At 40.1% G+C, this 43,788-nt stretch carries 44 protein-coding genes (1 of these 44 running past the window's edge); 9 read left to right on the top strand and 35 right to left on the bottom strand.

Annotation, left to right across the window (positions count from 1 at the left end; all coding sequences use genetic code 11):
• Window positions 1-212: 212 nt before the first annotated feature.
• The 7 genes from cysN to AB4263_RS04290 all read right to left on the bottom strand — a co-directional run bounded on the left by cysN (window position 213) and on the right by AB4263_RS04290 (window position 7,973).
• Entirely contained in the window at window positions 213-1,619 is a 1,407-nt protein-coding gene (cysN, locus tag AB4263_RS04320) for a sulfate adenylyltransferase subunit CysN (protein ID WP_372097636.1), read from the bottom strand.
• 142 nt (window positions 1,620-1,761) lie between these two features.
• The gene (locus tag AB4263_RS04315) at window positions 1,762-2,724 is read right to left on the bottom strand and encodes a DHH family phosphoesterase (RefSeq protein WP_372097634.1); all 963 of its coding nucleotides are present in this window, start codon (window positions 2,722-2,724) and stop codon (window positions 1,762-1,764) included.
• A complete protein-coding gene (gene cysC, locus AB4263_RS04310; protein ID WP_372097632.1) occupies window positions 2,724-3,371 on the bottom strand; it encodes an adenylyl-sulfate kinase in 648 nt (215 codons plus the stop codon). Before cysC ends, AB4263_RS04315 begins: the two co-directional genes overlap by 1 nt.
• A 6-nt stretch (window positions 3,372-3,377) precedes the next feature.
• On the bottom strand, window positions 3,378-4,292 hold the full coding sequence (gene cysD / locus AB4263_RS04305; protein WP_108117582.1) for a sulfate adenylyltransferase subunit CysD: 915 nt from the start codon (window positions 4,290-4,292) through the stop codon (window positions 3,378-3,380).
• A gap of 18 nt (window positions 4,293-4,310) precedes the next feature.
• A complete protein-coding gene (locus AB4263_RS04300; RefSeq protein ID WP_372097630.1) occupies window positions 4,311-6,050 on the bottom strand; it encodes an SLC13 family permease in 1,740 nt (579 codons plus the stop codon).
• A gap of 316 nt (window positions 6,051-6,366) precedes the next feature.
• Window positions 6,367-6,915: a sugar transferase gene (locus AB4263_RS04295; protein WP_372097720.1), complete on the bottom strand. Its 549-nt coding sequence runs from the start codon at window positions 6,913-6,915 to the stop codon at window positions 6,367-6,369.
• Between the two features lie 113 nt (window positions 6,916-7,028).
• Entirely contained in the window at window positions 7,029-7,973 is a 945-nt protein-coding gene (locus AB4263_RS04290; RefSeq protein ID WP_372097718.1) for a UDP-glucose 4-epimerase family protein, read from the bottom strand.
• Between the two features lie 168 nt (window positions 7,974-8,141).
• On the opposite strand from AB4263_RS04290, the gene AB4263_RS04285 reads away from it, so the two are divergent.
• Window positions 8,142-10,028: a polysaccharide biosynthesis protein gene (locus AB4263_RS04285; RefSeq protein WP_372097628.1), complete on the top strand. Its 1,887-nt coding sequence runs from the start codon at window positions 8,142-8,144 to the stop codon at window positions 10,026-10,028.
• Here the strand turns inward: AB4263_RS04285 and AB4263_RS04280 are convergent.
• The 10 genes from AB4263_RS04280 to AB4263_RS04235 form a co-directional block, all read right to left on the bottom strand.
• Window positions 10,012-11,169 (bottom strand): CDP-glycerol glycerophosphotransferase family protein, encoded by a 1,158-nt coding sequence (locus tag AB4263_RS04280; RefSeq protein WP_372097626.1) that lies wholly within the window; start codon window positions 11,167-11,169, stop codon window positions 10,012-10,014. The two genes, AB4263_RS04285 and AB4263_RS04280, sit on opposite strands and share 17 nt — an antisense overlap.
• A complete protein-coding gene (locus tag AB4263_RS04275; RefSeq protein ID WP_372097624.1) occupies window positions 11,169-11,582 on the bottom strand; it encodes an adenylyltransferase/cytidyltransferase family protein in 414 nt (137 codons plus the stop codon). The genes AB4263_RS04280 and AB4263_RS04275 overlap by 1 nt, the downstream gene beginning before the upstream one ends.
• 6 nt (window positions 11,583-11,588) lie before the next feature.
• Window positions 11,589-12,542 carry a glycosyltransferase family 52 gene (locus AB4263_RS04270; RefSeq protein ID WP_372097622.1) on the bottom strand — a complete coding sequence of 318 codons (954 nt, stop codon included), beginning with the start codon at window positions 12,540-12,542 and terminating at the stop codon, window positions 11,589-11,591.
• Window positions 12,542-13,363, bottom strand: coding sequence for a hypothetical protein (locus AB4263_RS04265; protein WP_372097620.1), 822 nt, complete (start codon window positions 13,361-13,363; stop codon window positions 12,542-12,544). The genes AB4263_RS04270 and AB4263_RS04265 overlap by 1 nt, the downstream gene beginning before the upstream one ends.
• Window positions 13,356-14,525, bottom strand: coding sequence for a polysialyltransferase family glycosyltransferase (locus AB4263_RS04260; protein ID WP_372097618.1), 1,170 nt, complete (start codon window positions 14,523-14,525; stop codon window positions 13,356-13,358). Before AB4263_RS04260 ends, AB4263_RS04265 begins: the two co-directional genes overlap by 8 nt.
• On the bottom strand, window positions 14,522-15,580 hold the full coding sequence (locus AB4263_RS04255; RefSeq protein ID WP_372097616.1) for a hypothetical protein: 1,059 nt from the start codon (window positions 15,578-15,580) through the stop codon (window positions 14,522-14,524). The genes AB4263_RS04260 and AB4263_RS04255 overlap by 4 nt, the downstream gene beginning before the upstream one ends.
• A 121-nt stretch (window positions 15,581-15,701) precedes the next feature.
• Window positions 15,702-16,427 (bottom strand): sulfotransferase family 2 domain-containing protein, encoded by a 726-nt coding sequence (locus AB4263_RS04250; protein ID WP_372097614.1) that lies wholly within the window; start codon window positions 16,425-16,427, stop codon window positions 15,702-15,704.
• Window positions 16,428-16,642: 215 nt separating this feature from the next.
• Window positions 16,643-17,767, bottom strand: coding sequence for a UDP-N-acetylglucosamine 2-epimerase (gene neuC / locus AB4263_RS04245; RefSeq protein WP_372097613.1), 1,125 nt, complete (start codon window positions 17,765-17,767; stop codon window positions 16,643-16,645).
• Window positions 17,768-18,811 (bottom strand): N-acetylneuraminate synthase family protein, encoded by a 1,044-nt coding sequence (locus AB4263_RS04240; RefSeq protein ID WP_372097611.1) that lies wholly within the window; start codon window positions 18,809-18,811, stop codon window positions 17,768-17,770.
• Window positions 18,804-19,493, bottom strand: a complete 690-nt coding sequence (locus AB4263_RS04235; RefSeq protein ID WP_372097609.1) for a cytidylyltransferase domain-containing protein — start codon at window positions 19,491-19,493, stop codon at window positions 18,804-18,806. Before AB4263_RS04235 ends, AB4263_RS04240 begins: the two co-directional genes overlap by 8 nt.
• Window positions 19,494-20,073: 580 nt before the next feature.
• Here AB4263_RS04235 and AB4263_RS04230 point away from each other — a divergent pair.
• From AB4263_RS04230 to AB4263_RS04210, 5 genes are all read left to right on the top strand, one after another.
• A complete protein-coding gene (locus AB4263_RS04230; protein ID WP_371725390.1) occupies window positions 20,074-20,508 on the top strand; it encodes a rhodanese-like domain-containing protein in 435 nt (144 codons plus the stop codon).
• A gap of 107 nt (window positions 20,509-20,615) precedes the next feature.
• Window positions 20,616-21,083: a protein-export chaperone SecB gene (secB, locus tag AB4263_RS04225; protein WP_009847959.1), complete on the top strand. Its 468-nt coding sequence runs from the start codon at window positions 20,616-20,618 to the stop codon at window positions 21,081-21,083.
• Between the two features lie 178 nt (window positions 21,084-21,261).
• Window positions 21,262-22,326 carry an NAD(P)H-dependent glycerol-3-phosphate dehydrogenase gene (gpsA, locus tag AB4263_RS04220; RefSeq protein ID WP_372097607.1) on the top strand — a complete coding sequence of 355 codons (1,065 nt, stop codon included), beginning with the start codon at window positions 21,262-21,264 and terminating at the stop codon, window positions 22,324-22,326.
• Between the two features lie 47 nt (window positions 22,327-22,373).
• Window positions 22,374-23,195, top strand: coding sequence for a serine O-acetyltransferase (gene cysE, locus AB4263_RS04215; protein ID WP_017063106.1), 822 nt, complete (start codon window positions 22,374-22,376; stop codon window positions 23,193-23,195).
• Between the two features lie 83 nt (window positions 23,196-23,278).
• Window positions 23,279-24,430: a murein hydrolase activator EnvC gene (locus AB4263_RS04210; protein WP_372097605.1), complete on the top strand. Its 1,152-nt coding sequence runs from the start codon at window positions 23,279-23,281 to the stop codon at window positions 24,428-24,430.
• A gap of 62 nt (window positions 24,431-24,492) precedes the next feature.
• Here AB4263_RS04210 and AB4263_RS04205 read toward each other — a convergent pair whose 3' ends face one another.
• The 5 genes from AB4263_RS04205 to rffG all read right to left on the bottom strand — a co-directional run bounded on the left by AB4263_RS04205 (window position 24,493) and on the right by rffG (window position 28,697).
• On the bottom strand, window positions 24,493-25,131 hold the full coding sequence (locus AB4263_RS04205; protein WP_004733226.1) for a TetR/AcrR family transcriptional regulator: 639 nt from the start codon (window positions 25,129-25,131) through the stop codon (window positions 24,493-24,495).
• Window positions 25,132-25,272: 141 nt separating this feature from the next.
• A complete protein-coding gene (gene rfbC / locus AB4263_RS04200; protein WP_372097603.1) occupies window positions 25,273-25,830 on the bottom strand; it encodes a dTDP-4-dehydrorhamnose 3,5-epimerase in 558 nt (185 codons plus the stop codon).
• Window positions 25,831-25,834: 4 nt separating this feature from the next.
• Window positions 25,835-26,716 carry a dTDP-4-dehydrorhamnose reductase gene (gene rfbD, locus AB4263_RS04195; RefSeq protein WP_372097601.1) on the bottom strand — a complete coding sequence of 294 codons (882 nt, stop codon included), beginning with the start codon at window positions 26,714-26,716 and terminating at the stop codon, window positions 25,835-25,837.
• Window positions 26,716-27,603: a glucose-1-phosphate thymidylyltransferase RfbA gene (rfbA, locus tag AB4263_RS04190; RefSeq protein ID WP_372097599.1), complete on the bottom strand. Its 888-nt coding sequence runs from the start codon at window positions 27,601-27,603 to the stop codon at window positions 26,716-26,718. Before rfbA ends, rfbD begins: the two co-directional genes overlap by 1 nt.
• On the bottom strand, window positions 27,603-28,697 hold the full coding sequence (gene rffG / locus AB4263_RS04185; RefSeq protein ID WP_102394569.1) for a dTDP-glucose 4,6-dehydratase: 1,095 nt from the start codon (window positions 28,695-28,697) through the stop codon (window positions 27,603-27,605). The genes rfbA and rffG overlap by 1 nt, the downstream gene beginning before the upstream one ends.
• Window positions 28,698-29,050: 353 nt before the next feature.
• On the opposite strand from rffG, the gene rfaD reads away from it, so the two are divergent.
• Complete coding sequence (rfaD, locus tag AB4263_RS04180; protein ID WP_372097597.1) at window positions 29,051-29,992, top strand: ADP-glyceromanno-heptose 6-epimerase; 942 nt, start codon at window positions 29,051-29,053, stop codon at window positions 29,990-29,992.
• 75 nt (window positions 29,993-30,067) lie between these two features.
• Complete coding sequence (gene lpxM, locus AB4263_RS04175; protein ID WP_372097595.1) at window positions 30,068-31,021, top strand: lauroyl-Kdo(2)-lipid IV(A) myristoyltransferase; 954 nt, start codon at window positions 30,068-30,070, stop codon at window positions 31,019-31,021.
• A gap of 93 nt (window positions 31,022-31,114) precedes the next feature.
• On the opposite strand, the gene AB4263_RS04170 is transcribed toward lpxM, so the two are convergent.
• From AB4263_RS04170 to AB4263_RS04150, 5 genes are read right to left on the bottom strand one after another with little or no spacing between them, the layout of a single operon-like run.
• Window positions 31,115-32,002: a lipopolysaccharide biosynthesis protein gene (locus AB4263_RS04170; protein ID WP_372097593.1), complete on the bottom strand. Its 888-nt coding sequence runs from the start codon at window positions 32,000-32,002 to the stop codon at window positions 31,115-31,117.
• The gene (locus AB4263_RS04165; RefSeq protein ID WP_372097591.1) at window positions 31,992-32,948 is read right to left on the bottom strand and encodes a glycosyltransferase; all 957 of its coding nucleotides are present in this window, start codon (window positions 32,946-32,948) and stop codon (window positions 31,992-31,994) included. Before AB4263_RS04165 ends, AB4263_RS04170 begins: the two co-directional genes overlap by 11 nt.
• Before the next feature lie 18 nt (window positions 32,949-32,966).
• Window positions 32,967-33,455 (bottom strand): pantetheine-phosphate adenylyltransferase, encoded by a 489-nt coding sequence (gene coaD, locus AB4263_RS04160; protein WP_102394573.1) that lies wholly within the window; start codon window positions 33,453-33,455, stop codon window positions 32,967-32,969.
• Between the two features lie 9 nt (window positions 33,456-33,464).
• Window positions 33,465-34,529 carry a glycosyltransferase family 9 protein gene (locus AB4263_RS04155; protein ID WP_102394574.1) on the bottom strand — a complete coding sequence of 355 codons (1,065 nt, stop codon included), beginning with the start codon at window positions 34,527-34,529 and terminating at the stop codon, window positions 33,465-33,467.
• Window positions 34,522-35,622 carry a glycosyltransferase family 9 protein gene (locus AB4263_RS04150; RefSeq protein ID WP_372097589.1) on the bottom strand — a complete coding sequence of 367 codons (1,101 nt, stop codon included), beginning with the start codon at window positions 35,620-35,622 and terminating at the stop codon, window positions 34,522-34,524. The genes AB4263_RS04155 and AB4263_RS04150 overlap by 8 nt, the downstream gene beginning before the upstream one ends.
• A gap of 71 nt (window positions 35,623-35,693) precedes the next feature.
• On the opposite strand from AB4263_RS04150, the gene AB4263_RS04145 reads away from it, so the two are divergent.
• Window positions 35,694-36,416 (top strand): 3-deoxy-D-manno-octulosonic acid kinase, encoded by a 723-nt coding sequence (locus tag AB4263_RS04145; protein WP_017097384.1) that lies wholly within the window; start codon window positions 35,694-35,696, stop codon window positions 36,414-36,416.
• 1 nt (window position 36,417) lies between these two features.
• Here the strand turns inward: AB4263_RS04145 and AB4263_RS04140 are convergent, their stop codons facing one another.
• The 8 genes from AB4263_RS04140 to AB4263_RS04105 form a co-directional block, all read right to left on the bottom strand.
• Window positions 36,418-37,311: a hypothetical protein gene (locus AB4263_RS04140; RefSeq protein WP_102248995.1), complete on the bottom strand. Its 894-nt coding sequence runs from the start codon at window positions 37,309-37,311 to the stop codon at window positions 36,418-36,420.
• Window positions 37,312-37,314: 3 nt separating this feature from the next.
• Window positions 37,315-38,055 (bottom strand): glycosyltransferase family 25 protein, encoded by a 741-nt coding sequence (locus tag AB4263_RS04135; protein WP_102394578.1) that lies wholly within the window; start codon window positions 38,053-38,055, stop codon window positions 37,315-37,317.
• The gene (gene waaA, locus AB4263_RS04130; RefSeq protein WP_372097586.1) at window positions 38,052-39,371 is read right to left on the bottom strand and encodes a lipid IV(A) 3-deoxy-D-manno-octulosonic acid transferase; all 1,320 of its coding nucleotides are present in this window, start codon (window positions 39,369-39,371) and stop codon (window positions 38,052-38,054) included. The genes AB4263_RS04135 and waaA overlap by 4 nt, the downstream gene beginning before the upstream one ends.
• A 13-nt stretch (window positions 39,372-39,384) precedes the next feature.
• Window positions 39,385-40,440: a lipopolysaccharide heptosyltransferase II gene (gene waaF / locus AB4263_RS04125; protein WP_372097584.1), complete on the bottom strand. Its 1,056-nt coding sequence runs from the start codon at window positions 40,438-40,440 to the stop codon at window positions 39,385-39,387.
• The gene (locus AB4263_RS04120; protein ID WP_102394581.1) at window positions 40,437-41,387 is read right to left on the bottom strand and encodes a glycosyl transferase family 90; all 951 of its coding nucleotides are present in this window, start codon (window positions 41,385-41,387) and stop codon (window positions 40,437-40,439) included. The genes waaF and AB4263_RS04120 overlap by 4 nt, the downstream gene beginning before the upstream one ends.
• Window positions 41,384-42,499 (bottom strand): O-antigen ligase family protein, encoded by a 1,116-nt coding sequence (locus AB4263_RS04115; protein ID WP_372097582.1) that lies wholly within the window; start codon window positions 42,497-42,499, stop codon window positions 41,384-41,386. Before AB4263_RS04115 ends, AB4263_RS04120 begins: the two co-directional genes overlap by 4 nt.
• Window positions 42,500-42,688: 189 nt before the next feature.
• The gene (gene mutM, locus AB4263_RS04110) at window positions 42,689-43,498 is read right to left on the bottom strand and encodes a bifunctional DNA-formamidopyrimidine glycosylase/DNA-(apurinic or apyrimidinic site) lyase (protein WP_372097580.1); all 810 of its coding nucleotides are present in this window, start codon (window positions 43,496-43,498) and stop codon (window positions 42,689-42,691) included.
• Window positions 43,499-43,501: 3 nt separating this feature from the next.
• Window positions 43,502-43,788, bottom strand: the 3' portion of a protein-coding gene (locus AB4263_RS04105; RefSeq protein WP_372097578.1) for a hypothetical protein. It continues 238 nt past the right edge of the window; only the last 287 of its 525 coding nucleotides appear in the window; its start codon lies off the right edge, out of view; its stop codon occupies window positions 43,502-43,504.

The following is a 43,788-nucleotide window of genomic DNA, read 5'->3' as shown; positions in this document are numbered from 1 at the left end:
GTAAGGTAAGGTAAGGTAAGCACACAAATCGATGGTTAAGCCGACAAGATAAACCTCTGCCAAGCTCAGTAAGGTAAAACACACCTGAGCCTAGAGATAAGATGCAGCCAACTGTTTACTATTAGCTGTTAACTATTAACTACACTCTGTCGCCAGAGCCCTTGCCTAAGACTGTAGTGATTAAATTCAGTATGCACTACAGTCTGATGAGGTTATATCTCTGCACAACCCCACTCAGGGAAGTGCTTGCGCACGTAGGCATTCAAGTCTTTTTCTGATGGAGAGTAGACACGGCCGTCTTCTTTTTCATCCGATACAGATGCAACCATACCCGCCCCCACTGTTACATTATTATGACGGTCAATCACAATAAATGACCCAGTTTGTGGCAGTGTTTGATATGTATCAACAGCGATCTTGTCCGTCAATACAATCTCAGACAAAGCAATCTCGTTAAGGTCTAACGTTTCACTCTCTTCAGCGTGCTGTTCTAATGTATTGACATCAATTTTATGAGGGATGCCCGTCACTTTACCTACACAAGATTTGGTCGAAAACTTAAAAATATATTCTTTATGCGTTCGCATTGGGTTCTCACCCATCCATACGACGTGAGCATTGACCTTATTGGTAACTTTAGGCTCATGACCGTTGTGCACCAGCATATCACCGCGTGACACATCAATCTCATCTTCAAGAATTAACGTAATCGCTTGACCAGGACGTGCAGTATCCAGCTCACCATCAAAGGTATAAATGGACTTTACGCGTGAGCTCTTGCCTGATGGCAGTGCTGTCACTTCATCGCCCACTTGCACCAGGCCAGAAGCGAGCGTGCCACAGAAACCACGGAAGTTTAGGTTAGGGCGATTCACGTATTGCACCGGAAAGCGCATGTGTTCAAGGTCTTTATCTTGGTCAATTTTGACGGTTTCAAGCAGCTTCATCAGCGTTGCACCTGGATACCAATCCATCGCTTCACTTGGCGTCACCACGTTGTCCCCGTTAAGGGCTGAAATCGGCACAAAACGGATATCATCGATGTTGAAGTTCTTCGCCATTTCACGGTAAGCAGCCTTGATCTTCTGATACACCTCTTGGCTATAGTCCACCAAGTCCATTTTGTTGACAGCGACAATGATGTGTTTAATACCCAGCAAACTACAGATATAACTATGGCGACGAGTTTGAGTTTGAATGCCGTAACGAGCATCCACCATGACAATCGCTAAATCACAGGTAGAGGCACCTGTCACCATGTTACGTGTGTACTGCTCGTGCCCTGGAGTATCAGCGATGATGAACTTACGTTTATCCGTTGAGAAGTAACGGTATGCTACATCAATCGTAATACCTTGCTCTCGTTCTGACTGCAGACCATCCACCAAAAGCGCCAAATCGAAATCGCCATCGGTGGTGTTGAATTTCTGAGAGTCTTTCTCAATCGCTGCCATTTGGTCTTCGTAAATCAACTTTGAATCGTAAAGCAGACGACCAATCAGTGTAGACTTACCATCATCAACGTTACCGCAAGTGAGAAAGCGCAATAAATCTTTGTTTTCATGAACTTTCAGATATGCTTCGATATCCGTTGCGATAAGTTCTGAGCTGTGAGACATATCGTTCTCCTAATCTTCTTTTTCAGGCTTCAATGCCCAGTATAATGGGGTTGTCTACTCGAATGCTTTGCACTCTAGAGTGTGGGAGCTTTTGCTCCACATTACAGAAAGTGACTGTGTACCTTCCGCAATTACATTTCATTTAATGAGCGTAATACGCTGACAACGTGTTGATGAACTTCTGCTTGTCATCTAGCGTTAACGCGTTAATGCCTGCAGCTGCTTTACGACCACCACCAGTTGGAAACAATGAGCAGATGTCATCCGCACCCACACGGTTGTTCAATGGTGCACGCACGCTCACCGTGTAATCTTGCTCGCTTGCATTTAGCGTTAATACTGCATGCGCTAAATCAGGGCTTTGATTTGCGAGCTCGTTGCCAAACACACCACTAATGCGCCTTGCCCAGGCTTCACACGGCAGCTCAAACACTTTACATTGTGTGTCCGAGTGAACCGATTTGACGCTCAGCACTTGGTTACGATCTAGCTCATAGCCTTTTTTCAGCGTATGGTATGGCGAGCTCTCATCATCGAGTAGCGATAACGGGTCTGCGTAGGCTGTCAATTGTTGATACAGGTCTGCCGGGGCAATGTGCAAATCATTCAGCACTGCGCCATAGCCGTTGTAGTTAATCAATGTACCCAGCTCTTTTAAGAACTCGATTTCTGATTCGGTTAAGCTAATCTCTTGTGCTAGCTTATTGGCTGAAGCAAACAGATTGTCACCAAACGCGGCCGCAACGGCCCATTTAGCGAACTGTCCGCCTAGGCGATTATTAACCAGTAAACTGGTACACATTTCTGCATCCAAATTAATTAGTGCATCTAGGTTGTCTGACTGTGGTATATCGCCGCTACGGTGATGGTCGCAATAAAACACTTTCACGTTGTTTTGCAAAAGCACTTCCAGTTCTGGTAGGTTTTTCTCCATGGAGATATCCAGCGCCGTCACTGATTCTGCTTGGTCAATATCCACTTGCTTCAGCAGTTGAATGTCACGTTTCACGCCGGTAACCAATATAGATTCTTTGGGCTCTGCGAATCTCAGTTGCAACAAGGCAATGATGCCATCAGCATCACCGTTAAATACGTCATAATGCATTAATACTGTTCTCCTAACTGCAAGTAACCTTTTTTCTCAAGTTCAGCCACGACAAAATCCGCACAAGCTTCAATCGATAGCTCAGCCGTATGCAGATGGATTTCAGGGTTTACCGGTGCTTGGTATTCTGAGTCGATGCCTGTGAAGTGTTTAATCTCACCTGCGCGTGCTTTCTTGTAGAGCCCTTTAGGGTCGCGAGCTTCACACACATCTAGCGGTGTATCGACAAACACTTCAAGAAATTCGCCTTCAGTTACCAATTCACGCACTTGTTGGCGATCAGAAATAAACGGCGAGATAAACGCAGTTAACACAATATTGCCCGCATCAACAAACAGCTTAGCTACCTCACCGATGCGGCGGATATTTTCAATGCGGTCTGTATCTGAAAAACCTAAATCTCTATTAAGACCATGACGCACATTATCGCCATCAAGCAGATAACTGTGCTTGCCCATTTGCAGCAGTTTACTTTCAACGGCATTTGCAACGGTGGATTTACCGGAACCACTTAAACCGGTGAACCAAAGTATGACTGGCTTTTGCCCTTTTTGAGCCACACGATCTTGATGGGTCACTGTTGAGTTATGCCACACGACATCTTCACTCACCGAGTCATTGCTTTTATGTTGGTATGGAGTCGTCATAACAGTTTAGAAATACCCTTCGCGTTTCTTCTTCTCCATTGAGCCAGAAGAATCATGATCAATGGCACGGCCTTGGCGTTCAGACGTTGTGGTTAGTAGCATCTCTTGGATAATTTCTGGCAACGTCGCGGCTTCAGACTCTACCGCACCCGTCAACGGGTAACAGCCAAGCGTACGGAAACGAACCATCTTTTCTTCAATCACCTCACCTTCTTTGAGCTCCATACGCTCATCGTCTTTCATTATGAGCATGCCGTCACGCTTAATCACTGGACGTTTTGCCGCTAGGTATAATCCTGGAATTTCAATGTTCTCTAGGTAGATGTATTGCCAGATATCCAGCTCAGTCCAGTTTGACAAAGGGAACACTCGAATGCTCTCGCCTTTATTTACCTTGCCGTTATACACATTCCATAGCTCAGGGCGTTGATTCTTTGGATCCCATCGATGATGCTCATCGCGGAAGGAATAAACACGCTCTTTGGCTCGAGACTTTTCTTCATCACGGCGTGCGCCTCCAAATGCAGCATCAAAGCCATGCTTGTCCAGAGCTTGCTTCAAGCCTTGGGTTTTCATGATGTCAGTATGTACAGAACTGCCATGGACAAATGGGCTGATGTCCATCTCAACCCCTTCAGGGTTTTGATGCACAATCAACTTCATACCTACTTTTTCGGCCATATAGTCACGAAACTGAATCATTTCTTTAAACTTCCACGTGGTATCTACGTGCATTAACGGGAACGGAGGAGTCGCTGGCGCAAATGCTTTTTGCGCTAGGTGGAGCATCACCGAAGAATCTTTACCAACAGAATATAGCATTACCGGGTTATCAAACTCAGCGGCAACCTCACGCATGATATGAATAGACTCAGCTTCTAGTTGCTTTAGATGAGTCATACGCTCTGGAGAAATATTCATTTCAAAGAAGTCCTTAAATTACAATCCAATAAAGGCTGGAATTGCGGTTAACACAATCACGCCATAAAGCAGGCACATCGGCACACCTACTTTCACAAAATCTTGCAGTGTATACTGACCCGCATTAAACACCATCAGGTTAGTTTGGTAACCATACGGACTAATAAAACTGGCGCTGGCGCCAAACGCTACTGCGAGTATATACGCTTGAGGGTTTGCAGATAAACTCGAAGCCAGTTCAACTCCAATAGGAAGTACGAGAGCTGCAGCCGCATTGTTAGTGACTAACTCTGTCATCATCCATGCCAATACATAAACAACAATCAAGCCAGTCAGTGGAGTAAACAAATAGTCATATGAATGAACCATTGTTTCTAACCCACTCAAAGCACCACTATTCGTTAAAGCCTGAGACAAAAGCAGGGCTGAGGATATAATCAACCAAATATTTTTAGGCAAACGCTGCAGAACCTCATTAGCCGTTAAACACCCTGACAACAATAGTGCACCTAATAATATCAGCATCACTTTAAAAAGAGACACAACACCTAACGCTGCCAATAAGATAGAACCGAGAAAGCCAACAACAGTCAGCTTTTCTCTCCAGCCACCTAAGCACAGATCCGTTTCGACTTCGCTCAATAAGTAAAAATTCTTACGGATATTATTTCTAGAGTAGTGATCGTTTCCGACTGCAAGTACTAAGTAATCACCGGCCTCAAGCGTCACCTCGCCGAGCTTGCCCGATAGCGCCACCCCATCGCGTTTAATCGCAACGACAGCAGCATCAAACAAAGCACGAAAGCCTGAATGTTTAAGTGTTTTCCCAACCAAATTACTTTCCGGTTTAATGACCACTTCAGAAAGGTTATCAAGAGGTAAGCCGCTGTTACTCGCGAACAAAGAAAGGCCATTGAACTCCCTTAATATCGTTATCTTCTTCACGTCACCACTAAACAACAAGCGATCATTGGGTGCAATAATCTCCTGAGGAGTAACAGGCGATATCAAGCGCCCCTCTCTCAATATTTCAACCAAAAATAAGGACTCTAAATGTCGAAGACCATTTTGTTCTACAGACTTTCCGATTAGATCTGAATCTAAAGCGACTTCAGTATCGATAATATAGTCACGAATCTGAACTTGGCCCTTATCGTACTCTGGCAATAATGGGCTTAATGCAAACAAAAGCGCCCCACAACCCACTACCAAACATAAGCCCACAACGGTAAAGTCGAAAAACCTCAAACTAGGCAAACCTGAGTCGATAACCAAACTATTGACGATTAAGTTAGTGGACGTTCCAACTAAGGTTAAGGTTCCACCCAGTATGGCCGCATAAGAAAGAGGGATAAGTAGTTTACTGGCTTTGTGGTGCGGATTGTTGCGGATCGGTGCCAACATAGTGGAAACGACCGCAGTATTGTTCAATATCGCTGAAGAAAAAGTGGTTAAGCTGAATAACCTGAGCAAGGTGAGACGATAATTAGGTCCAATAACATAGTTGGTAACTACTCTTAGTAGCTTCGTTTTCTCTAATGCTACAGAGCAAATAATCAACAGCATCAAAGTTAATAAACCCATATTTGAAAAGCTTTGGATAACCTGCTCTGTCGTAACAAGAGAGCTGGTAAAAAGCACTAACAACAATACACCAAACACTCTATCAGACTGAGATTGAAAGCGTATCAAGCTGCAAATTGTTGCAACGAACAAGCCAAGTACCTGAACAGCAGGATTCATTAACCAATCAAGCAAAACCAGTGCTCCAAATAAACGAACTAAGGTATGAGAATACAAACACCAAAGAGAACAGCCTATCATGGCGACATTATAGGCTTAAGTATAGTGATACCATAAAACAGGGAAATACAGGTGTCAGTTCATGGCTCTCGTCAACACTAAAATTAACTAACGAACACTGACTTCGCTACGTAAAGTGGTGGTTATCATTCAATAACCTACGCTCTGAACAGCCACATTCACTACACGTTTAGCCCCTTGCCTAAGCCTCATTACCATACAAAACTGATTCTAAAAAACGTCAAAGATAGGTAAGAAAACAAGAGGAAAATTAAACGCGGTCGCCCGAGCCTTTACCTAAGACTGTTTGAATGATGTATTGGAAGTACAATTTAGTATTCAACGTGTGAATCATGCGTTGATCCCACTCCGCGAGTTTTTCCGGTGTCGACATGTCGATATCATTGATTTGAGCTAACCCCGTCACACCCGGTCTAACCGACAACACTCCTCTCGACTCTCTCTCATCAATCAGCTCTTGCTGGTTAAACAGGCATGGCCTTGGACCAACTAAACTCATTTCACCTTTAAGTACGTTGTATAACTGAGGCAGTTCATCAAGCTTGGTCTTACGTAGGAATCCACCGAGCTTAGTCACTGAACTCGCTCCAACTAAATGGGTCGCAACAGATTTGGTTTCGACAGGCATGGTTCTGAATTTGACCAAGGTAAATGGTTTTTTGTTGCGCCCTACTCGGGTCTGAAAAAAGACAGGAGAACCCGTATCAAAATAGCCGAGGAGACAAATAACAACAAATACAGGCCAAAGGAACAACAAGCCAAAGAAAGCAAAAACAAAATCTAACAAACGAATCAAAATATGTGTCCTATCAAATTCGGATTAAAAACATGGGGGCGCTATAAGCACCACTAATCAATAAAACATACCTGAAGAATTTATGGACAAGAAATCCATAAGCTACCTGAAACGCATCAATGCGACTTCAAGTAAGCTTCTACTGTTCTTTTGATCCCTTGTTCAAAACTTACAGGAGGTTTCCATCCCAAGAGCTCTTTCGTCAAACCTATCTCAACCTGAAGGTTGCCACAGATTCTTTGAGCTATGTGCTTCTTTTTTAAAGCAGACGATCCAGCTTGTATCCAAGACATTGGAATAGGCAAAAGCCTCGGAGCCTTGCCCATTGATACCGCAATAGTTCGCATTAATTGAGTTGTCGATACATCATGATCATCAGAAACCAAGAAGGTATGCCCCGGAGCTAAAGGATGTTCACAAACCGTCACTATCAAATCAGACAGATTATCCAAATAAACCAAGCTTCTCTGGTTCTTTATGGCACCAAAGGGCAACGGAATACCTTTATCAATCAAACGCATCATCGATAAGAAATTTGCTTTTACACCAGGTCCATAAACCAATGGTGGCCGAATGATAACCACTTCTAAATCAACCTCTTTTGACAACTCAACCAACCCTAATTCAACCTCATACTTACTCATGGCATAAGGGGCTTTGGGAAGGTAATTTAAATCAGGTTCAAAAGGGCATTTTGATTCACTAAAGTCTCCATTAACATTTATAGAGCTTACAAAAATAAATCTCTTAACACCTGCATTGGCAGCTTGTCTAGCTAAGGCTAGAGTTCCTAGAGTATTGGTTTCTCGATAAGCAGCTAAAGCACCATGTACGCTACCATCCATTTGATGTACGCGAGCTGCACAGTGAACAACGCAATCAACACCATCAAAAGCGTTGGACCAATCGGTCGAAGAGTTAATAGAAGATACAACGAAGCTATTAGCTAACCGCTCTCTTTGCTTTCTTACAACAGGAATGCACCCCCAACCTCGCTCTCTAGCCAACGCCATAACTCTAGAACCAATAAAACCACTACTACCTGTTACTAAAATATTCATAAAAAACAGCCTCAAACCGAACAAATAACGAGCAAGGAAAACAGCAAAACAACTAAGTACCGCAGAACCATCAATTACAGGTAGCTTACCGCACTTAAGAATATTAAAATATCTTGAATAAAACATTGTGCAGCTATTGCACAAAACATAAATACATCAGGGACAATAATGATTAAGCCAATACGATCTATTCTCAACACTAAGCGGAAAAATAAACGCTTAATCAGTGTTGGGTATGATATTTTCGCGATAGCTTTATCTATCTACCTTGCTATAGCGCTAAGACTGGGAACCTATACGTTTGAATTAGGCTTAGATGAATGGGTAACCCTCGTTCTCACGATTTCTATAACCATATTCAGTTTTGCAAAGCTTGGCATGTATAGAGCCGTCTTACGCTATATGATGTTTCCTGCTGTAGGAAATATCTTCCTTGCTGTATTTATATCATCACTTACCTTAGTCATTAGCGGCTTCTTTTTTCATACTTTTATCCCGAGAAGCGTTCCGTTTATCTATGCAGGGCTAGCAATTCTTACATTAGGCGGACCAAGAATTATGATCCGCTCAGTTTACGATCAGATGATAAAGCGCAAAAAACCAAACGTATTTATCTACGGCGCTGGCGCTACTGGTAGGGAACTTGTTTACGCTTTGATACATGGTGATGAATACAACCCTGTTATTCTGCTAGACGATGATCCAAGTAAAAGAGGTAACATTTTGTTTGGGTTAAAAGTCCATCATCCAAGTGAATTTGAGCATCTTCAATCTCTTTACCAGCCAGTAAAGCTATTACTAGCAATTAATAATATTAATAAAGGTAAACGATTAAGACTCGTAGAAAAATTATCTGATTGGCCTATTGCGATTCAGTCTGTCCCATCGGTAGAGGACATAGCAGCCGGTAAAGCGACTGCGACAGAGATCAAAGATCTCGACGTAGCTGATCTACTGGGCAGAGCGCCTATCACACCTGACAGTGAACTGCTGGCAAAGAATATTCATAACAAGAGTGTCATGGTAACCGGTGCCGGTGGTTCAATTGGTTCTGAGCTATGCCGCCAAATCATAGCACAACAACCCAAGATACTAGTCTTGTTCGAACTCAATGAATACAATCTGTATAAGATTGAACAAGAGCTGCTCTCTACTAAAAAAAACTTAAAAAGTAAAACTCGTATAATTGCAGCACTTGGTTCTGTTCAAAGACAGAATCGTCTTGAAAAGTTGATAGCGTCATATCAAGTTCAAACTTTATACCATGCCGCAGCATATAAGCATGTGCCCTTAGTAGAAGACAATATTGTTGAGGGTATACGGAATAACGTATTTGGCACGCTCGCTTGTGCCAAAGCAGCAATTGAGTGTAAGGTGGAAAATTTCACTCTTATCTCAACAGATAAAGCGGTTAGGCCAACAAATATAATGGGGGCGAGTAAAAGAATGGCAGAGCTTGTTCTTCAAGCTCTTGCAGACAAAAATACAAATACAACTTTTACAATGGTAAGATTTGGCAATGTTTTAGGCTCTTCTGGCTCAGTCGTTCCGCTATTCAAGAAACAAATCAAAGCAGGGGGACCCTTAACCGTTACTCACCCAGATATAATTCGTTATTTTATGTTGATACCAGAAGCTGCCCAACTAGTTATTCAAGCCGGGACGATGGGTAACAACGGCCAAGTCTTTGTACTCGACATGGGAGAGCCAGTCAAAATTCTAGACTTGGCAAAACGAATGATCCACCTAATGGGTATGAAAGAGAATATAAAGGGTAACACCCAAGAAGGTGATATTGAAATCAGGTTTACCGGACTAAGGCCAGGAGAAAAGCTATACGAAGAGTTGCTGATTGGGGAGAATGTAGAAGGGACAAGACATGAAAAAATCATGACAGCTCGAGAAAGCAAGCTTGATTGGCCAGAAATGTTAGTACTCCTTAACGAGCTAGATCTATGCTGCCATGACTTCAATGTAAAATGCATTAAAAAAATTCTATTAGAAGCGCCTACTGGATATAGTCCTATTATAGAACACCCTAAAGATATGAAATAATTAGATCAGCATTTGATTTACAGTGGTCATTCTGAATCGAGTTTAACCTAGAATTAACCTTATTCCGTTCATCAGAATAGTATTCCTTAGATTCTATTAGCATTTTCAGTTCGTAAATAAATTCAACTTGATTCTGAGGTTTCGGCCCAGGAGTATTATCATGATAGTCTATTGAGAACCCGATAGTATGTTTATATTGTTCATAGTCATAAGGCAAAAAAAGGACGGGTTTCCTAGTTAAAAGAAAATCAATGTAAATACTAGAATAATCAGTAATTACAAGGTCAAATAATCCTAAAACTTCATTTATATCATTTACTGTATTTCGACTCAGTATTTCTATGTTACTAAAATTTTTGTAACCATTATCATTCTGTAAGTTAAAATTAGGATGAAGGCGTACATAAATTACCACCCCCAAAACTATCAAATGCTCATTTAACAATGCCAAATCTTTATCTTCAAAAGGAAAAATCTCTGTTTCTGAGAACGGGCGCCAAGTAGGTGCATACAAGACACTTCTATGATTCGAAAAACTTTTACCAGACTCAGCGAGTTTAATCGTAGTATCATTTCTAGCCTGCCCTGAAACTAGGACGTTTGCTTTAGATAGGTCAATGCACTTAGACCAGTTAGTAGAGAAAACGTCAGAAGTCGATATGAAATAACTAAAATTACCTTTTAGAATGTGATAGTAAATGATTTTTTTCCAGTTATTATACTTTTCACTCAACCCTATATTTTTTAGTGGAGCGCCATGTCCCAGATGAAATATATTTCTCCTTTTTGCTAGAAAGAATCCCCCAATAGGGGTCTCTAGAGATGAAGTTACCCAAGTTTTCGATTGCAATATATAGAATATAGACTTAAGAGAGTTTGATGAAATAAAATGCTCACCATAACTCTTAATAAGTTTATGACGTTTTATCCTATCATTTATAACGAACTTAATTTCAAATTCAGGATTATATTTTAAGAAATGAAAGAATAAATACTTTGAATTATCATTAAACTCCAAATTAAAACCGGAGTTGAATATTATTCTACGTTTATATATTGGAATAAAAAACCCAATTAATGAAGGGATAATTCCTTTTAGAAGGTTCAAAGCTCGATTTTTATTATATCTATCTTTATTCATCAAAATGTCTTTGCTATTTCAATAATTTCTGTTGTTGAAACCGAAGGTGTTCTTGGAAAATAAATAACATCACAAATATCATTCAACCCGTCAAACTTACCTTCCCAATCGTCACCCATTGCAAGTATATCTGCTTTATAGTAGTTAATATATTCCCTCTTCAACTCTAGTGAATGTTCGATAAATACCTCGTCGACAAATTTAACTGAATTGACAATTTTAAGCCTATCAGATTCGCAATAAATCGGAGTTCTTCCCTTTTTTTCGAAATTAAGCGTGTCACTTGAAATACCGACAATTAAAGTATCACCTAAAGAAGCGCATCTCTCCAATATATTTACATGACCAATGTGAAAAACATCAAATGTGCCAAATGTAATAATTCTTCTTTTTTTGTTCCCATTTTCGATCATAACAAATCAACCTATCCGTATAGTCTCATATTCAAAATTGGAGAAGAGCAGCTCAGTATCATACTTATTATTAATATCCGTATGCTTTAATATATTAACCTGAACCCTAGGGTTCCTAACCAAGTTAAGTTGAACGCTACTACCAAAACCATATAGTTTCACTATTGAGTAGCTATCGAGAAGATTAAGTAAATAATACTCTGTAAGTTCCTGAGGATATATGGGATTCACAATTGAAAATATCCTCTGGTCACATTTCTCTCTTGGGTGAGGAATATAGTACACACATTGATTTTCTGACTTCAAATCTATAATAAAATTCGACAAAGTAATCAAAAAACTTTCGTAATCTAATGCTTCAACTAATTCGGAATAACATCCTCCAAGGAAAATTGAAACCTCAGGTTTATCACTATTTTTGTCACAAGTTAGTGTGGGTTTTTCGAAAAGATCGACGTAAGTATATGGCACCTTGTAAAGGTAACGTCCAAAATTATATATTGTAAAATGATGAGATGACTTTGAAATAATACTCGCGTTATCCTCATGGATAAAAAACATTTTTTTAAACATCATTTTCGCAAATGAGCACTTAGAATTATGTATCATAGAATCATGCATTAAGCTTGCAGTACCATCATCAAATGTCACGATCGAGTTATAACTTGAATGTGATATCAAAAATTGAAAATATGTATTACTAACACTAGCTAAATAAATAGTGTCGTAGTCATCTAAGATATGGATAAAAAACAACAAATCTAGAGGTCTATTTCTCTTATGATAATAGATTAACTTCACTTCATCTGAGGAAAAACGTAAGAAATTTTTATGATTATCTTCCTTAAATTCGTCATCGACATATAAAATAATAGCATCATTGCTGGATACTCTTTTGATTATGTTCAAAACAATCTCTAACTGAAGCGGGCTTCTACATAAAAATAGGTTTTTGGCCATTAAGAAATACCACAACTCATAATATGTCCAAATTTACTCCTTAGTATATATGTTTTACCTACCACACTTTTAAAAGAGCTATTCGTAACCTTCGATAAGATTAATAATACGATAGCTTCAAAGAAAGTGACTTTCCCTGACATTTGAAGGACAATTATGAATATAAAGCAAAAATAATAAATAAGAACAGATATGAAGCCAATTATCGTAGCATTCGTTAACGACATTTTATCCAAAAAGTTATATCTATTGTTGGTAAATACTAAGTATTCCACCAATAATAAAAACAACATAAACATAGAAAAATAGAAAATGAAGTAATGGATTGATATCATCAGCATAGGTAGTGATAATATAATAATAAAAAGAAAGTCAGATAAAACTTTAACAGATATATCGGAAAAAACTGTTAAAGCCTTATGGCCAGCCCGCTTCCCTAATGGGAAAAACTTACCTTTTAAATTATGAATTGAAGAAATATCTCTAGCTAAGCCCTTTTCGACATATCTATTGAATAAAACATTAAAAATGTACAAAAAAAACAAGGCACATACGACAGAGAATACATAAAACTTAACACCGATAGTATCTTTAATTTCATCCAAAAAACCAACACTTGCAGCTCCAGATAACACTAACAGTAACTTCAATGGCAAAAACATTGTTACTGTATTGAAAATACGAACAATAACGCTATAGCTCGACCACTTAAGTATTGGTATTCCCAATTTTCCTCTAGCAAATATAGCAAGTTTTATTATATCGAAGTAACTTAAGAGTACTTTAGTTAACAATTTATTTATTGAGAATATTCTACCCACAGTCACGCTCACTTTTTTTAAGCAAGCTAGCTAATAATTCTTTATTTGTATAAGTATAAAGACCAAGCAATCCCCCTTCTGAAATACAAAGACTATCTGTTAACTCGACTTCGATATTTTTTGAAATTTGCTTACAATAAAACAAAGTAGAGCTAAACTGACTTATCAATTTCCTAGGCGTGTAAATCATAATAATCGTTTCTAAAGGTATTTTTATTTTACTATCAAGTAAAATAACATCACTATTAATTAGCTCACCAAGCTCCTCAGCTCTCACTTCTGTCGTTTTAGGGTGTAGTCGAACATAAAGTGGCCCCTTTTCAATAGCAGAAAGTTTATTTAAGAAATCAGCTTCGGAAAATAAACTCGCACCAGTAATTCCTTGACTAACATAGATTACACTTTCACTACATAAATCATTATAATTACTATCTTTTAGCAATTCTACTTCTAGAATCGATGGTTTAAAAGCAAGTTTAATATCTACTTTCTTTACCTTTTCAGCAGAAAAATTTTTCAACATCAAATCGGGAAAAGAGCTATAAAGTTCATCAACTACCATTACTCGCTTATATTTTTTAAAATTAGCCGCAGATAAAAGGCCTTCTTTTAACTCCAATGGTAAATAATTCATGTTCATACGAAAGTCTCGCTTCAGCCTACGTAACATTTTAAATGCGAGTTTTATACTATGATACATCCAATACAATGGGAAAATAGCTACGAGTTGGAAACATTTAAAAATGTATAATAACATTGCTTTGAATGGTTTGTAGACATGACTTTCACTTAGAATATAACTCCCTATTCCCTCTTCAAATAGGCACGTAACTATTCTTTTACTGTGCGCCAAAGAAATTATCTCTTCAAAAATACCAACATATGCACAAACACAAACCTTAGAAGTAGAAGAAGCTGGCATCGTACTCGAGATTAAATCCAAATTTGATTTTCTATTTTTTCTATTGTGTTTTGATATCGGTATATTTTCGCAATGGTTAAAACCTAGCCGAGCGGCCGAAAGGCGAATCGTATCAAAATATTCTAGATTATTACCTAACATTACAAATATTTTATATTCACTTAAAGACTCGTCATTTGATAGAATCATGGCTTTGGCGTGCGAGAGATGACCTATCGTCGATATATATATATGATTCATTTTATTAATTTCTTTAGTTTGCTAGCAATTCTGTAAATCAAGGAGTACTTCTTTAAAACTGCTATATTTTTACCAATAACTAAATTTTCTTTTTTTAAAGCTTCGATTTTACAATTAATTCTTTCCAGCTCTCTGTTTTTGTTAACAATCGTTTTTTGTTGCTGTTCAATCTTAAATACTAACGTGCTAGCCAGTTTTGCCACATCTTTTTTACTATAATGTTCTTTATTTTCAGAGGTCGATGGAATATTTAAGAAAGAGTCGGTAAATTCATACTTAGACGCTAGAGCAAGATTTGATTCCTTATAAATCACCTTTAACTCAGCAAGATGTGCCTCAGAAAGTAGGGATATCTTATCCGTGACGTTTTTATTTAAGTTAGCTTGAAGGACACTTCTCAACCAGCGATTATCGACTTGGTCAATTAACTGAAATGCTATATCAAAAGCTAACTGTCCGTACGATACATTATTGAATTCTTGTTTTTCAAGATAAACACTGCAGTCAAAAAATGCAGAAACATCATCAATAATATCATTTTTACAATATTTTTCTTCTGTATAATCAATAACAAAAATATTTTCTTTCAATTTAGGATCAATTCTTAATATAACCTCTCCCCAATCAAAAAGTTTTTTCCGTGCCTCATAGTACTCATCGAACACTATACGAGAACCTTGATGGACCTCTTGAATATATGAAGATTCTATAAATTCATCTTGCCTTCTAACAAATAACAGTAAGTTAATATCACTCGTAGGTATTATTTCCAACAAGCACTCACTAAATTTTTTACTTCTTGACTCGATATCGTCATAACCATTAAGGTAAGTTCCAAAGATTCTTTCGTTGCTGATAATATACTTTGAAAAACCTTGTGATTTAGCCTTTTCGATACGTAACAACAATTTATTAAAATATGAATCAGAAAAACAAACCTCGCTAATAGATTCGATATCTATAAAAATTTCTTTTTTATTTTTTTGACTTCTTAATGAGTTTTGTATAAATGTTGATCCCGTTTTATGAAACCCACCATGTATATATACTTTCATTGACCACACCTAATCATAGCAAATTTCAAATCAGTGAAAAATTATCCAACTCACAATCAGTTAATTTAAAAACCATCAATATAACGAATTTTACAACAGTAGAAAATAGGGTGTATAAATTCTACTTTAAAAACTCATTGATATCATATCCAAATTCTTTAAAGTCATCTTTATAATAATCCATTACATCTAATATGAACTTTTCATCATTATAATATTCAGCGTATTTTCTGTGCTTGCTCTTGTTCTTATGCTTTAAAGATGAAGTATCTATATAATCGTACTCTAGTGATAATTTTTCAAGGTCTTCTAATAACGTTTCCATTTTCAACACATGATTGACTTTTTTGTTACTTTTTGAATGGTTCAAAAATCTAACTTGAGGATCTATTGCTTTTGTTTTTTCTTTAAAAATATAGAAATATTCAGCCAATGTGAGATCATATATCTTTTCACCAAACCTTCTATATTGTGCTCCTTTATAACTTTTAGATGTATGATAACTCCATGAACTCACAAGCTTGTCAAATGGGTTCCTTACAACCAATATACTATTAAAGTCCTCCCATATTTCTTTATGGAAAGCTTTTGATGGGTATTTATGAGTAGTTACACATCCCCCAAAACCTAAAATGGACTTTATAGATGTCCCTGCACACTTTGGGTTATGAACAAAAATACATCGATTTTTATACGAAATATATTCAGATGGATATTGATTCTGTAGTCGTTTGTATCTTGCTGATTCATAGTTAAACCAGCGTTTTGTCTCAATATCAAATTTATCCCTAATATAATACTGTAACTTTTTGTCTACTTTTTTCAATCTAGCTAAAAAATCATTCATTAAAAAATCACTAATCTATATTAAATTTCGAACCTACCATTGAAGTATTATTAAAATAGAACTTCAATTAATCATTTGTTAAACCATATTTAATAATATTAAATATCATATTATTAAATATTAGCGACTAGACATGGACTGACTTATACATACTCTATAAAGATGAAATATTAAGAAAGTCCAAAACCAGTGTAACACCACTATATTAAGTGTTGTTAATCATTGAAATCTACAAACACCTTTTGTTTAGCTGTTTCCCAAAGCTGGGATTTAGAAATAGATTCGGTAAATAGTTTATCACTATCCCCAGAACCAAACTCACAATATGCAGCATACTTATTTGAGTATTCTCGATTCAAGGCTTTAACTATTTCTTTTGACGAATTATCAACGTTAATAATTGATTCCGCAGTTGCTCTATCTTTCTGTCGCGTACCAATATCTAACGAAGGTATACCATAAAATGGAGCTTCCCTAACGCCTGCGCTTGAGTTTCCGATTACTATTTTTGCGTGCTTCAACAAAGTCAAAAATGACTCAAAACGCACACTAGGAAAGACTCTAATTCTGTCAAATTTTTTAAATCTCTCATATTCATTAATAATAACATCTGTACCATGATCATTATTAGGGAATATTACAACAAAGTTTTTTTCAGATTCAATAATGGCATCAACGACTTGTGTTATATTCTCTTTTAATTGATCCACCTCAGTCGTTACTGGGTGATACATCAAAACACCATAGTCATTAAACGGAATATCATAATGGCTGAGAACATCAACGAGGTCAGGTAAATTTCCAGAAGACATAATATCTAAATCGGGAGAACCTATAACATGAATTGTTTCATCTGATTCACCTAACTGAACTAATCGATTTTTAGCGGTTTCATTTGATACATAATGAAGGTGTGACATTTTACTGACACTATGTCGAATTAACTCATCAATAGTTCCAGAGACTTCCCCCCCTTCAATATGAGATACAAGAATATTGTTTAAACTTCCTACGATCGCGCCAGCCATAGCTTCAACTCTATCGCCATGCACTACGATCATGTCAGGCTCTACTTCCTTGACATAATCTGATAGCCCAGAAATAGTCTTAGCTAAAACAACATCCATAGTATCTTCAGAGTGTTGGTTGATATACTTGTATACGTTAGAAAAGCCGCACTTCTCCACCTCTTGTACTGTAAATCCATACTTCTTCAGCATATGCATTCCAGTAACGAAAATGTGAGGTTGGAACTCTTCTGACTTTTCAACTTTCTCGATAAGTGATTTAAGTTTCCCAAAGTCAGCTCGAGTCCCCGTTAGAAAGACTATTTTTTTCATTTAGATGATGTCCGACTTTTTGATCTGAATATCCGTTGAAATGTTAACCAGAGCTTTTTTCCCTAATAGTGATTCATAGTCATCTGCTAGAAAATCTCCTGTTCCAGGGCGCTTTACCCAAAGGTTATCTCGGGTCAATTCTTCTCCAGCTTTAATGTCTTTAATCGAAACAACACTAGCGTAAGCAAAATCGATGGTAACCTGCTCTTCTTTTGCCGCTTCTTTCTTACCGCCACGCATTTTTGCCATTCGTGCTGACTGTTCAATAAGCTCTCGACACTCTTCAGCATCCATAGAGCAACAAATATCCGGACCAGGTCTAGATTTACTATCTGTAAAGTGACGCTCTAGAACTGAAGCTCCGCAGGCTACCGCACCTAAACAAGCAATGTTATCAATACTGTGATCAGATAAACCTACAACAGCATCCGGAAATGCTTCTTGTATTTGCTCCATCGCTCCAATACGAATCAAGTGATCTGGTGTTGGATACAGGTTCGTCGTATGCAGTAAACAGAATGGCGTTTCATGCTTCCTAAAAATATCTACAGCTTTCTGAATAGAAGGAATATCATTCATCCCTGTGCTCAAAATAACAGGTTTGCCGTAGCTAGCAATAAGGTCTAGAAGAGGGTAGTTGTTACATTCCCCCGACCCAATTTTATACGCTGGTACACCCATTCTTTCCAAACGTTCGGCAGCTGCCCGTGAAAATGGAGTACTAATGAATATTGCACCTTTAGACTCTACATATTCTTTCAGTTTCGTCTCATCGGCTTCATTGAGTGAGCATCGTTCCATTATTTCATAAATTGAGACGTCAGCATTCCCTGGTATTACCGACTTTGCCTCTTCACTCATTTCATCTTCGACGACATGAGTTTGGTGCTTTATCACTTCAGCTCCGCCAGCAATGGCCGCATCAACCATCTCGAATGCAACTTTCAGTGAGCCTTCATGGTTGATACCAATTTCTGCAATTACCAATGGAGAATGTTCAAGCCCAACTTTACGTCCAGCGATTTCAAATACAGGATTAAGCATTAATTTTATCCTTCAAAATTTGTTCTACTTTCAAAAAATCATCAATTGTATCAATATCTTCTGATTCTAACTCAGACATGACATACGGCAACACCTTATCTCTCGGTATTTGATTAAATTCTTGAAACGCTTCTTTATGAAAAGCATAAATTGCACCATTGGGCTGATATGCTTGAGGTAAATCTTGCCTACGCATATAAGGGGCTTTCTTACTGTAAAGACCAGTAATGAATCCACTTTCACTTTGAACATACGCTTTGATTGGAGTATGTGTCGGTTCAAACACACTAATTATACAATCTGCATTAGAATTAGACAAAACCTCCAACGCCTCGTTAAGATGTGTACTTGTCCTTAGTGGCGAAGTAGGCTGCAAGAGAACTATTTGTTGTGTATCAACATTCATGCTTTCTAACCATGAAATTGCATGTTCGATAACAGATTCACTAGTTGCTGAGTCTGTCGCTAATAGCTCTGGTCTAGGGATAATCTCCGCCCCAAAACTCCGACTCACCTCGGCTATTTCAGCGTCCTCTGTTGATACATACACAAGATCAATAGACTTACACTCTTGCGCCGCTTTAATTGTCCATCCGATGAGTGGTATTCCATTTAATTTAAGAATATTTTTCCTTGGAAGTCCTTTAGAGCCACCTCTAGCTGTTATTAATGCTATTCGCATATTTCCACCCTAATTCCCCACATAAAAGAATGATTATCATTATTCGTTTAGCGTTACTTCAATGTACGCCTAAAAAATTAAACAAGACTTCTCCCTAGCTTATAGTCAGAGGTATTGTTGATTTTTCCAACTCATTCAAGTACATGTCAACGATACGAACCTTCACTTGATTAAAGCTTAGACACAATTACAAATTACACATTTTGTAAATCAACAATGCACGGAAGCTATCAAGCGATGTTACTCAACACTACATAGTGAGATCATCACAGTAGGTAAAGGTCAAGTCATTGTGATTTTTAGCGCAAAATTCACACAGAAAGCGATATACCTCTTTGAACTAAAGCAAGCTACCGCCCTTTGGTCATTCGCGAAACCACACTACGCAGACTACAAGTCATTAAAAATGATAGAAACCTTTTAATTATCTCATTTCAAGGTCCAAGAGGCAAACCATCAACAAGCTTATGCTCATGCATAATAGCAAAGGATTATTAAGCGAACCTATACACCAAACCCAAAATCTCGCTATACTCCTACCCTATAATTTTTCGCCCAATAACGAATAAGAGTTCAAGATATGCAAGAGTTAGTTCCATTTGTTCAAGAGAATATGATTTTAGCCATCGTATGGATCGGCTTGGTTGTTGCCATCATTGCGAACGTTATCAAGACATCAAACGCAGCCTACAAAGAGATCACGGCAGCGCAAACCACACACATGATTAACCGTGAAAACGGTGTTGTGGTTGATATTCGTACTAAGGATGAGTTCAAAAAGGGCCATATTACGGACGCAGTTCACATTTTGCCGTCAGACATCAAAGCAAATAGCGTTGGTAGCCTTGAAAGCCACAAAGCAGACCCAATCATCGTAGTATGCAAGACAGGTCAAACCGCTCAAGAAAGCGCTAATCTACTGGTTAAAGCAGGTTTCGAGAACGTAAGCGTACTGAAAAGTGGCTTAGTGGCTTGGAGCGAAGCTAACTTACCTTTGGTTAAAGGCAAGAAGTAGTTCAAAGCAAAAAGTAAGCTGACCTGATTACACGAATATGACTTTAAGGTTTTTGTTCGGCTGATATGACGAACAAAACCTAATTTGAAATTTTTAAGGACAAGAAAATGGCTGAAGCAGCACAACAAGACGCACAACAGAACTTCGCAATCCAACGTATTTTCCTAAAAGACGTCTCTTTCGAAGCGCCAAACTCTCCAGATATGTTTCAAAAAGAGTGGAACCCAGATGTAAAACTGGACCTAGACACTCAAAGCCGTGAGCTTGGCGAAGGCGTTTACGAAGTTATCCTACGTCTAACTGTTACTGTTAAGAATGCAGAAGACACTGCATTCCTTTGTGAAGTTCAACAAGGCGGTATCTTCTCTGCAAGCGAAATGGAAGCTGGTCAACTGGCTCATTGCCTAGGCGCATTCTGCCCGAACATCCTGTTCCCATACGCTCGTGAAACGATTTCTAGCCTAGTGGTTAAAGGTACGTTCCCACAACTGAACCTAGCTCCAGTAAACTTCGATGCTTTGTTCATGAACTACCTACAGAACCAAGCTCAACAAGCTGAAGGCGAACAGGCTTAAGTCTCAAAGTAGAACTTAACTCTAACGTTTCAAGCGCTAGTTAGCTTTTAAATGCACATCGTAACTTCTGCGATGTGCATTTTTTCTTTACACTGTACTAAGATTGAAAGCTCTTATTATTTTAGTAGATAGCTTTTCCAGAATTCTTCGATTTCCCTCAATATTTTTAGGTGGAAGCATGACAGACACAACTCACCCGACCAACACGACAGACGCTTACGGTAAAGACAGCGCTTACGGAAAAGAGATCGCCATGACTGTCATTGGTGCAGGTTCTTACGGAACCTCTTTAGCTATCTCTCTAGCGCGTAACGGTGCAAACGTTGTTCTTTGGGGGCATGACCCTGCTCATATGGCTCGCCTTGAATCTGAGCGCGCTAATAATGAGTTTCTACCAAATATAGAATTCCCAGAAAGCCTGATCATTGAATCAGACTTAGAAAAAGCAGTGACTTCAAGCCGAGACCTTTTACTTGTAGTCCCGAGCCACGTATTCGGCGTTGTGCTTAATAGCGTTAAACCTTACTTAGCCTCAGACTCTCGCATCTGTTGGGCGACCAAAGGCTTAGAGCCAGAGACCGGCCGCCTGCTTAAAGATGTCGCGCATGATGTGCTGGGTGATGGTTACTCGTTAGCGGTTCTATCAGGACCGACCTTCGCCAAAGAGTTAGCGATGGGCATGCCAACGGCTATCTCTGTCGCTTCACCAGATGAAGTATTCTTAGAAGAGCTGCAAGAGAAGATCCACTGCGGTAAAACATTCCGCGTATACGCAAACTCTGATTTCATCGGTATGCAACTTGGCGGCGCGGTGAAAAATGTTATCGCAATTGGCGCAGGCATGTCGGATGGCATTGGTTTTGGTGCCAATGCTCGTACTGCACTGATCACGCGTGGCTTAGCTGAAATGAGTCGCTTAGGTGCTGCACTGGGTGCACAACCCGAAACCTTTATGGGTATGGCAGGGCTGGGCGATCTAGTACTAACCTGTACTGATAACCAATCACGTAACCGTCGTTTTGGATTGGCTTTAGGTTCAGGTAAAGACGTCGATACGGCGCAAGAAGAAATCGGCCAAGTGGTCGAAGGGTATCGCAACACCAAAGAAGTTTGGTTACTATCAGAACGCATGGGCGTTGAGATGCCAATTGTTGAACAAATTTATCAAGTGTTGTATCAAGGGAAAGATGCCCACTTAGCTGCGCAAGATCTGCTTGCTCGAGACAAGAAGTCAGAGCGATAACACCACGTATCAAGTCGTGGAATGAAATAGATAAGATGGATGGAAAAATGAAACACTGTGAACAACAAAAAGTTTGGCAATGCATTGTGAAGGAAGCTCGACAGCTGTCAGAGCAAGAGCCTATGCTTGCGAGTTTTTACCATGCCACGATCATCAACCACGAAAGCTTGGGCGCCGCGCTCAGTTATATTCTGGCAAACAAGTTAAAGACCGCCTCAATGCCTGCAATGGCTGTACGTGAAGTGGTTGAACAAGCATTTAAGCAGGACCAATCGATTATTGATGCTGCCGCTTGTGATATTTGTGCAACAGTGACTCGAGATCCGGCGGTAGAGATGTATTCAATGCCTCTACTTTATCTTAAAGGCTACCATGCTCTGCAAGGTTACCGAGTCGCTAACTGGCTATGGAAACAAGGTCGTATTGCTCTTGCGACTTACCTGCAAAATCAAATTTCAGTCGCTTGCCAAGTAGATATCCACCCGGCTGCACGTATCGGCAAAGCAATCATGCTCGACCACGCAACAGGCATTGTTATCGGTGAAACGGCTGTAGTCGAAAATGACGTGTCGATTCTTCAAGACGTGACCCTAGGTGGTACCGGTAAAGAAGGCGGTGATCGACACCCTAAAATCCGAGAAGGTGTAATGATCGGTGCCGGCGCTAAAATACTTGGCAATATTGAAGTGGGTGAAGGCGCGAAAATTGGTTCTTGCTCAGTGGTTCTTCAAGCCGTTCCGCCTCATACGACTGTCGCTGGTGTTCCTGCAAAAATTGTTGGAAAGCCGAAAACTGATAAGCCATCTTTAGACATGGATCAGGGGTTTAACGGTCGCTCTCAGAACTTCATCCATGGTGATGGGATTTAAGAGCAGATTCGGGATCCGACGAATAGCCGATAGCCGAGATGCGAAAAGACTCGCAGCAGATGCTGATTATTAATAAGAGCAAAATGACGATAATGATGAAACCCGTTCAATCAATGAGCACTGTTCTTTTGATATCTGCCAGCCTTGGTGTTGCTCTTTTGTCTTCATCATCATTTGCTGCATCTCAAGGTGAACTGAAAGGCGTATCAAGCGAAATCTCTCGTCAACAGAAAGCGCTCTCTTCCCAGCAAAAGAAACTCGATAGCCTACAGGCAAACCTCAAGAAGCAGGAGCTGTCCATCGCTTCACTTGAAAAAGCGATTCTAGACAGTAAAAAGCAGCTCAATACTGCTAATGCTAATATTGCTAATTTAGACACAAAGATTAAAGCGCTCACTGCACAGAAAAAAGTCCAGACAGACAAGTTAGAGCAGCTCATTCAGACTTACTACATGACGAGTCGAGCTAAGGCTTCTTCTCACATTCTCAACACCGGTGTAGAAGAAGATCGCATCAGTCATTATTACCAGCACCTTGCCAAAGCTCGCTCCGCAACCATTAAAACGATTGAACAGACGCAACTTGAATTAGAAGAAAGCCACAAACAGCGTCAACTTGAGCAAGAACAGATAGCAACACTGCTAAAACAGCAAACCACCAAGCGCGATACGTTAGCCAAAACTCAAACGCAGCGTAAGAAAACGATTGGCAGCATCAAGAAAAACATCTCAGGTGACAAGAATTACCTAGCAGAGCTTCAGCGAAATGAAACACGCCTCAAAGCTGAAATAGCGAAAGCAGAAAAAGCGGCTCGAGAACGACGTAATGCAGTCCCGATGGATGGCCTAGCAAAACGTAAAGGTAAGCTGCCTTGGCCGATCAAAGATAAAGTTCTACATAACTACGGTTCACGTCAAACGGGGCAAATTAACTGGAAAGGCATGGTGATAAACGCCAAGTACGGTCAGCAGGTAAAATCGGTTTACTCTGGCACGGTGGTATTTGCAGAGTATCTGCGTGGCTATGGATTAGTGGTGCTACTTGACCACGGTAAAGGTGATATGACGCTCTACGGCTTTAACCAAGCACTTTTAAAGAAAGAAGGTGACAAGGTTAAAGCTGGCGAAGCGATTGCGCTTGCTGGTGACACTGGCGGCCAAACGCGCCCTTCACTGTACTTTGAGATTCGCAGAAACAGCCAAGCCCAAAACCCGAAGAGTTGGTTAGTTCGATAAAGAGCAGATACGGGATGCGAGTATCTTTCTTCGAATCCCGTATACCGCTTACTCGTCTCTTTCTATTTAGAGTTCAACGCCCTTACACCATCTTCTAATAATGTCAGCTGTTCAAAACCTTGCGCGGTCGCAATTGGTTTAACGGTCGCTATCATCTGCAGCATTCCTTGATGAACGACTTGCTCGGTAATTTGGGCTTTTGGAGACATCGCAGACTGATACGCCAACCAACCCGATGCGATCAAGTGAAGAGAAGTGACCATCGATTTCATTTCCGTATCCGTTGCTTTGAGCAGGTTCAACTCAACGAAGGCTCGCATGATATCGACAAGATTCGTTTGCAGCTTTTCTTGTACGGCCATGTAATCAAGGTGGAGTTTTTCATCACGTGACAATATTTCAGGTAAGTTCGCATAGAAGAATCGGTACTTCCACATCAACGTGAAGATAGAATCTAAGTAGCGCTTTAGTAGCGTCAGGCTTTCTTGTTGGCCTTGAATCGGTGTGAACCTTTCAAGTAACTCTGTCGAATAGAGAGTAAAGATGTCACGGACAATTTCTTGCTTGTTGCGGAAATGGTAGTAGAGGTTACCAGGGCTAATCTCGATATGCTCAGCAATATGATTGGTCGTAATACTACGCTCACCGTGCTCATTAAAAAGCTCTAGAGCAGCGTAAACAATCTTGTCACGTGTTTTCATTAGTTATTAGTATCCCTATCCGTTTAGTGGTTCAGTATATCGCCACTAAGCGGATAGATCGAGCTGATAACATCTGGTCGAATTAGCTCTGACGAAAATAGAGTGGAATCAATCGTCCCTCAAATTAGCTAGGTCTATTGATTACAATTTAGATTTTAGAGCCTGTGAAAAAGAGATCGCACATTGATCTTTCTCCGATAGCTGAATAGATTGCTCTTGAGTCAAAGGCCACTCAACACCCAGTTCCGGGTCATTCCAGGCAATTGAGATTTCCGCAGTAGGGTTATAAAAGTCCGTACATTTATAAACAAATTCAGCCATATCGCTCATAACATAAAAACCATGAGCAAAACCTTCAGGCACCCATAATTGACGCTTATTTTCAGCAGAAAGGAACTCCCCAACCCATTGACCAAAGGTCGCAGAGTCTTTTCGAATGTCAACAGCAACATCAAACACCTCTCCCGAAATAACCCGAACCAATTTACCTTGGGTGTTTTCAGTTTGGTAATGTAAACCGCGTAGAGTACCCTTCTTAGACTTAGAATGGTTATCTTGTACAAATTGTGTTGATTTACCTGTGACTAACTCTTCAAATTGTTTTTTGTTCCACGTTTCCATGAAAAAACCGCGCTCGTCACCAAACACTTTGGGCTCTATAATTTTCACATCAGCTATGCGGGTATCTATTACTTTCATTATTTTATCCTGCGTACGCTTTAATATTGCTTAATGCCGCCTTCCAGTCACTAGGCTCGACCGCGAGAAGAGTCATAATTTTCTCTGTACTCAACTTAGAATTGATTGGACGCTTTACTGGCGTGAGATATTGTTCGGTAGCAATAGTCGAGAGGCTCGGTTTACTTGCGATAACACCTTGCTCGACTGCAACATTGAAAATAGCCTCAGCAAATTCAAACCAACTCACATGCGGCAGCCCCGAATAGTGATAAACACCATACTCCACCACATCACCTTGATTGATGAAGTTCGCGATTTTTATCAAGGTACTTGCTATATCGCCTGCATATGTAGGTCCACCAAACTGGTCACCCACGATACTCAATGTATCTCGGTTTTCACCTAAGCGAAGCATGGTCTTAACGAAATTATTGCCATCCTCACCAAACACCCAAGCAGTGCGAAGGATGATATGTTTATCACACGCTTCGGTAACAGCCATTTCACCGGCTAGTTTACTTTTACCGTAAACACCTTGTGGGTTTGTGATATCACTCTCTAGATACTCTCCGACTTTATTACCTTCAAAGACATAGTCCGTCGAAATGTGTAGAATCGCGGCCCCTAGGTTTTGCGCTGCTTGTGCTAAGAACTTGGGACCATCACGATTGATCGCATAAGAAAGCTCTACTTCTTCTTCAGCTTTATCAACCGCAGTATGCGCCGCTGCATTGATAATAATAGTAGGTTGAAATTCGCTAACAACGGCATTAACAGACTCTTGGCTCGTAATATCAAGGTGCTCTCTATCAAGCGCTAATACCAATGTATTCTCATTGTTAGCCAGTTGTTTAGTTAGACAAGAGCCAACTTGACCATGACAGCCAGTAATTAGTACGCGCATTAAGCTTTTGCCTTCTTTTGAATATCCATAACTAAACGAGTCAAATACTGACCGTATTCATTTTTCATCATCGGTTTAGCAAGCATTAACATTTGTTCATCAGTTAACCAACCATTACGCCAAGCTATCTCTTCTAAACAAGCAACCTTTAGCCCTTGTACATTTTCAATAGTTTGAACAAAAGATGAAGCCTCATGAAGGCTTTCATGAGTACCAGTGTCTAACCAGGCAAAACCACGGCCTAATAGTTCCACATTCAGAGAACCATCATTTAGATACATTTCATTGAGAGTGGTAATTTCCAACTCACCTCGAAGAGATGGCTTCACTTGTTTTGCCAGTTCTACAACTCGATTATCGTAGAAATACAAACCAGTTACCGCATAGTTTGATTTTGGTATTTCAGGTTTTTCTTCAATCGAAACGGCTTTCATTTTTTCGTCAAATTCAACTACGCCAAAACGCTCAGGATCTTTGACTTGATAGCCAAAAACAGTAGCACCAGACTCTTTTGAAGCGGCATTCTGTAGCGTTCTAGAAAAAGACTGACCGTAAAAGATATTATCCCCCAACACCAAACAAACACTATCATCACCAATAAACTCTTCACCAATGATAAAAGCTTGCGCTAAACCATCTGGGCTTGGTTGAATTGCATACTCAAGGTTGATACCAAAACCTGAACCATCACCAAGTAGGCGTTGGAAACCAGCGTTATCTTCAGGTGTCGTAATAATCAAAATATCTTTGATACCAGCAAGCATTAACGTCGAGATTGGGTAAAAAACCATCGGCTTATCATAAATGGGCAAAAGCTGTTTTGATACGCCGCGAGTAAGTGGATATAAACGCGTGCCTGAGCCTCCGGCAAGAACAATCCCTTTCATTACTTATCAACCTTACCATTTACAACTAAATCTGAAGAAACACCTAAGCGCTCACCAGCGTAAGAGCCATCTAATACGCGTGACCACCATTGTTTATTCTCTAAGTACCACTCGACTGTTTTACGAATACCTGATTCGAAAGTTTCTTCTGGCTTCCAACCCAATTCACGTTCAATCTTTGACGCATCGATTGCATAACGTACATCATGCCCTGGCCTATCAGTCACATAAGTAACTAAGTCAAGGTACTTACCCACACCTTCTGGCTTATTTGGCACCAACTCTTCAAGTAATGAACAGATCGTTTTTACAACATCAATGTTTGCTTTTTCATTGTGACCACCAATGTTATAGGTTTCACCTACCTCACCTTCAGTGACCACCTTGTACAACGCTCGTGCATGGTCTTCGACAAACAGCCAATCACGGATTTGCATACCGTTGCCATACACTGGCAGAGGTTTTCCATCGAGAGCATTCAAGATCATCAATGGGATTAATTTTTCAGGGAAGTGGTAAGGGCCGTAGTTATTTGAGCAATTAGTTACGACGGTTGGTAAACCATAGGTGCGTAGCCAAGCTCGGACGAGATGATCAGAAGAAGCTTTCGAAGCGGAGTATGGGCTTGATGGCTCATACGACGTCGTCTCAGTAAACAAGTCATCCGTACCTTCTAAGTCGCCATAGACTTCGTCAGTAGAGATATGGTGGAAACGAAAAGCAGCTTTATCACTTTCAGAAAGCTCATTCCAATAGGCTCTAGTTGCTTCAAGTAATGTATATGTACCAACAATATTAGTTTCGATAAATGCAGCAGGGCCGTCAATCGAACGGTCAACATGAGATTCAGCAGCCAAGTGCATTACTGCATCAGGCTTATGCTGCTCAAAAATACGGTCTAGCTCAGTACGATTACAAATATCTACCGCTTCAAATGCATAACGCTCGTGCTCTCCCACTTCAACAAGAGACTCTAAGTTACCCGCATAAGTCAACTTATCAACATTCACGACGCTGCTAGATGTATTATTTATAATGTGACGAATGACTGCTGAACCGATGAAGCCAGCGCCGCCTGTAACTAATATCTTCATAAGATCTCTAAAACCCTAAAATTCAAAGGAAAAGTTCTTCTAATTTTGCAAATCTATTTATTACTATTCGAAGGATAGTTCGATACGTTAATACCAACTCAAATGCTCACCAACTAAAATAGTTCAGAATCAATTGCGACCAAACAACTCTCATGTCACGCGTAAGCCGGCCTTCAAACAAAAGACGTAGAATCTTTCATACTAAGACCGATAAGATCGCATTTTGAGTAGGTAATAATGACTAGATTAACACAATCATATCACACTAGAATTAAAGAATTATTCCACTAGCTCGCTTCGTTTGTTCCTTGCTATAATCGTGTGAGTTTGTATTCAAAAAAGTAGGAAGAAATATGATTATCGTAACTGGTGGTGCAGGCATGATTGGCAGCAATATTGTTAAGGCGCTCAATGAAGCAGGTCACAACGATATTCTAGTTGTCGACAACTTAAAAGATGGCAAAAAATTTAAGAACCTGGTTGACCTAGATATCACCGATTACATGGATCGTGATGACTTTCTAACTCAAGTTATGGCTGGCGATGATTTCGGTCACATTGAGGCTGTTTTCCATGAAGGTGCATGCTCAGCAACCACCGAGTGGGATGGCAAATACATGATGCTCAACAACTATGAATACTCTAAAGAGTTACTGCATTACTGTATCGAGCGTGAGATACCCTTCTTGTATGCTTCTTCTGCTGCCACTTATGGTGAAACCGATACCTTTATCGAAGAGCCGCAGTACGAAGGCGCGCTGAACGTATACGGCTATTCAAAACAGCAATTTGATAACTATGTGCGTCGCTTAACTGCAGATGCAGCCGCACACAACGAAACGCTTTCTCAAATCACTGGTTTTCGATACTTCAATGTCTACGGTCCACGTGAACAGCACAAAGGCAGCATGGCCTCTGTCGCATTCCACCTAAACAATCAAATGAACGCCGGTGAAAACCCGAAATTATTCGCAGGAAGCGAAACCTTCAAGCGTGATTTTGTGTATGTTGGTGATGTTGCGGCCGTAAACCTGTGGTTCTTAAAAAATGGCGTATCAGGTATCTTCAACCTAGGTACAGGCAATGCCGAATCATTTGAAGAGATCGCAAAAGCGGTGATTAAACATCACGGTAAGGGAGAGATTGAAACCATCCCATTCCCTGAGCATTTGAAAGGCGCTTACCAAGAATTTACTCAAGCAGATTTAACTAAGCTGCGCGATGCCGGTTGCGATGTTCAATTTAAGTCGGTTGCTGAAGGTGTCAGCGAGTACATGCAGTCAGTTAATCGCTAGATTACACTCTCCCGAAAACAAGCTAACGGAACACTGTTAGCTTGTTTAATATATATCGCCAGTTAAAGGTTTACAGTGACAACTCAACGCGACGACTACGATCCTAAAGCATACAATCCTAAATTCATCAGTGCGTTTTTATCACCAAAACACTGGGGAACTTGGCTCGGGCTATGCCTATGTCTGCCCATTTCTTTGCTGCCAAACTCGATTCGAGTAGCCATAGCAAAATTCGTGGCGACAAAAATGGCGAAGAAGCAACGTGGCTCAGTACAAAAGGCACGTATAAACCTCGCGCTTTGTTTTCCAGAAAAGTCTGTTCAAGAGCGTGAAACCATTCTAACCAATTGCCTAACAACTGCTGGCGCCTTTTTACTTGGTTTTCCTGCCATATCATTACGCAGTAAACGCTGGCTTGAAAGGCACTCAGAAATCATTGGATTAGAACACTTACAGCAGCTACAGCAAGACAATCAAAGTGCTATTTTGCTCGTACCTCACTCTTGGTGCATCGACATTCCGGCAATCCTTTTAGCTTCAAGAGGCTTACCCGTTTCTGCGATGGCAAATAGCCAGAAAAACCCTCTGACCGATTGGCTCATGCACAAGCAAAGAGTTCAGTATGGCGGGCGAGTTTATGATCGCAGTGGCGGCATTAAGCCTTTTATCAAATCAGTCAAAGATGGCTACTTGGGATATTACCTGCCAGATCAAGACCATGGCCCAGAGCAAAGTGTATTCTCAGACTTCTTTGCGACTGAAAAAGCAACCTTGCCCGGACTTGGAAAACTAGCAAAAGTAAGCCGAGCGAAGATCGTTCCAACCTTTGCCAGCTATAATATTGAGACGGGTAAATACGAAATTGAAATCAAAGCACCCATTGAGTTATCCGGCGATGAACATCAAGACGCTAGAGCAATGAATGAAGTCGTTGAAGGTTTTGTTAATCCGAAACCTGAGCAGTACATGTGGATTTTAAAGTTGTTAAAAACACGCAGGGATGGACAAGACCCATATGTGGGTTATTAACCTACATATGGGTATAAACCTACACGTAGGCATATAGACTCGATTGATTAGTTAGAAGTTTCTAACTAATCAACAATTTTAAATATTTAATAGTCATTCACCATTGTCCGTTAGTAGCTTGTGATAAAAACCATCAACAGTGTAATCTTCAAGCTTAATCAAAACTGATTCGTCAAACTCGCTAGAAATAAAGCCTTCAATATTACCAGTAAGTTCATTTAGAGAGTCAAATATAAGAAAGTTATCTTTTGAGTATAAAGGGTGATTATAAAGACTCGTATTATTCGTTATAACTTTCTTTCTAGCGTACAACGCCTCTTTAACCCTCATTGTATCAGACGTCTGTCCATCAAGAACCATTTCCAATACACATTTGGTATTGAGCATCACGGTTAGGTATTCAACATAGGAATAAGACGGTTTCTTGTCAAAAACAATAAAATTGCACTTAAAACCATCTAATGCACCTTTTATTTTCTGAACCTTTTCTTTTCTTCCTTTATCCACGCCGACAAAAGAAACATCGAAATCAGATGATTTTTCTATCTCATCGATGATTTTTAGTTGAGGCATAGGTAGGTAAATATGCTTAAAGTCATACTTTGCTGCATCACCTTCATCAAAAGTATATGTTTCAAAATCTTTTAGGTGAGGGTTCAGGCTTCCGTCTGTGACATTTCTAAAAACAATCACCTTCCTCCCATCAATCTTTGATATCGACTTTATATCTCTCAGAGAATCGGTGGTGAATATGACATCGAAGCCATTTAGCGCCTCTATTTTTCGTCTTATGATCGCTCCATAAGCCTCATGATAGTGTTTTTTACTATAGAAAAATAAAAAGGAAATCAATTTCACTAACCACTTGCTTAGAAAAATATGATGCTTTTCATAATCAGACGATAGGACGTCAATTTCTAGTTTTTCATACTGTTGCTTATAGCCTACAAAAACCAGTTTCGGTTTCAATTTATCGTTCATAAGGCAACCTTTTAAAAGACTCGACAATACTTCCTAATGCACTATTGGCTTTACTACCTTCAACTACCTTCTCGTAATAACTAACATACGCTGCAGCCATGACATTGGCATTGAATTGATCTCTCGCGTATTCATTACAACGAGCTGAATCATAGGTGTCAGAATTTAAGATCCCTTCTACGAGCTCTTGTTCACAGCTCGATAAAAGACCTACCTCACTAGAAACTAATTCCGGCAGTGAACCATAGGGTGTACCAAATACTGGACAACCAAAATACAAACTCTCTGTAATCGCTAAGCCAAACGGTTCATGCCAAGTCACGGGGAATATCAGACCTTTTGACTGAGTCATGATCTGAGATTTCGTTGTATCGTCCACCATCCCTAAAAAACGAACATGACGATCTAACGTTAACCTGAAACCCATTTTTAGGTTCAATCGATGGCCGCCCAACACATCAAGCTGCTGGCCAGCTTTCTTGGTAATATCAATAGCACCTTGAACATTTTTAACTCGCCACGCCGCTTTCCCAAGAAAATGGAAACGCTCTCGTTTCAAGTTAAAGTTAGGCTTTTGGTAATTATCCCAATTCAAGCCATTGTAAACATAAGCCTGTGCACCATGATTTTTTGCATGCTGAGATGAAACAAAGACGGTATTCGGGTCAATAGGGAGGTCTGAATTACCATGCTGCGTTAAAATGTAGGGATAAGAGATAGGCTCTAAATCAGAGTGGAAATGCACAACATCAATATCATTTGGAAGCTGACTTTGCACTGGTACATTCGGTTGATACTCTATGACTCTCGCCCAATCACACTTTGTGCCTTTGCCAGCGAGCAGAGTTACTCGGTGCCCGGCAAGATGCAAAGCATAAACTAAGTCCCAAATGACTCGTTCGGTTCCACCGTAATTCACCACAGGTAACGTGGCTCTTGTATACATTAGAATATTCATAATCACTTAATTTTTAGAAGCTTTTACTTTAGCGACAACTGCTTGATGAACACACTCTGGAACAAATTGCTCTATTTCTCCACCATGAATAGCGACTTCACGAACCAATGTTGATGATAAAAAAGCAAACTCTTCTGAAGGTGTCAAAAACAGGCTCTCTAGTTCTGGTTTTAATCGACGATACATTGTCGTCAAACCAAACTCATACTCAAAGTCCATTGTTGTTCTTAAGCCACGCACCAAAATTGAGGCATTTTGCTCGGTCGCGAAATCAACCAGTAAACCGCTAAAACCTTCGACGGAAACATTAGGTAATTCATCGCAAGTTTCTCGCAATAAGGCCACACGCTCATCTAAGCTAAATAAGGTGGCTTTACTTGGGCTCTCTGCGACACCAATGACAAGTTTTTCAAACATACATGCGGCACGTTTAATTAAGTCATAATGGCCGTTAGTCACTGGATCAAAAGTACCTGGGTATATTGCTATTTTCATGACATTCCTTTATTCACTGGATGTTTTCTTGTTTTTCAATCGGCCTAATACACGGTCTAGCTGCTCAATCACCGATTTTGTAGAAATAAGAGCCATAAGATCTTTTCCTTTTACTCGGGTTCCCCATGGAAGCTCGTCAACCGCTTTACCGTGTTGCTCTTCAGCAATCTGTTCATACACAGAAACCACATTGTCTAAACTATGGTAAGGCCCTGTTCGCATTGGGTTACTGTGCGCATACAAGCCAATGACGGGGACACCTTGAGTGGTCGCAATGTGTGCAGGCCCTGAATCAGGAGCGATCACAACACTGGATTGACCAATCACTGCGGTAAGCTGCTTTAACGAGGTTGAGCCAACTAAGTTAATACTAGGTGATGTCATGTGCTGAGATATATTGTCGGTTAAATTGCGCTCTCTATCCGTTGGAGCACCACAAAAAACCACTTTAAAGCCTAACTGATAAGCGTGATCGGCGACAGCGGCATAGCGCTCAACTAACCAGTTTCTCTCATCTTTACTCGCAGCAGGGCTAATAACAATATACGGCTCATGCGCAAGCTCCATCGATAGTTTTTGGTCTTCATCAGACAAAGCAAGATCCCATGTCGGCATCTGCTTGGGACATCCCAAAAAGTAAGCAAATTCAGAGAAATTATCTAACACATGAGATGCGTCCGTTTTTGGCAGCTTGCGATTGGTAAAGAGCCACTGCCCCTCTTTGGCACGTGTCCAACTAAAGCCAAGTTTTACTTTTGCCTTTATCCCTATCGTTAACAGGCTGGCTCTTAGTGCAACTTGCATATGCAGTAAATAATCAAACCGAGTTGAACGCAGAGCTCTCCATACTTCTTTCATTCCTTTTAGGCCGCGTTTTTTATCAAACACGACAACTTGAATTCCAGGTATATCACCAAGTAATTGAGCTTCGATTTTTCCCATCACCCACGTGATCTGACATTCTGGATAGGTAGCTTGAATAAGTTGCACTACAGAAAGAGCATGACAAACGTCACCAATGGCAGATAAACGCAGAATACAAATAGATTTGGGAGCAGAAAGAACGTTATTCATTGATCGGTTCCAATGGCATCATTTCTAGGACAGCAGAAACAACGTTATCTGGCTTGATATCTTGAAGGCATGGCGAATAGACATCATCGCTAATTTGACATCTGTTTTTATAACAAGGGACGCAGTTACGTTCAGATTGCACAAGTCTAATATTGGCGACTCTTTGGGAGCTAACACCATTGCTGTATAAATTGTTCGTTACATCAATTGGCTCTTCATAAGGCCAAGGTGACCACATGCTTGCTGGCGCCACGCTAATAATAGATACAATTGGGATAGAGTAACCTGATGCGAGGTGACCAGGGCCACTATCAGGTCCAACAAAACCATCACTGTGTTTTATTAATACAGAGGTTTGAGCTAATGATAATTCCCCCAAAACACTGACCAGTTGATTCGATTCAGGAACTTGGCTAATGATTTGTTCAACAATGGTCTCGTCTCGTTCTAATTTAGCGCCAGATAAGACAATATTATAACCTGCAGATATCAGACGATTGATGACTTCAACCCAATACGAGACTGGCCACTGCTTAATTTCGTTGGAGGATGGCGCATGCACAACAATGTAGTTTGATGGCAATCTATTTTGAACCACTGAAGGTAATAACTCTTCGGGAGAGACTAGCCGTGCAATACAATTAACATCTATGGTATCCAGCATACGAGCAACGCGACTCATTTTATGCTCAAAGCGATGCTGTTCTTTAATGTAATGAGTATAAATTAACTTTTTAACCCAGGCGCCAGAAAGCGATTCATCAATTGCACCAAGTCTTTTCTTACCAAAGATAAAACTATAGATAGCTGTTCTATCATTAAGCATTTCATTGACGACTAAATCATATCGACCATGCGTTTTTAAAATCCGGTAATAGTCCTTAACGGATGCTCTTGGCGGAATTTCAACTAAAGAGTCAACGTCTGGATTGGTACCAAAAACCATCTCCCCTCTAGCATTAACTAAAACATCTATTGTTGCGGTCGGAAACGCTTTTCTCAGACTATGGGTAAAAGCAGAGATCAACAAACTATCACCAATGCAATGAGTGGCAACAACTAATATTTTTTGGTAACTACATGAATCGTTCATTAATCTGTTCGGCGTTTGATATACTGTTCTACCAAGTATGCCATAAACTCCCCAATACGAGACAGTGATTCATGTTTACAACAAAGCAAATCCATAAAACAACGTACTGGTATAATCCTAAATTACTCACCGAAGACGTTGAATTGGCTTTTTCTGTGGATTATTGGAAGGCGAATCAAGCAATACTGGGGCACGCTCAAGGTAGAGGAACAACATGGTTTGTTAAGGGAGAAAAAAGCAATTTCGCTCTTCGACATTATCATCGCGGCGGCTTGTTTGGAAAGCTAGTTAGAGACAGCTATTTATTTACTGGATTAGAGAACTCACGAGCATACCAAGAGCTAATGTTACTTGAGCTTCTAGCCACACATAAAGTTAATGTCCCGACACCCGTTGCTGCGAAAGTTTCGCAAGAAGGGCTCGTTTACAAAGCCGATATTTTAATTGAAAAGATTTCCGACGCAGAAGACTTAGTAAAGATACTATCAAACAAAAAACTATCCGATTCCCATTTCAACGATATTGGTCATCAAATTCGAAAAATGCACGATGCCGGGGTCAATCATACCGACCTCAATATCCATAACATTCTCGTAGATAAAGCAGGTAAGGTTTGGATTATCGATTTTGATAAATGCTTAACGCAGACAGGCAGCAACTGGAAAGTGAGTAATCTAAAGCGACTCGAGCGCTCATTCGAAAAAGAAGTTCGGTTAGGAAAGATTGATGCTCAGCACTTTGATTTTTCACAAATTGAACAAGGGTACAAAATGAGTACCCTTGAGAGCCTATGATTTATTCTTCTTTCAAACCAAATAACTTACGAAGTTTCTTTTTCTTTTTATAGATATGCCCTCGAATCACTTCAGCAAGAGGGCGCTTGAAGGACACTTCTTTAGCTAAGCGTATTTGCTCTTCAAATGGTTTAACTCCATGTTCTTCAAAGAACTGTTCCAACACCGTTCTCGCCCAGTCTTTTCGTCCACTCGTTGAATAATGATTGAGCCAAGCTTTCGCTGGTTCAATATTCACCTGTGTAGAGAGCGCTTCAGATAACGCAAACTGTTCTAGAGTGTGTGCCTCACACCCTTCTTGACGCAACGCTTGAATCAACACATCGGCATAATCAAAAGCTGATGTGTGTTTCCCGGTGATACCGATGACTGCCGATGCCCACATAACTGAGTCTGGATTGGTGCGGTAGATACTGCCATCCATAAGCTTTATATCTCTATCTCTGATATGTGCGTATTCATTAGTGCTTGGCAAAGTATTGATGTTCACTTCTGAGCAAAACAGTAACGCGTTTTTATCCGATATAGAGTCGAAATAGACATTTGTTGGCACGTTAAAGTACGTATCTGTATCTAAAAAAAGCAGTTTATCTTCAGGACTCAACTCTAAATTATCACAAAGATATTTTAAGCCGCGGTTCTTGATTCTGAAGTGATAAGTATTGTCTAGACTCCATTCAGCCTTTTGAGCTGGCGATATCGGAAACACTTTAATTGGCATATTAGCGAAGTGCTCAGGCTCTTCTGCTAGAACAGAAATTTCAGGCCTAGTTCCATTTGCCTCAACCCAATTGGCTAAAAAAGACAAAATGCAAAATCTTGCGCCTTGATAGTAAGTTCTATCATTGCCATAAATGACAAATGTTAAGTGTTTTCTAGCCAATTCTGATTTCATAATTTAGTACTTCGTAATATTTTTAAAAAGTGCTTTGTGCTTGCTGCTGACATGGCTTCGAACATGAGTTCGGTATCCCTCTTTAAACCAACTTCTAACCGTCGCATAAAGCCCTGAGGTTCTACCACTCAACTCACTATCAAATGCACCGGTTTTACTACCCTGACGAACCAAAGGTGGGTGTGTCCAAAAAATATTGTACTCTAATGTCGTTCGTTCATTACCAATATAACCATCAATAGGTGCGTCGGTTATATTGTTTTCCATATGCTCTACCATTGCGCGAGCAAAACTAAGGTCATAAAGCAAACCACCAGTAAGCTTGTTCGTTTTACACAAGTACAGATGTTGATTTGGTACTCTTACTGATGCAGGTACTAAGCTCGACGCCTCTTCAATATTTACAAGATACTTTTCTTCACCAGCAAGCTCGCTTTGGAAAGCTTCTAGTTGCTCAATAAAATCGCTATTTAAAAAAGCATCATCTTCTAACACTAATACTTGTGGAATTTGTTCTTCTACGACTTTTTTCATCACTAAGTAGTGCTTATAAAAGCAAGACTTCTCAGGGAGCCTCAGTGAATCGTCAAAAAAACCATTTCTAACGTCATCAGATAGATCATCGATATCACCAGCTAACATATATTCGTAATCAGTGATGCCCACTTCTGGCAGGTGCTTATCTATATGTTTTCTACGTTCTTCGTAGCCTTTGCTTACATGAATAACAAAAGTTTTGATCATGGTGATGTCTCAATATTGGTTGACTGATTATTGGTGGCTGAATGATGTATCAATTGGAGTGTTTGTTGTAACGCACCTTGATTCTGTTGAACTATACCATAGCCTATTCGTCCTTTTTCAATTAACTCTTTAGGCTTGGATAATGCACTGATCATTTGTAAAGCAAGCTCATTCTCATCGGCTACAACAGACAGTGCGCTCGAGTCGATCAATTGATTCGCCAGGTCTGCAAAATTGAAATAGCTAGGCCCTGTTAAGCAGTATTTTTGAAGCAGCGCAGGTTCGATGAAGTTATGCCCTCCTACTTTCTTTCCAAGTAGGCTTCCTCCCATAAAAACAAGATCGCTTGCAGAAAGCATAACCATAAGCTCTCCCATCGTATCTCCTAAGTAGACATCGACATCAAGCGGTACGTCGTCAACAACTTCGGTTCGACGTACTAACAGTAAATCTTGGTTTTTGGCCAATTCAGCAACTGAATCAAACCGTTCAGGATGACGAGGCACTATCACTAACAGCAATTCTGGCAGTTCTCTTTTGGCTTGCTGGTAAGCTCTAAATATTTGTTCATCTTCGCCCGCATGAGTGCTCGCGGCGACAACAATCTGCCTACCCTGCCCCAAAATATCTTTAAGATACTCGCCTTGTGCGATTATATTATTATCAATCGACACATCGTACTTAATTGACCCTGTGACAATGACTTTTTCGCTCGGCGCACCTAGTAACTCAAATCGAGATTTATCATCAGAGTGTACCGTCAATATTAAACTTAACTTAGAAATTGTCGGATAAATTAACGAACTCATTTTTTGATAATTACTGGCTGATTTTTCTGATAATCGTCCATTGACTAATATCATCGGAATATCATTTTTAGCAACGGTGTTAATGGTGTTCGGCCATAATTCCGTTTCAATAATGAGCATGTTGTCTGGCTGAATTCGGTTGATAAAACGTTGAACACACCAACTGAAATCAATAGGCATATAACGGTGGCTAATCGAACCGCTCATCTTTTCTACCTGTTCAGCGCCTGTACTCGTTGTTGTAGTGATCAGTATTCTTTTATCTGGGTTTTGTATCGCCAGTTGTTCAACTAACTTCTTACTCGCCAGCACTTCCCCTACTGAAACGGCATGAATCCAAATCACACCCGATTGTCTATTCTTAATAGGCGGTGTAAATCCGAAATGCTCTTTCCAGCGATGACCAAAAGGCGGTTTGTTTGCTTTGGAGCGATATAGGCCCCAAAGCAGAATAGGGCTAATAAGGAAAAGTAGCGCGGTATAGGCCCAACGAACGACGATGCTCATATAACGACCTTATTTATATTTTGCCTTGGGAAATAACATCAAACTGCTCAATAGCACTAATGACTCTACTCGGCATTAACTCAGTTAGGCACTTTAGATGCTGCTTGGGACAAGTTCGTTCAAAGCAAGGTCGGCACTCAATATCAGTATTGATGATTGCCAGTTTGTTGGTTAGCGGAGGCGTATATTTAGGTGAACTAGAGCCATAAACAGCCACGACATTACAGCCCACAGCGGCGGCCACATGCATCAGCCCAGAATCATTGCTAACGACAGTACGACAAGCCCCAATCAAGTCTACAGCCTGAATTAAGCTCGTATCTCCAGCTAAATTGAAGCAATGCTGATGCATATCAACAGGGACTTGTTCGATTATCTTTTGGGTTACTTCACGATCTTTAGCCGAGCCAAACAACCACACTTGGTAGCCTTGCTTTATCATCGCTGTCGCAGCTGTTGCAAAGTGATTATCAGGCCAACGTTTCGCAGGGCCAAACTCAGCACCAGGACATAAACCAAGGACAGGCCTTTGACTATTTAAACCAAATTGCTCCATAGCTTCTTGCTGGCTGGAGTCAACAACTTGTAGGCTTGGAAAAGGTAATGATGACAATTCACCTAAACAACCACTACCCGTCATTTCAGCTTTAGGGTGCGCTAACGCTACATATCGCTCTAACATGTATTGAAACGCTTTTTTATTGGTTCTAACGTCATTAAGCAAACCAAAACGCATTTCACCTTTCCAACCAACTCGTTCAGGAACGCGTGCAAACAGGGGAATTAAAGCTGATTTCGCGGAGTTAGGTAATACGTACGCTTTATCGTACTGTACTTCCCTCAACGATTTACCGATCCTATAACGAGATTTCAGATCAAACTGTCCATGTCCCAATGGCATTTCAAGAGCTTGATTGACTTGTGGCATTCTTTCCAGAATTGGCTTACACCATGCGGGCGCTAAAACATCAATTTTTGCGTCAGGGTACTGTGTCTGCAGCTCAATATATAAGCCTTGAGACATTACCATGTCTCCAACCCATGACGGGCCAATAATCAGAATTTTCATTTGTCTTGCTCGTTAATAGCGTGTTCGTGAGTAGCTTGGCCAGATAGTCTAAAATATTCTTGAAGTGTTTTAATGCAAACCAATTTTTCTAGTTGTTCATCTTGGAAAGGAGCAAGGTATTCATGCGCATTTTTGATCATCTGTTCAGACTCTTTAGGGTTGTCTAAATAGTATTTAATTTTTTGCTCAAAATCCGACCAGTCATCCTTCACCTCTACATAATGTATGCCTGGCTGTAGAGTGCCTTCCATAAACCACGTTTCAAACTTCATTTTTGGAGTAACGACAAGTGAGTTTGAAGACATTGCCCATTTCAAGTTTGATGCAACATCGTTCCCTTCAAGGCAAATAATAAATTTGTACTGAAGCTGCTCTTCTACTGTCATGAATGGCTGTTGCCACTCTGGGTGTTGCTCTGAAGCATTCGATTGACCTGCATTCATCAGTGGATGACCATACAGGGTTTGCATAAAACGAATTCTGTGTGGTTGAGTGACAGCACCACGAAATACGGCCATATTTTTTTTATCAGAAAAACTTAAGCTATCATCCACGAATCGGAAATGACGACGCTTATCTAATTTAAATAGTACAGAGTTACTATTGTTCCCATCAATCGGACGAGCTTTAAATAAAGTTGGAACTGGCTCTATATGCGTTTCATCACCAAAGTAGTAGCTGAAACGAAAGTACTTTGGAAAATAATAAAGAAACTCTTTAAGATCAAAGAAATAAGATGTGTAGCCTTTTCGAGAATAATTATTAATCTCGCAGCTTAGACTAGCCTTATCAAAGTCACCGAGCCCTTTCACATAATAATTTACTCTGCTTTTTATATAGTCAGCTTGACCGGAATATGACTTTTCCAGATTTTCAAACTGTTTTGAAAAATACAAACGAGGTGCGATAGAGAGCAAGGCATGTTTTAAATAATAAAATATCTTCATAGTTTCTCTTTATATTTTATTTTTGCATAATGAACTAAAGTTCCGGTGACAATTAAATATACAACGAGAGCATCACCATTTCTAAAAGGTGAATCTGTTAAACTGGCCACAGCGTAGTGGATAGAAGGCAAGCTAAACAACCAAAATAAGTCGGGATACTTTCTCAGCCCCAAATATACTGGATAGAAAATAAAGAACAAAAAGATACTTAAACCTATAATTCCAGAGCGCGCTAGTTTATCAATATAGTTATTGTGTAAATGCCCTTCTGAAATAAAGCCATAAGCCCTAGGTGTATACCCTGGTATATTCTCTTCAATATACTCACGATTCAATGACCCATGCCCTAATATAGGACTACTTTCAAAAAGTTCAATGCCAGCTTGATACATCTGCAACCTGAGACCTATTGATGAATTGAGGTCACCTTGTTCAATTTTGCTGATCTCCTTCCATGTCTGGTCGTAACGCTCAACAATAGCCTCTTCAGAGAGAAAAACAGCACCAAAACACAAAGTTAACGATAGTAATATGATTTTTATGTTTATTTTTCTTTGGTAAAGTAGAATTAAGCCTATTACGATATATAGAACCCCAACCCCTAAAACAACCCCTCTAGATTGCGTTAAGATCAAAGAAAAACCGGAAATAATCGCACTTACAACTAACATCCAGGTGATTTTACCTTTAAAATTTGTCAATAGTGCCCCTACTGAAAGCGTAGATATTAAACCTTGATGTGTTGCTAGCGGGATAGGATTAGTTGGCCAAAATATTCGCTCTGTCGGATAAATAAAAAAGTACCAACATGACAAAGCTAAACATGCCAAAGCTGCACTAAATAGTAGATATTGAGCTAGCTTTGCATTGAGAAGTTGTTTTTGAGGGAGTACGCACAATAGTACAGTTGTAACAAGAAAACCTCTCAATTCTTGAGAACTGGCACCATAAGTAACATAACCTATTAAGGTAAACATCCCAGCCAATAGAGTTCCCCATAGCCAAACATTACTTTTAAAGTTGGACTTAATCTGGAACAAGCCATAAATAAATATATGAACAATAGCGGCAACCAAAACCAAAGCTACCAAAGGCTTGTTGCCCTGAGGCATCCAAATAATACCTATAGCTAACCATAGGTAAGGAATTAGTAACAGAGATCTAGAGATAGACTCTGCCTTTAGAAAAGAAGACAACATAATTCCAAAGTAATAATAAAAATAGTTCCGGCAATTTTATCAGATAAAGTGCTATAGACACAGCTTCAAGTGATATCAACCTCTGTATTGAGAGCTACACATCTATAGCTGACAACTAGAGCAAAAAAACGTGTTCCTCTGCCCTATTTTTAGCTCTTGAATCAGAGCTTCACAATTAGGGCACTTTTCACCCGCTTTCCCATACACTTGCAGCTCTTGGGCAAAGTACCCGGGCTTGCCATCTGCTTGTGCGAAATCTTTTAAGGTAGTACCGCCTTGTTTAATGGCGGTGGCGAGCACTTGTTTGATCTCTTTGGTCAACAAGGCCCACTCTGCTTTTGTCACTTTGCTTGCCGGGCGCAAAGGGCTAATACGTGAAGCAAATAGCGCTTCATTGGCGTAGATATTCCCGACACCCACCACCACCTTGTTGTCCATGATGAATTGCTTAACGGCGACTTTACGTTTCTCTGCCTTCTCAGCTATGTAGTAGGCGTTGAAGTCGTCAGTGAGCGGCTCAGGACCAGATCCCAGTAATACTTGATGAATCTCATCCGGCGCTGACCATAGCCAAGCGCCAAAGCGACGAGGGTCGTTGTAGCGTAATACTTTGCCATTGGTGAGCTTAAGATCCACGTGATCGTGTTTTGCTGCTGGGAAATCCGCGTCTAATACGCGCAGTGAGCCAGACATACCAAGGTGAACAATGGCAGTGCCGGTATCCGTTTCAATCAATAGGTATTTAGCACGGCGTGAGATAGAGCGTATCACCTGCCCTTCTAATGCTTTTAGCTCTTGTGGGATATCCCAACGCAGCTTCGGAGTGCGAAAGGTAAGCGTTTTAATGGTCTCACCAACTAAATGAGGCGAGATCCCCATGCGGCTTACTTCGACTTCGGGTAACTCAGGCATAATCTAATCGTCCGATGTTGAGGGGTTGTCTTGACTAAGACTTGGAAACAGGTAGCTCTCTTCAATAGACACCGCCAACCACTGATCATTCCAGTTTTTTAACAACCAAAACTCAGGTAGCTGATAATAAGTAATGCGTTGCGGCTCTTCTTGGTCTTGATACCACACTTCTATTGTATGCGGGGTAGTAAGCTGAGAAGTTAGGTCAGTATAGGTTGGCGAATCAACCTCGGTACCAACAAGCTGTTGCCAGCGTTGAGCACGTTCTTGAGCGCTAATGCTTTGAGCTG

Source organism: Vibrio sp. 10N.261.55.C5 (genome assembly GCF_041470505.1).
Classification (GTDB): domain Bacteria; phylum Pseudomonadota; class Gammaproteobacteria; order Enterobacterales; family Vibrionaceae; genus Vibrio; species Vibrio crassostreae_C.
This window is presented reverse-complemented; position numbering and strand designations above follow the sequence as displayed.

Excerpts from the sequence above, each read along its gene's own strand:
- cysN (WP_372097636.1), bottom strand. The coding sequence starts at position 1,619 with ATGTCTCACAGCTCAGAACTTATCGCAACGGATATCGAAGCATATCTG.
- AB4263_RS04315 (WP_372097634.1), bottom strand. The coding sequence starts at position 2,724 with ATGCATTATGACGTATTTAACGGTGATGCTGATGGCATCATTGCCTTG.
- cysC (WP_372097632.1), bottom strand. The coding sequence starts at position 3,371 with ATGACGACTCCATACCAACATAAAAGCAATGACTCGGTGAGTGAAGAT.
- cysD (WP_108117582.1), bottom strand. The coding sequence starts at position 4,292 with ATGAATATTTCTCCAGAGCGTATGACTCATCTAAAGCAACTAGAAGCT.
- AB4263_RS04290 (WP_372097718.1), bottom strand. The coding sequence starts at position 7,973 with ATGAATATTTTAGTAACAGGTAGTAGTGGTTTTATTGGTTCTAGAGTT.
- AB4263_RS04285 (WP_372097628.1), top strand. The coding sequence starts at position 8,142 with ATGATTAAGCCAATACGATCTATTCTCAACACTAAGCGGAAAAATAAA.
- AB4263_RS04280 (WP_372097626.1), bottom strand. The coding sequence starts at position 11,169 with ATGAATAAAGATAGATATAATAAAAATCGAGCTTTGAACCTTCTAAAA.
- AB4263_RS04275 (WP_372097624.1), bottom strand. The coding sequence starts at position 11,582 with ATGATCGAAAATGGGAACAAAAAAAGAAGAATTATTACATTTGGCACA.
- AB4263_RS04270 (WP_372097622.1), bottom strand. The coding sequence starts at position 12,542 with ATGGCCAAAAACCTATTTTTATGTAGAAGCCCGCTTCAGTTAGAGATT.
- AB4263_RS04260 (WP_372097618.1), bottom strand. The coding sequence starts at position 14,525 with ATGAATCATATATATATATCGACGATAGGTCATCTCTCGCACGCCAAA.
- AB4263_RS04255 (WP_372097616.1), bottom strand. The coding sequence starts at position 15,580 with ATGAAAGTATATATACATGGTGGGTTTCATAAAACGGGATCAACATTT.
- AB4263_RS04250 (WP_372097614.1), bottom strand. The coding sequence starts at position 16,427 with ATGAATGATTTTTTAGCTAGATTGAAAAAAGTAGACAAAAAGTTACAG.
- neuC (WP_372097613.1), bottom strand. The coding sequence starts at position 17,767 with ATGAAAAAAATAGTCTTTCTAACGGGGACTCGAGCTGACTTTGGGAAA.
- AB4263_RS04240 (WP_372097611.1), bottom strand. The coding sequence starts at position 18,811 with ATGCTTAATCCTGTATTTGAAATCGCTGGACGTAAAGTTGGGCTTGAA.
- AB4263_RS04235 (WP_372097609.1), bottom strand. The coding sequence starts at position 19,493 with ATGCGAATAGCATTAATAACAGCTAGAGGTGGCTCTAAAGGACTTCCA.
- AB4263_RS04230 (WP_371725390.1), top strand. The coding sequence starts at position 20,074 with ATGCAAGAGTTAGTTCCATTTGTTCAAGAGAATATGATTTTAGCCATC.
- secB (WP_009847959.1), top strand. The coding sequence starts at position 20,616 with ATGGCTGAAGCAGCACAACAAGACGCACAACAGAACTTCGCAATCCAA.
- gpsA (WP_372097607.1), top strand. The coding sequence starts at position 21,262 with ATGACAGACACAACTCACCCGACCAACACGACAGACGCTTACGGTAAA.
- cysE (WP_017063106.1), top strand. The coding sequence starts at position 22,374 with ATGAAACACTGTGAACAACAAAAAGTTTGGCAATGCATTGTGAAGGAA.
- AB4263_RS04210 (WP_372097605.1), top strand. The coding sequence starts at position 23,279 with ATGACGATAATGATGAAACCCGTTCAATCAATGAGCACTGTTCTTTTG.
- AB4263_RS04205 (WP_004733226.1), bottom strand. The coding sequence starts at position 25,131 with ATGAAAACACGTGACAAGATTGTTTACGCTGCTCTAGAGCTTTTTAAT.
- rfbC (WP_372097603.1), bottom strand. The coding sequence starts at position 25,830 with ATGAAAGTAATAGATACCCGCATAGCTGATGTGAAAATTATAGAGCCC.
- rfbD (WP_372097601.1), bottom strand. The coding sequence starts at position 26,716 with ATGCGCGTACTAATTACTGGCTGTCATGGTCAAGTTGGCTCTTGTCTA.
- rfbA (WP_372097599.1), bottom strand. The coding sequence starts at position 27,603 with ATGAAAGGGATTGTTCTTGCCGGAGGCTCAGGCACGCGTTTATATCCA.
- rffG (WP_102394569.1), bottom strand. The coding sequence starts at position 28,697 with ATGAAGATATTAGTTACAGGCGGCGCTGGCTTCATCGGTTCAGCAGTC.
- rfaD (WP_372097597.1), top strand. The coding sequence starts at position 29,051 with ATGATTATCGTAACTGGTGGTGCAGGCATGATTGGCAGCAATATTGTT.
- AB4263_RS04170 (WP_372097593.1), bottom strand. The coding sequence starts at position 32,002 with ATGAACGATAAATTGAAACCGAAACTGGTTTTTGTAGGCTATAAGCAA.
- AB4263_RS04165 (WP_372097591.1), bottom strand. The coding sequence starts at position 32,948 with ATGTATACAAGAGCCACGTTACCTGTGGTGAATTACGGTGGAACCGAA.
- coaD (WP_102394573.1), bottom strand. The coding sequence starts at position 33,455 with ATGAAAATAGCAATATACCCAGGTACTTTTGATCCAGTGACTAACGGC.
- AB4263_RS04155 (WP_102394574.1), bottom strand. The coding sequence starts at position 34,529 with ATGAATAACGTTCTTTCTGCTCCCAAATCTATTTGTATTCTGCGTTTA.
- AB4263_RS04150 (WP_372097589.1), bottom strand. The coding sequence starts at position 35,622 with ATGAACGATTCATGTAGTTACCAAAAAATATTAGTTGTTGCCACTCAT.
- AB4263_RS04145 (WP_017097384.1), top strand. The coding sequence starts at position 35,694 with ATGTTTACAACAAAGCAAATCCATAAAACAACGTACTGGTATAATCCT.
- AB4263_RS04140 (WP_102248995.1), bottom strand. The coding sequence starts at position 37,311 with ATGAAATCAGAATTGGCTAGAAAACACTTAACATTTGTCATTTATGGC.
- AB4263_RS04135 (WP_102394578.1), bottom strand. The coding sequence starts at position 38,055 with ATGATCAAAACTTTTGTTATTCATGTAAGCAAAGGCTACGAAGAACGT.
- waaA (WP_372097586.1), bottom strand. The coding sequence starts at position 39,371 with ATGAGCATCGTCGTTCGTTGGGCCTATACCGCGCTACTTTTCCTTATT.
- waaF (WP_372097584.1), bottom strand. The coding sequence starts at position 40,440 with ATGAAAATTCTGATTATTGGCCCGTCATGGGTTGGAGACATGGTAATG.
- AB4263_RS04120 (WP_102394581.1), bottom strand. The coding sequence starts at position 41,387 with ATGAAGATATTTTATTATTTAAAACATGCCTTGCTCTCTATCGCACCT.
- AB4263_RS04115 (WP_372097582.1), bottom strand. The coding sequence starts at position 42,499 with ATGCCTCAGGGCAACAAGCCTTTGGTAGCTTTGGTTTTGGTTGCCGCT.
- mutM (WP_372097580.1), bottom strand. The coding sequence starts at position 43,498 with ATGCCTGAGTTACCCGAAGTCGAAGTAAGCCGCATGGGGATCTCGCCT.